This window comes from Burkholderia sp. BE17 (assembly GCF_009362305.1).
Lineage (GTDB): Bacteria > Pseudomonadota > Gammaproteobacteria > Burkholderiales > Burkholderiaceae > Burkholderia > Burkholderia pyrrocinia_C.
In genome coordinates, this window is sequence record NZ_WHNU01000041.1 from 1 (window position 1) to 56,503 (window position 56,503).

Genomic DNA, 56,503 nt, shown 5'->3' on the forward strand with positions numbered 1-56,503 from the left:
GCCGCCAGCATCACGGCCTTCAGGCCCGAGCCGCACACCTTGTTGATCGTCATCCCCGGCACCGCCGACGGCAGCCCGGCCTTGATCAGCGACTGCCGCGCCGGGTTCTGCCCCGAGCCGGCCGTCAACACCTGGCCCATGATCACTTCGCTGATCTGCTCGGGCTTCACGCCCGCACGCTCCAGCACCGCGCGGATCACCGTCGCGCCCAGCTCCGGCGCCGCAATCTTCGCAAGCGAGCCGCCGAATTTGCCGACCGCGGTCCGCGCGGCCGATACGATCACTACGTCCGTCATGTTCAGTTCCTGCATCGAAATCAAGTTCGCGTTCTGACGCCGGCACGTGCCGGCTGCAACCGGCGACGGCGCACGTCGGGCCATCCGGCGCGATAAAGGTCGCACGCCGCCGCGCCACGAGCAGCGCCCGGTCGCACCGGCACGGCCCGCACATGCACCGGCGCCTTGCGGCAGACCGGAGGTTCCACGCACTGCGCGGCACACGCGGTGCGCGGCGCCACCCGGCGCCGATCAATCGTGTCGCGCCTGCGCGCGACACGCACTCACGTCCGCGGTTATGTCCGCGGTTACGTCGTTACGCAGCCGATTCGCGCGCAGCCGCTGCGTCCTTGCGTGCGGCGGCAGCCGTCTGCTTGCCGCCGCGCGCGGCCGTTTCGCTGACCGCCTCGAAGCTGCTCTGTGCGGCTTCGATCGCCTGACCCGTCGCTGCGCGCACGGAGTCGGCCGCGGCCGTCGCCGCGGACAGCGCCGAATTCAGTGCGGCCACCACCGGTGCCGAGCCGGCCGGCGCATGCTTCGACAGCTCGCCGATCACGTCCTTCAGGCGCTTGTCGTTCTGTTCGTATTGCGCCTGCGCGACCTTCGCCCATTCGGATTGCGTCGACACCGCGATGTCGAACAGATGGCGGCCGTACGACACGACCTTGCCGGCCGCTTCCTGCGGTACGGCTGCCTGCTGCGCGAAACCCGCGGCCGGATTGCTGCTGTTGAAGGCGTTCTTCAGCTTGTCCTCGTATTCCTCGAGCGCAGTCCGGGCCGCCTGCAGGTTGAGTTCGACGACAGCCTCGAAACCCTTGATCGCCGGACGGGCGATCGCGAACCACGCGGCGATACCGGATTGATAATCGGCGGCGAATTTTTCGGGGGCAAATACGGACATCGGGCACGCTCCTGTTAGCAATGCGAGAGACGACGTAAAGAAAAATGGAAGCCAGATCGATAGCCGACTTCCTTATTGACAACCCGCCACTCATTTGAGCACGAGAAGTTGAAGGGAGCCATTCTAGATCGATTAATTGTCAATAAAATGGCATTAATGCTAGGTATAAACCCTTACACCCCTTCGGGCGGCAGCCGGAGCCTGCGACGCGTCGATATCACGGAGAAAACGCCGCGGCACTCTGTCCCGCAATATCTTCTTTTACCTTTTTACAGCATAGCGCATCGTGACATCGCGCAACATTTACCAATTCATTATTCCGTTTATTAGAAAACCGGCGCCCATTGAAAATGGAGCAGCCGCTTATGTAATCGTTTTTTCCGGATTTATTATGAAATCGTTTCCGGGATTATTAATGACGGAATCAATGATCGGACGAATTTCGGGTCGTAATGAAAAAGCGCGGCCGTATGAAACGGCCGCGGCCGGCGCCGGCGCGCGCGATCAGCCGGCCAGTTCGCGATGGAGTGCGAGGAATTCCCGCGCGAGCTTGTGCCCGGGTTCGAGGTGAATCACGGGCTTGGACTGCTGATGCGACTCGCGGATCTTCACCGACGCCGACAGTCTCGACGCGAGCACCGGCAGCCCTTCGTCGACGAGCTCGTCGACCAGCCGTTGCGGCAGGCTCGCGCGCGGCTGGAACTGGTTGATGACGATCCCCTCCACTTCGAGCGCCGCGTTGTGGTCCTGCTGGATTTCCTTCACGTTCTCGAGCAGCGTGTACAGCGCGCGGCGCGAGAAATCGTCGCAATCGAACGGGATCAGGCAGCGCTCGACCGCGATCAGCGCCGAGCGCGTGTAGAAATTCAGCGCGGGCGGCGTGTCGATGTACACGGCGTCGTAGGTGTCGAGCTCGTTCAGCGCGTCGCGCAGCTTGTAGATCTTGTAGCGCGATTCGAGCTTGCCGTGCAGCGTGTCGAGGTCCGGATGCGCGGGCATCACGTCGAGCCCTTCGAACGGAGTCGGATGGATGAACGACGCGACGTCGACCGGACGGAAGTTGAAGGTCAGCGCGGTTTCGAAGAAGCCGGCGACGCCCGGTTGCGCGTCGGCCGCGGCGTCGCCGAGCAGATAGCGCGTGGAGTTCGCCTGCGCATCGAGGTCGATGACGAGCGTGCGCAGCCCTTCGCTCGCGCCGATCGCCGCCAGGTTGCAGACGATTGTCGATTTGCCCACGCCGCCCTTCTGGTTGAATACGACCCGCCGCATGGTGTCTCCTCGATCGAAACGTCGAAAGGAGCAGCTTAGCCGGTCAATAATGGCGGCTGCGTGACGCAGATCGAATTACGCGCGATTGTGGGCGGCACGCATCAGATGCGCGGCAGCGCCCCCGACACATATCGGTTGCCGGGCACGCTCCATCGCCACGGCAAATCCTTGCCGACGCGAATGCCGATGCGCGGCCCGCCCGCCAGATCCGTGGGCGGCGCCATGCCGTCGTCCACGATCGCGAACCCTTCGCGTGCGCCAACCAGATCGACGCCATCCTGCGCGCCGCCGATCCCCATCGCCTGCGTCAACCGCGCCGGCCCGCGGCACAGATCGCGATCGCGCGTCAGCGGCGGCCGTGCCGCACGCATCCGTTCGAGCCCGTGCAGCGGTTCCAGCGCACGAATCAGCACGCCCGTTCCCATGCCGTCCGGGCCGCACACGCAATTGCAGCACCAGTGCATGCCGTACGTGAAATAGACGTACAGGTGCCCGGGCGGCCCGAACATCGTCGCATTGCGCGGCGTCTTGCCGCGATAGGTGTGCGCCGCCGGATCGATCGCGCCGGCATAGGCTTCCACCTCGACGATGCGGCCGGCCCGGCCGTCGGCTGCCGCGAGGATCTTGTTGAGCAGTTGCGGTGCGACGTCGGTGGCCGGGCGATCGTAAAACGCACGCGACAACACGGTGCCCGGCCACGGGGATGCCGTCTTATTGCGTCGCATTCGGCTGCCCGTCCGGCTGACGACCGGACGCGGACCTCGCCTGCCGATAAAGCTGACGGTACGCATCGACCAGATCGTCGAGGCCGAACGCAAGATTTCTCCCGCTGGGATTGGGCAGCACCCAGACGCTCGCGCACTGCATGCGGGCCGGCTGCAATCCCCATGCGATTTCGCGTTGCCCTGAAAGCGCCGAGTACGCCGCCTTGCCGAGAAAGGCGACAAAGCGCGGCCCATAACGCGCTACCTTCTGCTCGAACTCCGCGGCCGCGGCGATGAATTCCGCGCGCGAAAGCTGATCGGCACTCGCGGTCGGCCGCTTCACCACTGCCGTCACGCCGCAGCCGTACCGGAGTATCGTGCGATCGTCCTGCGGGGGAATTTCCGTTGGCGTGAAACCCGCGAGATGAATCACGCGCCAGAAGCGGTTGCTTCTCCCCGCGAAGTGGTGCCCGGTCGCGGCGGCGGTCATGCCGGGGTTGATCCCGCAGAACAGCACGTCGAGATGCGCAGCGATGAGGTCGGGGAGTTCGTCAGCCACGGTTCGCCTGCAGTGCGGGGGACAAGGACGTAAACGAAGCAAGGCCCGAAGACCCGGGCCAAGCGACTGGCTTGACTCGGACATTCGGGCCCATCGTGATGCGGGATGCCGACTTGCCGATCAGAACGGAATATCGTCGTCCATCTCGTCGAAGCCGCCGCCTGCCGGTGCGCTCGGACGGCTCTGCGCGCCGCCGCCGGCACGACCGCCGCCGCCACCGGCGCGTTCCGTCTGCTCGCCGCGGCCGCCGCCACCACCACCGTAGCCGCCGCCGTAACCGCCTTCGTCACCGCCGCCACCGCCGCCACCCGCACCGCCGCGGCCGCCGAGCATCTGCATCTGGTCCGCGACGATTTCGGTCGAGTAACGATCCTGGCCGTCCTGGCCTTGCCACTTGCGCGTGCGGATGCGGCCTTCGATATAGACCGACGAACCCTTCTTCAGGTATTCGCTGACGATTTCCGCCAGACGGCCGAAGAACGCGACGCGATGCCACTCGGTCATTTCCTTGAAATCGCCGCTTGCCTTGTCCTTGTAGCGGTCGGTCGTCGCGAGACGGATGTTCGCAACCGCGTCGCCGCTCGGCAGGTAACGGACTTCAGGATCGGCGCCGAGATTGCCGACGAGGATGACCTTGTTGACGGATGCCATGTGTTTCTCCAGTAAATTCGATGCCGGGCCGCCCGCGCATGCGTCGGAGCGGCCCGCCGGGCAAGCCCGCGAACGCTGCCGGTGCCTGCCCGAAAATTAGGTTCAGGCCTTGCGCGGCGGCGCTTTCATGCTGGCCGCGATTATAAGCCACGCGGCAACCAGCCCCGAACACGCATAGAACACGGTATTCGCGCCGCCGTGCTTCAGCAGCCAGCCGCCTGCGATGCCGCCGAGCGCGAGCCCGATCGACTGCGTGGTGTTGTAGACGCCCGTGGCCGCGCCCTTGCGCGAACCCGGCGCGAGCTTCGACACGAGCGACGGCTGCGACGCTTCCAGGATGTTGAACCCGAGGAAGTACACGAACAGGATCGCCGCCACAATCAGAATGGTATGCGGCGCGCTGCCCAGCAGCAATTGGCCGATCAGGATAGCCAGAATGCCGCCGAGCAGCACCGGCTTCATCTTGCCCCGCTTTTCCGCGACGATGATCGCCGGGACCATCATCACGAACGCGAGCCCCATCACCGGCAGGTAGACCTTCCAGTGCGCGGCGACCGGCAGCCCGCCGTCGACCAGCAGGCGCGGCACGACGAGGAACAGCGCCGTCTGCGTCGCATGCAGCACCAGCACGCCGAAGTTCAGGCGCAGCAGCTCGACGTTGTGCAGCACCTCGGCGAACGGCGCGGGCACGTGCACGGGCTTCGCCGCGTCGGGCACGATCCACAGCACGACGCCGATCGCGAGGATCGACAGCAAGCCGACGATCGTGAACAGTCCGCTCATCCCGACCCAGTGGAACACGATCGGCGCACCGACGATCGCGACCGCGAACGACACGCCGATCGAGCCGCCGACCATCGCCATCGCCTTCGTGCGGTTCTGCTCGGACGTCAGGTCGGCGATGAACGCGAGCACCGCGGACGATACGGCGCCCATCCCCTGGATCACGCGGCCGACGATGATCCACGTGATGTCGTGCGCGAACGCGGCGACGAAGCTGCCGAGCGCGAAGATCACGAGGCCCGCGGCGATCACCGGCTTGCGGCCGAACTTGTCGGACGCCCAGCCGTAGAAAATGTAGAACAGCGACTGCGTGACGCCGTAGGCCCCGAGCGCGATGCCGACGAGCAGCACGTTGTCGCCGCCCGGGATGGTTTTCGCGTAGACCGAGAACACCGGCATGATCATGAACAGGCCGAGCATGCGCAGCGCGAAGATCGCCGCGAGCGACGTGGTCGCGCGCAGCTCGGGCGCGGTCATGCGGGAAGACGTGGCGGACGGATTGGACATCGGGAATGAATTTCGAATGATCGGTGTGCCCGCCCGGCAGCGGGCGGCGAAAGATCAGGACCGGCGGCCCGGGAGGCCCGGCGGGCGACGCGTCGGGGCAGGATGCCGGCGGCCTGCGGGCCGCCCGGAACCGCGCGGCGCGACCGCCTTCCCCGGCGCAGGCGCCGCCTTGCTGCCACCTGCTGTAAGGCTGGGGGCCCCAAACGACGGCCTCGAAAAGCCGTTATAGTAGCAGGTTTGGTTCCCTCCATTTTCGCCAGGTTCATGGAACAGATCCGTATCCGTGGGGCACGTACCCACAACCTGAAAAACGTCAATCTCGACCTGCCGCGCCACAAGCTGATCGTGATTACCGGGTTGTCAGGGTCGGGCAAGTCGTCGCTCGCGTTCGATACCCTTTATGCCGAGGGCCAGCGCCGCTACGTCGAAAGCCTTTCCGCGTATGCCCGCCAGTTCCTGCAGTTGATGGAGAAACCGGACGTCGACCTGATCGAGGGCCTGTCGCCCGCGATCTCGATCGAGCAGAAGGCGACGTCCCACAACCCGCGTTCGACCGTCGGCACGGTCACGGAAATCCACGACTACCTGCGACTTTTGTACGCACGTGTCGGCACGCCGTACTGCCCCGACCACGACATCCCGCTCGAGGCGCAGAGCGTGTCGCAGATGGTCGACGCGGCGCTCGCGCTGCCCGAGGAAACCAAGCTGATGATCCTCGCGCCCGTCGTCGCGAACCGCAAGGGCGAGCACGCCGAGCTGTTCGAGGAGATGCAGGCGCAGGGCTTCGTGCGCTTTCGCGTGCGCTCGGGCGGCGGCACCGCGAACGAAGGCGTCGCGAAGATCTACGAGGTCGAGTCGCTGCCGAAGCTCAAGAAGAACGACAAGCACACGATCGACGTCGTCGTCGATCGCCTGAAGGTGCGCCCGGACATGAAGCAGCGCCTCGCCGAATCGTTCGAGACGGCGCTGCGCCTCGCCGACGGCCGCGCGATCGCGCTCGAGATGGATACCGACCACGAGCACCTGTTCAGCTCGAAGTTCGCGTGCCCGATCTGCTCGTACTCGCTGCAGGAGCTCGAGCCGCGCCTGTTCTCGTTCAACAACCCGATGGGCGCGTGCCCGGAATGCGACGGCCTCGGCCAGATCACGTTCTTCGACCCGAAGCGGGTCGTCGCGCACCCGTCGCTGTCGCTCGCCGCCGGTGCGGTAAAGGGCTGGGACCGCCGCAACCAGTTCTACTTCCAGATGCTGCAAAGCCTCGCGGCGTTCTACGAGTTCGACATCGACGCCGCGTTCGAGGATCTTCCTGAAAAGATCAGGAAGGTGCTGCTGTTCGGCTCGGGCAAGCAGACGATCCCGTTCTCGTACATCAACGAGCGCGGCCGCACGACGATCCGCGAGCACGTGTTCGAAGGGATCATCCCGAACCTCGAACGCCGCTACCGCGAGACCGATTCGGTCGCGGTGCGCGAAGAACTGTCGAAATACCAGAACAACCAGCCGTGCCCGTCGTGCGAAGGCACGCGCCTGCGCCGCGAGGCGCGCCACGTGCGGATCGGCACCGGCGACTACGCGCGCGGCATCTATGAAATCAGCGGCTGGCCGCTGCGCGACGCGCTCGGCTATTTCGACGGGCTGACGCTCGAAGGCGCGAAGCGCGAGATCGCCGACAAGGTGATCAAGGAAATCGTCGCGCGCCTGACGTTCCTGAACAACGTCGGCCTCGACTACCTGTCGCTCGAGCGCAGCGCCGAAACGCTGTCGGGCGGCGAGGCGCAGCGGATCCGGCTCGCGTCGCAGATCGGCTCGGGCCTGACAGGCGTGATGTACGTGCTCGACGAGCCGTCGATCGGCCTGCACCAGCGCGACAACGACCGCCTGATCGGCACGCTCAAGCACCTGCGCGACCTCGGCAACTCGGTGATCGTCGTCGAGCACGACGAGGACATGATCCGCACGGCCGACTACGTCGTCGACATGGGCCCCGGCGCGGGCGAGCACGGCGGCGTGGTGGTGGCCGAAGGCACGCCGAAGCAGGTGCAGTCGAACCCGCAGTCGCTGACGGGCCAGTACCTGCTCGGCAAGCGCACGATCGAGTATCCGGACGAGCGGATCGCACCCGACGCCGAGCGGATGCTGCGCATCGTCGACGCGCACGGCAACAACCTGAAGCACGTCGATCTCGAACTGCCGGTCGGCCTGCTGACCTGCATCACCGGCGTGTCGGGCTCCGGCAAGTCGACGCTGATCAACGACACGCTGTATCACGCGGTCGCGCGCCACCTGTACGGCTCGTCGGCCGAGCCGGCGCCGCACGAGGCGATCGAGGGCCTCGAGCACTTCGACAAGGTGATCAACGTCGACCAATCGCCGATCGGCCGCACGCCGCGCTCGAACCCGGCCACGTACACGGGCCTGTTCACGCCGATCCGCGAGCTGTTCTCGGGCGTGCCGACCTCGAAGGAGCGCGGCTACGATCCGGGCCGCTTCTCGTTCAACGTGAAGGGCGGCCGCTGCGAATCGTGCCAGGGCGACGGCGTGCTGAAGGTCGAGATGCACTTCCTGCCGGACGTCTACGTGCCGTGCGACGTGTGCCACGGCAAGCGCTACAACCGCGAAACGCTCGAAGTGCAGTACAAGGGCAAGAACGTCAGCGAAGTGCTCGACATGACGGTCGAGCATGCGTACGAGTTCTTCAGCGCGGTGCCGGTCATCGCGCGCAAGCTGAAGACGCTGCTCGACGTCGGCCTCGGCTACATCCGCCTCGGCCAGTCGGCCACGACGCTGTCGGGCGGCGAGGCGCAGCGCGTGAAGCTGTCGCTGGAGCTGTCGAAGCGCGACACGGGCCGCACGCTGTACATCCTCGACGAGCCGACCACCGGCCTGCACTTCCACGACATCGCGCTGCTGCTCGAGGTGATCCACCGGCTGCGCGACCAGGGCAACACGGTCGTGATCATCGAGCACAACCTCGACGTGATCAAGACGGCCGACTGGGTGATCGACCTCGGCCCCGAAGGCGGCGCCGGCGGCGGCCAGATCATCGCGCAGGGCACGCCCGAGCAGGTCGCGAAGACGAAGGCGAGCTTCACCGGCAAGTACCTCGCGCCGCTGCTCAAGCGTTCGACCCGCAAGGTCGCGGCCGGCTGACGCGCATTCCGCCGTCCCGGCCCTTCCCGCGCGCGGCCACCCGGCCGCGCGCGACCGTTGGCGGCACGCCGTCCGCCCCCTCGTTTTCCCTTCTGCGTTTACACCATGCGCCAAACGGCCCGGTTGCGGACCATAATGGCAGCTATACTTTACGGTCGTAAGGTTCGCCGTCCGCACCAATCCGGTGCGGCGCCGGGCGAGCCCGGCTCTGCCGCGCGCTGCACGGCATGACACACGAACGACAGGAATCCACGATGGAGAAGCAACAAGAGTCGCGCGACGCGCAGAGCCGCGAGCCGCACCTGCGCAGCGTGCGGCTGACGAGCGACTTCAGCCTGCCGAGGCTGTCGGCACTCGAGATCGGCAGCTATCTCTTCGCGATCGTCACGATGTGGCTCGTCCTCGAGCTCAAGCTGCTCGGCGGGCTGCTGGCCGGCCTGCTCGTCTACCAACTGATCCACACGATCGCGCCCATGATCGAACGTCACACGACGAGCATGCGTGCACGCTGGGTCGCCGTCGTGCTGCTGGCGATCGTGATCGTCGGCGGGCTCACGGGCCTGACGATCGGCATCATCGAGCATTTCGAGCACACGGTGCCGAACCTGCAGAGCCTGCTCGACCAGTTGATGCAGATCGTCGAGCAAACCCGCGCGCGCACGCCGGCCTGGATCGCGAACCTGCTGCCGGTCGACGTCGAGCAGATGAAGACGAAGGCGGCCGTGCTAATGCACTCGCACATGGACCAGCTCCAGCAGAGCGGCAAGAGCGTCGCGCGCGGCTTCGGCCACGTGCTGTTCGGGATGATCATCGGCGCGATGATCGCGATCGGCGTCGAGCATGGCAAGGTACGCCGGCCGCTGTCGACCGCGCTCGTCACGCGCGTGTCGCGCTTCTCCGATGCATTCCGCCGGATCGTGTTCGCGCAGATCAAGATCTCGGCGATCAACGCGACGTTCACGGGCATCTACCTGCTCGTCGCACTGCCGATCTTCCACGAGCGGCTGCCGCTGTCGAAGACGCTCGTGCTCGTCACGTTCATCGTCGGCCTGCTGCCGGTGATCGGCAACCTGATCTCGAACACGCTGATCGTCGCCGTGTCGCTGTCGGTCAGCATGGGCACCGCAATCGCGTCGCTCGTGTTCCTCGTGGTCATCCACAAGCTCGAATACTTCCTGAACGCGAAGATCATCGGCGGCCAGATCGAGTCTCGCGCGTGGGAGCTGCTGCTCGCGATGCTGATCATGGAGGCCGCGTTCGGGCTGCCGGGCGTGATCGCCGCGCCGATCTTCTATGCGTACCTGAAACGCGAGCTGTACCTGCTGCGGCTGATCTGAAACCCGCGCGCCACGCGATAAAAAACGCCGCGCCCCGTGAAGGGCGCGGCGTTTTTGTTTGTGCAGGCAGGCCGACGAACGCGGCTGGCCGATCAGCGGAACACGACCGTCTTGGTCCCGTTCAGCACGATCCGATGCTCGACGTGCCACTTCACCGCGCGCGCGAGCGTCACGCACTCGACGTCGCGGCCGATCGCGGTCAACTGGTCGGGCGTCATGCTGTGGTCGACGCGCTCGACTTCCTGCTCGATGATCGGGCCTTCGTCGAGATCGGTCGTCACGTAGTGCGCGGTCGCGCCGATCAGCTTCACGCCGCGGTCGAACGCCTGGTAGTACGGCTTCGCGCCCTTGAAGCTCGGCAGGAACGAGTGGTGGATGTTGATCGCGCGCCCGGCGAGCTGCTGACACATGTTCGGCGACAGGATCTGCATGTAGCGTGCGAGCACGACGAGATCGGCCTGGTGCTCGTCGATCACTTCCAGCACGCGCGCTTCCTGCGCGGCCTTCGCCGCATCGGACGAACCGCCGATCAGCGGGAAGTGATGGAACGGGATGTTGTAGCTTGCGGCGAGCTGGTAGAACTCCTTGTGGTTCGACACGATCGCCGGGATCTCGATCGGCAGCTGGCCGGTGCGATAGCGGAACAGCAGGTCGTTCAGGCAGTGGCCGATCTTCGACACCATGATCACGACGCGCGGCTTCACGGCCGCGTCGTGCAGTTCCCAGCGCATCGAAAACTGCTCGGCGAGCGGCGCGAATTCCTTGCGAAGTGTGTCGAGCGCCGACGCGGCATCCGTGCCGTTGCCGTCCTGCTCGAAGTGCACGCGCATGAAGAATTCGCTGGTGCGGCTGTCGCCGAACTGCGCCGAATCGAGGATGTTGTTGCTGCGCTCGAACAGGAAGCCCGAGACCGCGTGGACGATGCCGTGCCGGTCGGGGCACGACAGTTTCAAGATAAAGCTGTGATCGGTCGGCATGACCGCTACTCCCTTTGTTTCCGTATTCGTCAAATTGCCCGTTCGCGCCGCCGGACTGCGCGTCGCGGCGCGCGTCACGCGGCCGGCGCGTACAGCGCGTCGATGCCCGCCGCGTCGGCCGCAGCGAGCCAGCGATGGCGCAGCAGCGTGTCGAGCGTCGCGAGGCTCGCGTCCATCGTCGCGCGGCCCTCGCGCAGCCAGCCGATCACCTCGGGCACGCCGGCCAGCAGATGCTCGGCCACTTCGCCGTCCTGGTTGCGCGGCGCGAAGTCGTGCGGCAGCGGCAGGTCGTACACGAAGATCAGTTCGGACTGCGTGCCTTCCGGCAGCGAGCACAGCACCTGCACCGCGCGGCCCGCGATCGCACGCGCCGCGAGTTCGGCCGGAATGCCGGCTTCCTCCCAGCACTCCTTCGCGAGCGTCTCGTGAACGCCCAGGCCCCAGCCGATGCCGCCCGCGACGACATTGTCGAGCATGCCGGGGTCGGTTGCCTTGGTCGCGCTGCGGCGGCCGAGCCACATCTGCGGCACGGCCGCGGCGGGCGCCTCGCCCGGCGCAGCCGCACATTCTACGATGCCGTTCAGATGCACCGCATAAGTCTGCGTCCCGAAGAACCGCGACGCGGCGCGCTCGATGTATGCGAGCGGTGCATCGTCGAAGCGGTTGCGGATCGCGTAGATCTCGTCGCGCCAGCCGGGAATCGCGCCTTCGGCCGCGAGCGCGCCGATCGCGCTCGCCAGCGCCATGCTGCGCGCGTCGACCGAATCGTAGCGCGCCGACAGCAGGACGCGCTCGCCGGTCAGCTCGAACACGTCGGGCCAGCGCGCAAGCTTCGCGACATCCTTGCTGCGCACCCAGCCGACCGCCTGGCCGGCGATCTCGAAGCGCAGGTGCGCGGCCGGATCGAAGCGGCGCGCGGCCGCGATGCACGGAAACGTCATCGCCGTCAGTCCTTCAGCGCGACGCGGATGCCGATCGCGATGAACGTCGCGCCGGCGATCCGGTCGAGCCACACGCCGGCCTTCGGGCGGCGCTTCAGCCATGCGCCGATCATGCCGGCGCCGATGCCGAACAGCGAGAAGATCGCGGCCGTCTGCAGCATGAACAGCGCGCCGAGCTCGAACATCTGCAGCGTCACGCTCTGCGCGCCGTGCGGATCGACGAACTGCGGCAGGAACACGACGAAGAACAGCGTGACCTTCGGGTTCATCAGGTTGCCGATCACGCTCTGCCGGAAGATCGTGCCGAGCGGCTGCGGCGGGCGCGCGTGCGCGTTCGCGAGGCCCTGGCTGCGCAGCGCCTTGATGCCGATCCACACGAGGTACGCGGCGCCCGCGAGCTTCAGGATCTCGAACGCGACCGGCGACGAACGCAGCACGGCCGCGACGCCGAGCGCCGCGAGCGTCGTGTGGAACAGGATCCCGGCCGTGAAGCCGAGCGCGGCGACGAAGCCGGCCGCGCGGCCCTGCGAGATGCCGCGCGCGAGCACTTGCAGATTGTCGGGACCCGGCGCGAACGTGATCGCGATCGACGTGGCGAGAAACAGCATGAAGTTGGGCATCGTGACCTCGTGGTGTAAGCCGGCGTTCAGTGGCCGGCGAATTCGGTGACGGTATAGACGGGCAGTCCCGCGTTGCGCAGCAGCGCCGAGCCGCCGAGATCGGGCAGGTCGATGATCGCGGCGCCCTCGACGACAACCGCGCCGAGCCGCTGCAGCAGGTTGCGCCCCGCCATCATCGTGCCGCCGGTCGCGATCAGGTCGTCCATGATGATCACGCGGTCGCCGGGGCGGCACGCATCCTCGTGGATCTCGACCGTCGCGCTGCCGTATTCGAGGTCGTACGATTCCGAGCACGTCTTGTACGGCAGCTTGCCGACCTTGCGGATCGGCACGAAGCCGACGCTCAGCTCGTACGCGACGATCGGCGCGATGATGAAGCCGCGCGCGTCGAGGCCCGCGACGTAGTCGAGCTTCGCATCGACATAACGTTCGACGAACAGGTCGACGAGGATGCGCAGCGCCTTCGGGCTCTGCAGCAGCGTCGTGATGTCGCGGAACATCACGCCCGGCTGCGGCCAGTCGGGCACCGTGCGGATCTGGCTGTGGATGAAGGCGACCGGATCGAGCGGCGCGCCCGACGACGAATGCGGCATGAAACTCTCCGAAAAAAACGGTGCGCGAAGATCGGGCACCGTTTCGAACAAATACGGGTCAGGTTATTGAAGCGCGACTCACGCGGCCGCGGCCGGCGGGTCGCGCCGATGGCGCGACAGCCGCTCCTCCGCGAGCGCGAGCGCCTCGGGCAGCCCGCGCAGCACGACGATGTCGCTCGCGCGCAGCTTGGTCTGCGGATCGGGTTCGACGCCGCGGATGCCGTGCCGGCGGATCGCCGTGACTTCCAGCCCGAGCGCATACAGCCCGAGCTCCTCCAGCGAGCGCCCGACCGCGTCCGCGCGCGCATCGACCGGCACCGATTGTAGCCGCACCTGCTCGTGGTCGTCGTCGTCCGCGTCGTCCGCGCCGCGGAAATAGCCGCGCAGCAGGCTGTAGCGCTCGTCGCGCATTTCCTCGACGCGCCGCACGACCTTGCGCATCGGCACGCCGACCAGCACCAGCGTATGCGACGCGAGCATCAGGCTGCCCTCGACGATCTCCGGAATCACCTCGGTCGCGCCGGCCGCGAGCAGCTTCTCGAGATCGGCATCGTCGACGGTGCGCACGATCGCGGGCAGCGTCGGCTCGAGCTCGTGCACGTGATGCAGCACGCGCAGCGCGGACGGCGTGTTCGCATAGGTGATCGCGACCGCGGCCGCGCGGTGGATACCGGCCGCGAGCAGCGACTCGCGGCGCGCCGCGTCGCCGAACACGACCGATTCGCCGGCCGCGCCAGCCGCGCTCACGCGATCGGGGTCGAGGTCGAGCGCGACATACGAAATGCCTTCCTGCTCGAGCATGCGCGCCAGGTTCTGGCCCGCGCGGCCGTAGCCGCAGATGATCACGTGGCCGCGCTGCTTCAGGCTTTGCGTCGCGATCCGCGTCATCTGCAGCGACTGCTGCATCCATTCGGTCGACGACAGCCGCATCACGATCCGGTCGGCGTTCTGGATCAGGAACGGCGCGGCGAGCATCGACAGCAGCATCGACGCGAGGATCGCCTGCAGCAGCGTCGAATCGACGAGATGCCGGTCGAGGATCAGGTTCAGCAGCACGAAGCCGAATTCGCCGGCCTGCGCGAGGCCGATGCCCGTGCGCATCGCGACGCCCGGCGTCGCGCCGAACAGCCGCGCGAGCCCGGCGATCATCGTCCCCTTGAACAGGATCTGCCCGACGAAGAAGCCGAGCACGAGCAGCGGATGCTCCCAGATCACGCGCGGATCGAGCAGCATTCCGGTCGTCACGAAGAACAGGCCGAGCAGCACGTCGCGGAACGGCTTGATGTCCTCCTCCACCTGATGGCGGAACGGCGTCTCGGAGATCAGCATCCCCGCGATGAACGCGCCGAGCGCGAGCGACAGGCCGAACTTGTCGGTGATGAACGCGGCGCCGAGCGTGACGAGCAGCAGGTTCAGCACGAACAGTTCCTGCGAGCGGCGCCGCGCGACGACGTTGAGCCAGCGCGTCATGAAGCGCTGGCCGATGACCAGCAGCAGCGTGAGCGCGATCACGATCTTGACCGCCGCGAAGCCGAGCGTCAGCGCGAGATCCTTCGACGATTCGGCGCCGAACGCGGCGATCACGATCAGCAGCGGCACGACCGCGAGATCCTGGAACAGCAGCACGCCGAAGATGTTGCGGCCGTGCTCGGTCTCGATCTCGAGACGTTCGGCAAGCATCTTCGACACGATCGCCGTCGACGACATCGCGAGCGCGCCGCCGAGCGCGACGGCGCCCTGCCACGTGATGTGCACCCAGCGCTCGAACAGCGCGCCGAGCAACAGCGCGAGCAAAAGCGTCGCGACGACCTGCAGCAGCCCGAGACCGAACACGAGCCGCTGCATCGACCTCAGTTTCGCGAGCGAGAATTCGAGGCCGATCGAGAACATCAGGAACACCACGCCGAATTCCGCGAGATGCTCGGCGCGCTCGAGATCCGCCGCGATCCCGAGCGCGTGCGGGCCGACCAGGATGCCGACGGTCAGGTAGCCGAGCATCGGCGGGAGGTTCAGCGAGCGGAATACGACGACGCCCACCACCGAAGCCAGCAGCAGCATGAGCGTCATTTCGAGCGGGGAAATCACGGGCAAAGCGTCCTCGTTCGTCGGGGCCACCGCGAAGCGGGCGCGATGGCGTAGCGTGGGATAGGCGACATCGGACGAGTCCGAGAGCCCGGCGCGGCGAACAAACGCCTTTGCTATACTCCGCGCATGATAGCGAAAATCAATGATGATCGGGCGCTCGCGCTCGCCCGCGACGTGCTCGACATCGAGGCGGACGCCGTGCGCGCGCTGCGCGACCAGCTCGACGGCGGCTTCGTCCAGGCCGTCGCGCTGCTGCTCGGCTGCCGCGGCCGCGTGGTGGTGTCCGGTATCGGCAAATCGGGGCATATTGCACGCAAGATCGCGGCAACGCTGGCCAGCACCGGCACGCCGGCCTTTTTCGTCCACCCTGCCGAGGCCAGCCACGGCGACCTCGGGATGGTCACCTCCGACGACGTCTTCATCGGCATCTCCTATTCCGGCGAATCGGAAGAGCTCGTCGCGATCCTGCCGCTCGTCAAGCGGATCGGCGCGAAGCTGATCGCGATCACGGGCCGCGCGGAGTCGAGCCTCGGCACGCTCGCCGACGTGAACCTGAACGCCGCGGTCTCGAAGGAAGCGTGCCCGCTGAACCTCGCGCCCACCGCGAGCACGACCGCCGCGCTCGCGCTCGGCGACGCGCTTGCCGTCGCGGTGCTCGACGCGCGCGGCTTCGGTTCGGAAGATTTCGCGCGCTCGCACCCGGGCGGGGCGCTCGGCCGGCGCCTGCTCACCTACGTGCGCGACGTGATGCGCACGGGCGACGACGTCCCGTCCGTCGGGCTCGACGCGACGCTGTCGGACGCGCTGTTTCAAATCACCGCGAAGCGCCTGGGCATGACCGCCGTGGTCGACGCCGACGGCAAGGTCGCCGGCATCTTCACGGACGGCGACCTGCGCCGCGTGCTCGCGCGCGACGGCGACTTCCGCACGCTGCCGATCGCCGACGTGATGACGCGCAACCCGCGCACGATCGGGCCGGATCACCTGGCGGTCGAGGCCGTGGAACTGATGGAGCGCCACCGGATCAACCAGATGCTGGTGGTCGATGCCGACGGCGCGCTGATCGGCGCGCTGAACATGCACGACCTGTTTTCGAAGAAGGTGATCTGATGAGCGCAGCGTTGACTGCGGCCGAGCGCGCGAGCCGCGTGAAGCTGATGATTTTCGACGTCGACGGCGTACTGACCGACGGCGGCCTGCTGTTTACCGCAGCCGGCGACGCGATGAAGTCGTTCAATTCGCTCGACGGCCACGGCGTGAAGCTGCTCGGCGAAGCCGGCATCGCGACCGCGATCATCACGGGCCGCCGCTCGGAGATCGTCGCGGCGCGCGCGAAGGAAATGAAGATCGCACACCTGTTCCAGGGCGTCGAGAACAAGCTCGCGGTGTTCGCCGACCTGATCGCATCGCTCGGCCTCACCGCCGACGCGTGCGGCTACATGGGCGACGACTGGCCCGACCTGCCGGTGATGCTGCGCTGCGGCTTCGCGACCGCGCCCGCGAACGCGCACCCCGAGGTGATCGCCCGCGCGCACTGGGTGGCCGAGGCCCGCGGCGGCCAAGGCGCCGTGCGCGAAGTCTGCGACGCGATCCTGCGCGCGCAGCGACGCTATGACGCGCTGCTCGCGGCCGCCTGCGGAGCCTGACGGATGAATACGCATTTCCGCTGGACCCAGCTGCTGCCGCTCGCCGCGGTCGCCGCGCTTGCGGGCATCACGTGGTGGCTGCTGCAGGCGACGCTGCCGCCGCCCGGCGAAGGCACCGTGCAGCCGAAGCGCCACACGCCCGACTATTTCGCGGACAACTTCTCGGTCACCGAGCTCGACCAGTCCGGCACGACCCAGTACCGGCTGACGGCCGCGAAGCTGGTCCATTACGAAGACACCGAAAACAGCGACCTGACCGATCCGGCCATGCGCGCATTCCAGCCCGGCAAGCCGGTCGTGACGACCACCTCGAAGCGCGGCACCGTCAATGGCGACGTGTCGATCGTCGATTTGTACGACGACGCGCGGATCCTGCGCGCGGCCGGCGGCGGCGATCCGCAAATGCAGGCCGATTCCCAGCATTTCCGGATCTTCGTCAATGACGATGTGATCCAGACCGAAAAGCCGGTTAAACTTCAGCGCGGCCTGTCGCTCGTCAACGCGACCGACGGCATGAAGTACAACAACGTCACCCGGGTCATCGAGCTTTACGGCAACGTGCGCGGCACGATCGCCGCGGCGGACACGTCCGGCGGCTCGAAAGGTCAACCCAAGTGACGCTTCCCTCACGTGACTGCATGAACGAACCGTTCCCTCGACAGATTTCCGGCGGCGCTGCGCGCGCCGTCCGCGCCGCGCTCGCCGCGACGCTCGTGGCGCTCCCGTTGATCGGGCTGGCGCCGCTCGCCCATGCCGAGAAGGCCGACCAGAACAAGCCGATCAACGTCGAGGCCGACAACCTGACCTATGACGACCTGAAGCAGGTCACGGTCGCGACCGGCAACGTCGTGATCACGAAGGGCACGATCATCATCAAGGGCGATCGCGTCGAAGTGCGCCAGGATCCGGAAGGCTATCAGTACGCTACGTCGTTCGGCAGCGGCAAGAAGCACGCGACGTTCCGCCAGAAGCGCGAAGGCCTCGACGAATACATCGACGGCGACGCCGAGCGCATCGACTACGACGGCAAGCAGGACCTGACCACGCTGACGACCGCCGCGACCGTGCGCCGCCTGCAGGGCGCGTCGACTGTCGCCGACACCGTGCACGGCAGCGTGATCACGTACGACGGCCAGCGCGATTTCTACACCGCGAAGGGCGGCAAGGACGTCGCGGCACCGGGCAACCCGAACGGCCGCGTGCGCGCGATGCTGTCGCCGAAGAACGGCGGCCCCGCGCCGCTGAACGGCGCGCCGGCGAAGCTGTCGCCGTCGACCACCATCCAGGGAGCGCCGGGCCAATGAACGCGCTACCGAACCGCCAACCGGCCGGCACCACGAGTTCGCTCGTCGTCCGCAACCTGAAGAAGCGCTACGGCTCGCGCACGGTCGTCAAGGACGTGTCGCTCGACGTGAAGAGCGGCGAAGTCGTCGGCCTGCTCGGCCCGAACGGCGCCGGCAAGACCACGTCGTTCTACATGATCGTCGGCCTCGTGCCGCTCGACGCGGGCGAGATCTCGCTGAACGGCAGCTCGATCAGCCTGCTGCCGATCCACAAGCGCGCGTCGCTCGGCCTGTCGTACCTGCCGCAGGAAGCGTCCGTGTTCCGCAAGCTGACCGTCGAGGAAAACATCCGCGCGGTGCTCGAGCTGCAATACGGCGAAGACGGCAAGCGGCTGTCGAAGGACGCGATCTCGTCGCGCACCGAAGCGCTGCTCGACGAGCTGCAGATCGGCCACCTGCGCGAGAACCCCGCGCTGTCGCTGTCGGGCGGCGAACGACGCCGTGTCGAGATCGCGCGCGCGCTCGCGACCAACCCGAACTTCATCCTGCTCGACGAACCGTTCGCCGGCGTCGACCCGATCGCGGTGCTCGAGATCCAGAAGATCGTCAAGTTCCTGAAGCAGCGCAACATCGGCGTGCTGATCACCGATCACAACGTCCGCGAAACGCTCGGCATCTGCGACCACGCCTACATCATCAGCGACGGCTCGGTGCTCGCCGCCGGCGCGCCGAGCGAAATCATCGAAAACGAAAGCGTGCGCCGCGTGTACCTCGGCGAACACTTCCGCATGTAACTTCCTCCTCGTGGCTGGCTGCACCCCGCCCGGCATCGCCGCGCGGGGCCGCGCCCCGCTTCGCGGCCATGCCCGCGGCCGGGCGGCGCGCCGCGCGTAATCGCGGATGGCTCAACGCGCCTGGGTCGTGGCAAACTGCCGGTATGACTCCCTCCTTGCCATGAAAGCCAGCCTTCAACTCCGCCTGTCGCAACATCTGGCGCTGACGCCCCAGCTACAGCAGTCGATCCGGCTCCTGCAGTTGTCGACGCTCGAATTGCAGCAGGAAGTCGCGATGGCCGTCGCGCAAAACCCGCTGCTCGAGAGCGATGACGAATGGATCGCGAGCCCGCTGCGCGTCGCGGCGGACGGATCGCTGATCGCGCAGACACCTCCCGGCCAGAACACCGAGCCGGCCCCGGCAAACATCGGCAGTTCGTCGGGCGATCGCGCGGAGCGCGACGAGCCGGCCGGCGCCGACGAATACGACGGTTATGCGTCCGGCGACGGAAACGACGGCCCGCAATGGAATCTCGACGAATTCGGCCGCTCGAGCGGCGCGTCCGACGACGACGATCTCCCGCCGCTGCAGGTGCAGGAAGCCGCGACGTCGCTGCGCGACCACCTGTCCGCGCAGTTGCGCGTCACGCAGGCCAGCCCGCGCGATCGTGCGCTCGTGATGTTCCTGATCGAATCGCTCGACGACGACGGCTACCTGACCGCCACGCTCGACGAAGTGCTCGCCGACCTGCCGCCCGAGCTGGAGATCGACTGCGACGAACTGAACGCGGCGCTCGCGCTGCTGCACAGCTTCGACCCGGCTGGGGTCGGCGCGCGCTCGGCCTCCGAATGCCTGAAGCTGCAGTTGCTGCGCCTCGATCCGTCCCCGACGCGCACGCTCGCGCTCGAGATCGTGTCGCAGCATCTGGAACTGCTCGCCGCACGCGACTTCACGCGGCTGCGCAAGCACCTGAAGGCGAGCGACGACGCGCTGCGCGACGCGCATGCGCTGATCCGCTCGCTCGAGCCGTTCCCCGGCGCCGCGTACGGCAAGGCCGAGGCCGACTACGTCGTGCCCGACATCATCGTGAAGAAGGCCGGCCAGGGATGGCTCGCGGAGCTCAATCCGGAGGTCGTGCCGCGCCTGCGGATCAACAACCTCTACGCGAACATCCTGCGCAACAGTCGCGGCGATCCTTCGACCGGTTCGCTGAAGCAGCAGCTCCAGGAAGCACGCTGGCTGATCAAGAACATCCAGCAGCGTTTCGACACGATCCTGCGTGTCGCGCAGGCTATTGTCGAGCGTCAAAAGAATTTCTTTGCGCACGGTGAAATTGCCATGCGCCCCTTGGTTTTGCGGGAAATTGCTGATACGCTGGGCCTACACGAGTCGACTGTCAGCCGTGTGACAACCGGGAAGTACATGCTGACCCCGTTCGGGACGCTTGAATTTAAGTACTTCTTCGGATCTCACGTTTCGACCGACACCGGTGGCGCCGCCTCGTCGACCGCCATCCGAGCCCTGATCAAGCAACTGATAGGAGCTGAAGACCCAAAATCGCCACTTTCGGACAGCCGCATTGCCGAGCTGCTGGCAGAACAGGGTTTCGTGGTCGCGCGCCGCACGGTTGCCAAATATCGCGAAGCCCTCAAGATCCCGGCAGTGAATCTGCGCAAGTCTCTTTAGCCTGCTGCCTGCCCGGCGGCAGGCGTGTTCCGGCCACCGCGCACACGGGGAACAAGCCGGGCGACCTGTCCGCGATACGCCGCCTAGTGCGGCACGGGCAAGTCGACCGGAGCGCCGCCTCGATGCGGCCGGGTGGTCACTCGCTTGGAGAAGCACTATGAACCTGAAGATCAGTGGACATCATCTCGAAGTCACGCCTGCAATTCGCGAATACGTGATCACCAAGCTGGACAGGGTGTTACGGCATAGCGATCAGGTGATCGATGGCACTGTGATCCTCTCGGTCGACAACCACAAGGAAAAGGACAAGCAGCAGCGCGCGGAAATCAATCTGCACCTGAAGGGCAAGGACATCTTCGTCGAAAGCGCAAACGGCAACCTGTACGCCGCGATCGATCTGCTGATCGACAAGCTGGATCGCCAGGTCGTCAAGCACATGGAGCGCCTGCAAACGCACGCGCACGACCCGATCAAGCTTCAGCCGTCGATCGACCAGATCGAACTGCCGCCGCAATAACGGTCACCGCAACACGCACGCCGCCCGGTTCGCCGGGCGTTTTTTTGCGACTCCGCGCACATGGTGCGGCCGGTCCGTCCATGCTGCGCCACGCACGCGGCTGTGCTCTATAATGTCCCGGTTATCGCCGGGGGGCGTTGGGTGCGGTAGCTGCGTTGCAGGATGCCGATGCCAAATGCCTTGATATCGCCGCACATGGAAAATCAGTCTGCCGCCGCAAGGAGACCCCAGGCCGCCCAATCGCCTGTCAACATGAATCGCCTAGCCAAAATCCTGCCCCTAGAGAACGTCGTCATCGACCTCTCGGTCACCAGCAAGAAACGCGTGTTCGAACAAGCCGGGCTGATGTTCGAGAATCAGAACGGCATCGCCCGCAGCACCGTCACGGACAATCTGTTCGCGCGCGAGCGCCTCGGCTCGACCGGGCTCGGCGAAGGCGTCGCGATTCCGCACGGGCGCATCAAGGGTCTCAAGCACCCGCTCGCCGCGTTCGTCCGGCTCGCCGCCCCGATCCCGTTCGAAGCGCCCGACGGCCAGCCGGTCGGCCTCCTGATTTTCCTGCTCGTCCCCGAGCAAGCCACCCAGCAGCACCTCGAAATCCTGTCGGAAATCGCGCAACTGCTGTCCGATCGCGACGCGCGCGAGCGTCTGCACAACGAAACGGATATCGCCGAGTTGCATCGCCTGCTCACTCAGTGGCAACCTTGAGTTGATCCGGGCGGAATATTTTCCCTCACGAGGCGGCATGCGCCACCGTCCAGGGCCGCCCGGCGCCGGCCCGGCATGGCGACGTCCGTCGCCGCGCGCATGCACCGGCTCATTGGAGTGACGAGAGTCATGGATACGTCCAGCATCAACGCCCAGAGCATCTTCGACGACAACGCGGCCACGCTGAAACTGAGCTGGCTGACGGGGCATGAAGGCTGGGAGCGCGGCTTTTCGGCCGACACGGTCGGCAATGCGACGTCGAGCGCCGACCTCGTCGGCCACCTGAACCTGATCCACCCGAACCGGATCCAGGTGCTGGGCGAAGCCGAAATCGATTACTACCAGCGCCAGACCGACGAAGACCGCTCGCGCCACATGGCCGAGCTGATCGCGCTCGAACCGCCGTTCCTCGTCGTCGCCGGCGGCGCCGCAGCGCCGCCCGAACTCGTGCTGCGCTGCACGCGCTCGTCTACTCCGCTGTTCACGACGCCGATGTCGGCCGCCGCGGTGATCGACAGCCTGCGGCTGTACATGTCCCGCATCCTCGCGCCGCGCGCGACGCTGCACGGCGTATTCCTCGACATCCTCGGGATGGGCGTGCTGCTGACCGGCGATTCTGGCCTCGGCAAGAGCGAGCTCGGCCTCGAGCTGATCAGCCGCGGCCACGGCCTCGTCGCCGACGACGCGGTCGACTTCGTCCGTCTTGGCCCCGATTTCGTCGAAGGACGCTGCCCGCCGCTGCTGCAGAACCTGCTCGAAGTGCGCGGCCTCGGCCTGCTCGACATCAAGACGATCTTCGGCGAGACCGCCGTGCGGCGGAAAATGAAGCTGAAGCTGATCGTCCAGCTCGTGCGGCGCCCGGACGGCGAATTCCAGCGCCTGCCGCTCGAAAGCCAGACCGTCGACGTGCTCGGTTTGCCGATCAGCAAGGTCACGATCCAGGTCGCGGCCGGCCGCAACCTCGCGGTGCTCGTCGAGGCCGCCGTCCGGAACACGATCCTGCAGTTGCGCGGAATCGACACGTTGCGCGATTTCATGGATCGGCAACGACTCGCGATGCAAGATCCCGACAGTCAGTTCCCCGGCAAACTGGTGTAACCCGCACGCGCCGGCCGCGCAACGCCGACGCGTCGAGCCGGTGCTATGATGAAACGTCAGGATTCTCTGCTTCCCATGCGCATCGTCCTTATCACCGGCATCTCCGGCTCAGGCAAGTCCGTCGCGCTGAACGCGCTCGAAGACGCAGGCTATTACTGCGTCGACAACCTGCCGCCGCATGTGCTCCCCGAACTCGCCCGCTACCTCGCCGAGGATGGCAAGCGCCGGCTCGCGGTCGCGATCGACGCGCGCTCGAGCGCATCGCTCGACGAAATGCCCGGCCTGATCCGCGAGCTGTCGCGCGAGCACGATGTCCGCGTACTGTTCCTCAACGCAAGCACCCAGGCGCTGATCCAGCGCTTCTCCGAAACGCGCCGCCGCCATCCGCTGTCCGGCTCGCTGTCGCACGATGCGGACGTCGGCCTGCTGTCGTCGCTCGAGGAAGCGATCGAGCGCGAACGCGACCTCGTCGCGCCGCTCGCCGAATTCGGCCACCAGATCGATACGAGCACGCTGCGCGCGAACGTGCTGCGCACATGGGTCAAGCGCTTCATCGAGCAGAAGAACAACGACCTGATGGTGATGTTCGAGTCGTTCGGCTTCAAGCGCGGCGTCCCGCTCGACGCCGATCTGATGTTCGACGTGCGCGCGCTGCCGAATCCGTATTACGACCACGAGTTGCGCCCGCTCACCGGGCTCGACCAGCCGGTCATCGCCTTTCTCGACGCACTGCCGATCGTCCACCAGATGATCGACGACATCCATGCGTTCCTGTTGAAATGGCTGCCGCACTTCCGCGATGACAACCGCAGCTACCTGACCGTCGCCATCGGCTGCACGGGCGGCCAGCATCGCTCGGTGTTCATCGCGGAAACGCTCGCCGCGCGCCTCGCGCACGAGGCGAACGTGATCGTGCGGCATCGTGACGCGCCAGTGGATGTCGACGCGTCGTCGCGGCTCGTCTCCGAGGTCGACCGACCCTAGCGACACCCGCCCCAACGCCCGCGCGCCATGTCCTCCCTATCGACCACCCTGATCGACCTGCCGCTGTTTCCGCTGCACACGGTGCTGTTTCCGGGGGGCCTGCTCCCGCTCAAGGTGTTCGAGGCACGCTATCTCGACATGTCCCGCGCGTGCCTGCGCGACAACGCGCCGTTCGGCGTGTGCCTGTTGAAGAGCGGGCCCGAAGTCGCGCAGGACGGCGCCGTGTCGGTACCCGAAACCATCGGCTGCATGGCGCGCATCACCGAGTGCGACACCGGCGAATTCGGGATGCTGTATCTGCAGGCGGTCGGCACGCAGCGTTTCGAACTGCTGTCGTATCGCGTCGAAGGCAACGGGCTGCTGGTCGGCATCGCGGAGCCGCTGCCCGACGACATCCCGCTCGAAGGCGAGCTGGCGCTCGCGCAGTTCGGCTCGTGCGCCGAAGTACTCGAGCGCATCATCGGCGCACTGAAGAAATCCGAGCCGGGCAAGCTGCCGTTCGGCGAACCGTTCCGCCTCGACGATCCGAGCTGGGTGTCGAACCGACTCGCGGAACTGCTGCCGCTCGACCTGCGCGCGCGACAAAAGCTGATGGAGTTTCCGGACGTCGGCGCACGCATCGACGCCGTGCACCACGTGCTCGACCGGCACGGCTGGCTGTAAGCGCCTCCGACAGGACTTCCTTCGGCGCGGAAAAGCTGCGGCAACCCGGCGTTTTCTCGAGCGCGCGGCCCGCGCCGCACCCTTTCCTCTTCGTTACAGCAGCGGCCCGCTCAGTGCATCGAGCAGCTTGCGCACGGGCGCCGGCACGCCGTACGCATCGAGCCGGCTCAGCGGCACCCACGCGGTTTCCGCGTCCCGTGCCTGCGACGGCAGGCCGCCGCCGTCCGCCATGTCGCTCAACCGCGGCTCGATATCGAGCCGGAAATGCGTGAACGTGTGCGTGAACGGTGCAAGCGGAACCGGGCCGCCGCCGCCGAAGCCGTGCGCAAGCTCCGCGAGCGCGGCGTCGCCGTCCGCCTGCGGCAGGCACCACAGGCCGCCCCAGATGCCGGCCGGCGGCCGCCGCTCGAGCAGCACGGCGTCGCCATCGCGCAGCACGAGCATCCAGGTCTTGCGCGTCGGCACGGCCTTCTTCGGCCGCGCGGCCGGCAGTTCGCGCTGCCGGCCCGTCGATTGCGCGACGCAGTCGCCCGCGAACGGGCAACGTGCGCAATCGGGCTTGCCACGCACGCACAGCGTCGCGCCGAGATCCATCAGCCCCTGCGTATATGCGCTTACGTCCGCCGCGTTCGCGGCGTCGGGCAACAGCGATTCGGCGAGCGCCCACATGTCGTTCTCGACGCGCTTCTCGCCCGGAAAGCCCTCGACGCCGAACACGCGCGCGAGCACGCGCTTCACGTTGCCGTCGAGGATCGTCGCGCGTGCGCCGTACGCGAACGACGCGATCGCCGCGGCCGTCGAGCGGCCGATGCCCGGCAGTTCGGCCAGCGCGTCGGGTGTCGCCGGAAATGCGCCGCCGTGCTCGGCGGCGACGACCTGCGCGCAGCGGTGCAGGTTGCGCGCGCGCGAATAGTAGCCGAGCCCCGCCCACAGCGCCATCACGTCGTCGACCGGCGCGGCCGCGAGCGCGGCGACATCGGGGCAGCGTTCGAGAAAGCGTGCGTAATACGGGATGACGGTCGACACCTGCGTCTGTTGCAGCATGATTTCCGACAGCCAGATCCGGTACGGATCGCGGGTGTTCTGCCACGGCAGGTCGTGGCGGCCATGCTCGCGCTGCCACGCGATCAGGCGCGTGGCGAACGTGCGGTGCAGCGGCGTGACGGGGAACGGAGCGGGGGCGATGCGGGGCGGCTTCAAGTTATCTAATTGCGGAAAAAGGTTTCAACGCTGGCAGGTCGCACAGAAATAGGTCGACCGCTGGCCCTGCACGATCTGGCGGATCGGCGTGCCGCATACGCGGCAAGGCTGGCCGGCACGGTCGTAGACGAAGCAGTCGAGCTGGAAATAACCGCTTTCGCCGTTGCTGCCGACAAAATCGCGCAGCGTGCTGCCGCCGCGCTCGATCGCATCGGCGAGCGTCGCGCGCACCGCGTCGGCCAGCCGCTCGTAGCGCGGCAGCGACACCTTGCCGGCGGCCGTCGTCGGCCGGATGCCGGCGCGAAACAGGCTCTCCGACGCATAGATGTTGCCGACGCCGACGACCATGTCGCCCGCGAGTAGCGCCTGCTTCACCGACACCGTGCGGCCGCGCGTGCGCGCATGCAGCAGCGCGCCGGTGAACGCCGGCGAGAACGGCTCGACGCCGAGGCTCGCGAGGAGCGGATGCGCATGCACGTCGCCCGCTTCGCGCGGGTGCCACAGCACGGCGCCGAAGCGGCGCGGATCGCGGAACCGCAGCACGAACTCGTCGAAGATCCAGTCGATGTGGTCGTGCTTCGCGGCAACCGGCACGCCGGCCGCTGGCAGCACGCGCAGCGTGCCCGTCATGCCGAGATGGACGATGAACCAGCCCGCGTCGACCTCGAACAGCAGGTACTTGCCGCGACGCTCGACGGCGAGCACCTCGCGTGCGCGCAACTGCTCGGCGAGCCCCGCCGGCACGGGCCAGCGCAGCATCGCGGTACGGACGTCGACACGCTCGACGCGGCGGCCCGCGACAAAGGGCTCGATGCCCCGGCGCGTGACTTCGACTTCTGGCAACTCTGGCATGTTATTCGGGTCTGAGGCTAGGGTCTGTTTGCATATGGAACGCGCATGCGTTGCCACGAGAACGGCCGCTCGCGAGGCGCGCGACGCTGCGAATACTGGACGTATTCGCAAGGAGCGCAACGCGGCGAGCGGCCGTTCTCGTGGCAACCCCAAATTAAAAAATTCATGTCACGGGAATGCCCGAAATCGCCCGCATAGCGGCGTCGCTCGTCGCTTGTTTGGCTCGCCAAACGGCGCTCCTCGCTTCTTGCTATGCGGGCGATTTCGGGCATTCGCATGTGCGTTCCATATGCAAACAGACCCTATCACGATCGTGCGTGTATTGTAGCGAGCGCGTTACAATCGGTTGAAACATCGAACGGATTTCCATGACTCTGCCCTCGAAGCTGCTTCAGAAGCGCCCCGCCGCCGCGCGCGGCGCGCGCGCCTTCCCGGTCCGTCGTGCAATCGGCGCCGCGCTGTTTGCCGCCTGGACCCTCACCGCCTTCCCGGCTCACGCGCAGGATCCGGCATCGGACGACGCGGAGCCGCAGGGCGCGTTCGAGCATGTGATGCCGGACGAGCAGAAGAATCTCCCGGGCGTCCCGCTGACGAGCCAGATCGTCTACCAGGTGCTCGCGGCCGAGGTCGCGCTCCAGCGCAACCAGCCGGCGCCCGCGTACCAAACCTACCTCGCGCTCGCCCGCGACACGCGCGATCCGCGCATGGCGCAGCGTGCGACCGAGATCGCGCTCGGCGCGCAGAGCCCGGCCGACGCGCTGTCCGCCGCGAACCTGTGGCGCCAGTACGCACCGGATTCGAACCGGGCGTCGCAGGTCGACGCCGCGCTGCTGGTGCTCGCCGGCAAGCCGGCCGACGCGCAGCAGATGCTCGCGCGCGAGCTGGCCCGCGCAACCGGCGAGACGCGCGGCCCGGCAATCCTCGCGCTGCAGGCGCTGCTCGTGCGCGGCCCCGATCGCGTCGGCGGCCTCGCGGTGCTGAAGGACATGCTGAAGAACGACATGAACCGGCCCGAGGCGCAGCTCGCGATCGCGCGGCAACAACTCGCGGTCGACGACAAGGACGGTGCCGCCCAATCGCTGAAGCAGGCGCTGCAGCTTCGCCCCGACTACCTGCCGGCGGCCCTGATGCTGTCGCAGATGGGGCCGGCGGAACGCGCGGCGGGCATCGCATCGTTCGAGAAATATGTTCAGCAGAATCCGAAGTCGCGCGACGCGCGGCTCGCGCTGTCGCAGCTCTATCTCGCCGACGATCGCCTCGACGACGCGCAGAAGCAGTTCGAGACGATGCGCAAGCTCGACTCGAAGGATCCGACACCGCTGATGGCGCTCGCGCTGATCAAGATTCAGCAGAAGAAACTCGACGAAGCGACCGCCTACCTGAAGCAGTACGTGCAGCTCGGCAACAAGCAGCCGAACCTCGACGTCGGCCAGGGCTACATCTACCTCGCGCAGATCGCGATCGACCAGAACAACGACGCGCAGGCGTCGCAATGGCTCGACAAGGTCGACCAGACGAGCCAGCACTATCTCCCCGCGCAGATCACGCGCGCGCAGTTGCTGCAGAAACAGGGCAAGACCGACGAGGCGCGCAAGGTGCTCGACGACCTGCCGATCACGGATCCGCGCGACGCGGCCGTGGTCGCGCGCACCGACGCGTCGATCCTGTTCACCGCGAAGCGCTATCCGGAAGCCGAGGCACGGCTCGGGCAGGCGGTCCAGGACTTCCCCGACGATCCCGACCTGCGCTACGACTACGCGATGGCGGCCGAAAAGACCGGTCACTACACGACGATGGAACAGCAGCTGCGCGAGCTGATCCGCACCCAGCCCGACAACCCGCAGGCGTACAACGCGCTCGGCTATTCGCTTGCCGACCGCAACCAGCGCCTGCCCGAAGCCAGCAAGCTGATCGACAAGGCGATGACGCTCGCACCGAACGATGCCTACATCATGGACAGCCTCGGCTGGGTGAAGTACCGGATGGGCGACACGGCCGGCGCTACGAAGGTCCTGCGGCACGCGTACGAACTGCAGCCGAACGCCGAAATCGGTGCTCACCTCGGCGAAGTGCTGTGGAAGAGCGGCGCACAGGACGACGCGCGTTCCGCGTGGCGTGCCGCGCAGAAGCTCGAGCCCGACAACGAAACGCTCGTGCAGACGCTGAAGCGCCTGCAGATCAACGGCCTCTGATGCAGATGTTCCCGATGCTTTCCCTGTCCTCCCGCGCGCAGCGCACGCTGGCCGCGGCCGGCGCCGCGCTCGCGCTCGCCGGCTGCGCGAGCACGCCGCCATCGGCAAGCGCGCCGACAGGCGCGGTGCTGCAGACCGCCGCGACGCACGCTTACCATGGCCGCTTCGCGGTACAGTACGACGACCGTCTCGGCAAGCAGCAGAACGTGTACGGCAACTTCGACTGGCAGGAGCACGGCGACGACGTGTCGCTCGAGCTGCGCAGCCCGCTCGGCCAGACGCTCGCGGTCGTGAAGTCGACGCCACAGGCGGCGTCGCTCGAGCTGCCGAACCGTCCGACGCAATTTGCGACGGACGTCGGCGACCTGATGCAGCGAACGCTCGGCTTCGCACTGCCGCTCGCGGGCCTGCGCTACTGGCTGCTGCCGACGCCCGCGCCCGCGACGCCGGCGGAGACGGTACGCGATCCGGCCGACGACACGCACGTCAAGCAGATCCGCCAGGACGGCTGGACGATCGACTACCTTGCCTACGCGGACGCTCCGGCCACGGGCGTCAAACGCGTCAACCTCGTGCGCGCGACACCGCCGCTCGACATCAAGCTCGTGCTCGATCAGTGAAGCACGAGCGCCTAGCCCCGACATACGCATGACCGATTCGACCCGCTCGCTGCGCAACTGCCTTGCGCCCGCGAAACTCAACCTGTTCCTGCACATCACCGGCCGCCGCCCGAACGGCTATCACGACCTGCAGAGCGTGTTCCAGTTGCTGAACTGGGGCGACACGCTGCACTTCACGCTGCGCGACGACGGCCGCGTCGCACGCGTCACCGACGTGCCCGGCGTGCCCGAGGAAAGCGACCTCGTCGTACGCGCGGCCAACCTGCTGAAGGCGCACACGGGCACCGCGGCAGGTGTCGACATCGAGATCGACAAGTGCCTGCCGATGGGCGCCGGCCTCGGCGGCGGCAGCTCCGACGCGGCGACGACGCTGCTCGCGCTGAACCGGCTGTGGCAACTCGACCTGCCGCGCGCGGAGCTCCAGTCGCTCGCGGTGAAACTCGGCGCGGACGTCCCGTTTTTTATTTTTGGAAAAAATGCGTTCGCAGAGGGTATCGGAGAAGAATTAGCTGAGGTAGAATTGCCGACTCGCTGGTTCTTGGTTGTGACGCCACGCGTTCATGTCCCGACCGCTGAAATTTTTTCAGATGAGTTGTTGACAAGAGATTCGAAGCCAGTCACAATTGCTGACTTTCTTGCACAGCAAAACAGCGATGCGGGATGGCCAGACAGCTTCGGCCGGAACGATATGCAGCAAGTTGTGACAAGTAAGTACGCGGAAGTTGCGCAGGTGGTCAAATGGTTGTATGATGTGACCCCCGCGAGGATGACCGGCTCCGGAGCAAGCGTGTTTGCAGCGTTTCGCAGCAAACACGAGGCAGAAGCGGCGAAAGCCAAGCTGCCCGCCAGTTGGAACGGCGCAGTTGCCGAGAGCCTGAACGAGCATCCGCTCTTCGCTTTCGCGTCATGAAGTTTTACTTTGCCGGATGGCCTACACGAATCCGGTAAAGTTATCAGTTAAGTGTAGGGGAGTCGCCAAGTTGGTCAAGGCACCGGATTTTGATTCCGGCATGCGAGGGTTCGAGTCCTTCCTCCCCTGCCAAAAATTTTCCCGCATTTCCCGCCTAAGCCTGAAGCAGGTGCACGATGAGCAGCCATGACGGCCTGATGGTTTTTACTGGCAACGCGAATCCCGCGCTCGCCCAGGAAGTCGTCAACATTCTTGGAATTCCCCTCGGCAAAGCGATGGTCAGCCGTTTCTCCGACGGCGAGATCCAGGTCGAGATCCAGGAAAACGTACGTGGCAAGGACGTCTTCGTCCTGCAATCCACGTGCGCACCGGCGAACGACAACCTGATGGAACTGATGATCATGGTCGATGCGCTCAAGCGCGCATCCGCCGGCCGGATCACTGCAGCCATCCCCTACTTCGGCTACGCCCGTCAGGATCGCCGCCCGCGTTCGGCGCGCGTCGCGATCTCGGCGAAGGTCGTCGCGAACATGCTGGAAATCGCCGGCGTCGAGCGGATCATCACGATGGATCTGCACGCCGACCAGATTCAGGGCTTCTTCGACATCCCGGTCGACAACATCTACGCAACGCCGATCCTGCTGGGTGACCTGCGCAAGCAGAACTACTCGGATCTGCTCGTCGTGTCGCCGGACGTCGGCGGCGTGGTGCGTGCCCGGGCACTCGCGAAGCAGCTCAACTGCGATCTCGCGATCATCGACAAGCGTCGTCCGAAGGCGAACGTCGCCGAAGTGATGAACATCATCGGTGAAGTCGAAGGCCGCACCTGCGTGATCATGGACGACATGGTCGATACGGCCGGCACGCTCTGCAAGGCCGCGCAAGTGCTGAAGGACCGCGGTGCGAAGCAGGTGTTCGCGTACGCGACGCACCCCGTGCTGTCGGGCGGCGCCGCCGACCGCATCGCCGCATCGGCACTCGACGAGCTGGTCGTCACCGATACGATCCCGCTGTCGGCCGAATCGCTGGCGTGCTCGAAGATCCGCTCGCTGACGAGCGCGAGCCTGCTGGCCGAGACGTTCTCGCGGATCCGCCGCGGCGATTCGGTGATGTCGCTGTTCGCGGAATCCTGATCGCGAGTCGACACAACAAAGCATGCGCAGAAAGCGAAGCGGCAACGCTTCGCTTTTTGCACAATCGGACGGGATAGACGAAACCCCGCCGTTTCATCGGGGGCCGCCGTTTGACGGCCCCGTTTTACTGCCTGGTCGCGGGCAGCTATTGGAGAATTACATGAAAGTCGTCGCTTTCGAGCGCCAAGAGCAAGGTACGGGTGCGAGCCGCCGCCTGCGCAACGCCGGTAAGACCACGGGTATCGTTTACGGTGGCGAAGCAGCCCCGCAAAAGATCGAACTCGATCACAACGCCCTGTGGCACGCGCTGAAGAAGGAAGCCTTCCACTCGTCGATCCTCGACCTCGAAGTGGCCGGCCAGTCGCAGCAGGTTCTGCTGCGCGACGTGCAATACCACCCGTTCAAGCAACTGGTGCTGCACGTGGACTTCCAGCGCGTTGACGCGAAGAAGAAGCTGCACACGAAAGCACCGCTGCACTTCCTGAACGCTGAAATCAGCCCGGCCGTGAAGCTGTCGAGCGCGATCGTTTCGCACGTCGCGACGGAAATCGAAATCGAGTGCCTGCCGGCCGACCTGCCGGAGTTCCTCGAAGTCGACCTGTCGAAGATCGAAGCCGGTCAATCGCTGCACGCGAAGGACATCACGCTGCCGAAGGGCGTCGCGCTGGTCGCGCACGTCGACGCGGAAAACCCGGTTGTCGCATCGGCGACGATCCCGGCTGGTGCCGTGTCGGACGCAGGCGAAGGCGAAACGCCGGCTGCCTAAGCGGCTGCCTACGCGCCCCATCGATCCGTTTCACGAAACGGTCGACGCAACCCGCCGCGGCTTGCCCGGCGGGTTTTTCTTTTTCTGCGCCCAGGCGGCCGTTGCCGCCTTCGAAACGTCATGATCAAACTGATCGTCGGCCTCGGCAATCCCGGGGCGGAATACACCGCGACGCGCCACAATGCCGGCTTCTGGTTGATCGACCAGCTCGCCCGCGAAGCAGGCACGACGTTACGCGACGAGCGCCGCTTCCACGGCTTCTACGCGAAAGCACGCCTGCACGGCGAGGAAGTGCACCTGCTCGAGCCCCAGACCTACATGAACCGCTCCGGTCAGTCGGTCGTCGCGCTCGCGCAATTCTTCAAGATCCTGCCCGACCAGATCCTCGTCGCGCACGACGAGCTCGACCTGCCGCCCGGCACCGTGAAGCTGAAGCTCGGCGGCGGCAGCGGCGGCCACAACGGTCTCAAGGACATCTCCGCGCACCTGTCGACGCAGCATTACTGGCGGCTGCGGATCGGCATCGGCCATCCGCGCGACCTGATTCCGGAAAGCGCGCGCGCCGGCGCGAAGCCCGACGTCGCGAACTTCGTGCTGAAGCCGCCGCGCCGCGAGGAGCAGGACGTGATCGACGCGTCGATCGAACGCGCACTCGCCGTGATGCCGATGGTCGTCAAGGGCGAACTCGACCGCGCGACGATGCAGCTGCATCGCAACTGATCGCGCATCGCACCGGCCCGGTGCATCGTGCCGTCCGGCGTCGCCGGGCGTCACGCCTTTCCCACCGTGACGCGCACATGCGGTAATCTGGTCGTTTTGCCCGACAGGAGCCAAGCGGTGAGCCGTTACTGGAGCGACGTCGTTCAGCAACTCGTGCCTTACGTGCCGGGCGAACAGCCCGTGCTCGCGCACCCCGTCAAGCTGAACACCAACGAGAATCCCTATCCGCCATCGCCGCGCGTCGTCGCGGCGATCGCACGCGAACTCGGCGAGACCGGCGACACGCTGCGCCGCTATCCGGATCCGGTCGCGCGCGCGCTGCGCGAAACGGTTGCGGCCCATCACCGCATCAAGCCCGAACAGGTGTTCGTCGGCAACGGCTCCGACGAGGTGCTCGCGCACACGTTCCAGGCGCTGCTGAAGCACGACCGGCCGCTGCGGTTTCCCGACATCACGTACAGCTTCTATCCGACGTATGCGCGCCTGTACGGTGTGCAGACCACGGTCGTGCCGCTCGCTGACGATTTCTCGATCCGCGTCGACGACTATCTCGACGACGCCGGCGGCGTGTTGTTTCCGAACCCGAATGCACCGACCGGGCGCGCGCTGCCGCTCGCGGACGTCGAGCGGATCGCGACCGCGAATCCGTCGTCGGTCGTCGTGATCGACGAGGCGTACGTCGATTTCGGTGCGCAGTCGGCGATTACGCTGATCGACCGCCATCCGAACCTGCTCGTCGTGCACACGACGTCGAAGGCGCGCTCGCTCGCGGGCATGCGCGTCGGCTTCGCGTTCGGTGATGCGGCGCTGATCGACGCGCTGAACCGCGTGAAGGACAGCTTCAACTCCTATCCGCTCGACCGGCTCGCGCAGGTCGCCGCGCAGGCCGCGTACGAGGACACCGACCATTTCGACGCAACCTGCCGGCGCGTGATCGACAGCCGGACGCGGCTCACGCATGCACTCGACGCGCTCGGCTTCGACATCGTGCCGTCGGCCGCGAATTTCGTGTTCGCGCGCCATCCCGCGCACGATGCGGGCACGATCGCGGCAAGGCTGAAGGAACGGGAAATTTTCGTGCGGCACTTCCGGCTGCCGCGGATCGACCAGCATCTGCGCATCACCGTCGGCACCGACGCCGAATGCGATGCGCTCGTCGCCGCGCTGCGCGAGCTGCTTGCCTAAGGAAGAACCGGCGCCGGACGGCGCCGCTCGGGAAGCGTGACGCGTGCGCCGATAGCCCAAAGCGCGCGCGTCACCGCGGGGTCACGACGCGTCGTCGCCCTTCCCGGCGATCAACGCGTGGTACTTCTCCATCAATTGCGCGTGCGATTCGTCATGCTGCGGATCGCGCGGAATGCATTCGACCGGACACACCTGCTGGCACTGCGGTTCGTCGAAATGGCCGACGCACTCGGTGCACTTGTTCGGGTCGATCACGTAGATGTCCGGGCCCATCGAAATCGCGCCGTTCGGGCACTCGGGCTCGCACACGTCGCAATTGATGCACTCGTCGGTAATCATCAAAGCCATACTGATCTCACTTCTTCAGGCCGGCGGCCGGCTTCGCAACGAAACCGGCCGGCGCCGCGTCACGCGGCAGGGCCTCCCATCGCAGCAACTTTCTCGGTCAGCCACTTCTCGACGGACGGGAACACGAACTTGCTGACATCGCCGCCCAACTGCGCGATTTCGCGCACGATCGTTCCCGAGATGAACTGGTACTGATCGGACGGCGTCATGAACATCGTCTCGACGTCGGGCAGCAGATAGCGGTTCATCCCGGCCATCTGGAACTCATACTCGAAATCGGACACGGCGCGCAGGCCGCGCACGATCACGCGTGCGTTGTTGGTGCGGACAAAGTCCTTCAGGAGACCGGTGAAACTCATCACCTTCACGTTCGGATAATGGCCGAGCACCTCGTTCGCAATCGTCAGACGTTCTTCGAGCGAGAAGAACGGCTTTTTCGCGCGGCTGTCGGCGACGCCGACCACCAGCGTATCAAAAATGCTCGACGCACGCCGCACGAGGTCTTCGTGCCCGCGCGTCAGCGGATCGAACGTACCGGGATACACGGCGACTACCATGTCGCTCCTCCTGTCATCACGCAAACGGGATGGCAGCCGTGCGATGCGCACGCCACTGCCGAGATGGGCATGCGTCGCCTTTGCGGTGCGCCGCCTCGTATGGAACGCGCATTATTCATCATTTTCGCGCCGCAGCAAATGATAGTGAACCGCACCCGCCTTGCCGTGCTTCACGACCTGCCAGCCCGCGAGCGCGTCGTGCGCGGCCGGATCGAGTTCCGCCCCCGTCTCGACGTACAGCGCGCCGTCCGCCGCGACGAGCGGCGCCGACAGCGCGATCGCGCGCTCGAGCGCGGCCGGTTCGCCGAACGGCGGATCGAGAAACACGACATCGAACGCGCCCGGCGTGAGCCCGGCCGCGAGCCGCAGCGCATCGGCCTCGGCGACCTCGACCGCGCGGGCGCCGAGCTTGTCCTTGATCGCACGCAGTTGCTGCGCGGCGCGCGGATGGCGCTCGACCATCACGACGCTCGCCGCGCCGCGCGACGCGGCCTCGAAGCCGAGCGCGCCGGTGCCCGCGAACAGGTCGAGGCAGCGCCGGCCTTCGAGATCCTGGCCGAGCCAGTTGAACAGCGTCTCGCGCACGCGATCGGGCGTCGGCCGCAGGCCGTCGAGATCGAGCACCGCGAGCGGGGTGCGTTTCCAGTCGCCGCCGATGATGCGGATCGTGTGCGGCTTGCCGCGGCCAGGAGGGGCCGCCGGGCGGCCGGGAGAGGAACGGGACATACGGAATATAGGCAACGGAGGGACCGGGCGCGCGCCAGGGCGCACCGCCAAACAGGCGCACGTTACCACAGCGGCGGCGCGCACTGACGCGAGCGCCGCGCCGCACTGATAAAATGCACGGTTTCGGCCGCCGAGCGCCGCGCCCGCGCGAACGCAGAACGGCCCCTCCGGCGCCCCGCCTCTGGCGGCGGCCCGCCCTCTTCCCGACGCCAGACCATGTTCAGCTTCTTCAAACGATTCAAGAAAACGCAGGAGCCCGATCCCGCGGAATCGCAATCGGCCGACGCGCAGCAAACGGACGAGCCGTCCGATGCGCCCGCGCCCGAGGCTCCGCCCGCGGTCGACGTGCCGCAGGCGCCCGCGCAACCGGCCGCGCCGGCCGTCGTGATGACGGTCACGCCGACCAACGACGGTCGCGACGAAGTCGTCGAGACGGTCGAGATCGTCCCGCCGCCGCTGCAGGACGCATCCGCGAAGAAATCGTGGCTTGCGCGCCTGAAAACGGGGCTCGCGAAAACGGGCAACAGCATCACCGGTGTATTCGTCAACACGAAGATCGACGAGGATCTGTACGAGGAGCTCGAAACCGCGCTGCTGATGTCCGACGCGGGCGTCGACGCGACCGAGTACCTGCTCGACGCGCTGCGCGAAAAGGTGCGCACCGGCCGGCTGACCGACCCGCAGCAGGTGAAGGGTGCGCTGCACGACCTGCTCGTCGAGCTGCTGAAGCCGCTCGAGAAATCGCTGATGCTCGGCCGCGCGCAGCCGCTCGTGATGATGATCGCCGGCGTGAACGGCGCGGGCAAGACGACCAGCATCGGCAAGCTCGCGAAGCATCTGCAAAGCTTCGACCAGTCGGTGCTGCTGGCCGCGGGCGACACGTTCCGCGCGGCCGCGCGCGAACAGCTGGCGGTCTGGGGCGAGCGCAACAACGTGACGGTCGTGCAGCAGGAAAGCGGCGATCCGGCCGCGGTGATCTTCGACGCGGTCAGCGCCGCGCGCGCGCGCAAGATCGACGTGATGATGGCCGACACGGCCGGCCGCCTGCCGACGCAGTTGCACCTGATGGAAGAGCTGAAGAAGGTGAAGCGCGTGATCTCGAAGGCGCACGACGGCTCACCGCACGAAGTGCTGCTGGTGATCGACGCGAACACTGGCCAGAACGCGCTCACGCAGGTGAAGGCATTCGACGACGCGCTCGGCCTCACGGGCCTCATCGTCACGAAGCTCGACGGCACCGCGAAGGGCGGGATTCTCGCCGCGATCGCGCGGCAACGCCCAGTGCCCGTCTACTTCATCGGCGTCGGCGAGAAGGTCGAGGACCTGCAGCCGTTCAGCGCCGTGGAATTCGCGGACGCGCTGCTCGGCTGAACACCGCCGGCACGTATCGCACGGGGCGCCTTCGGGCGCCCTTTTTCATGCGCGCCCGATCATGCGCACCTCGGGGGCGCCGCGCTCATTCGGCGTCGGGCTGCACGCCGGGTTCGGCGGCCTTGAACGCGTCGAGCGTCGATGCATGGTCGACGATCCGCTGGATCGTCGGATAGCGCGTCGTGTCGATCGAGAAGCGGTTCGCGTTGAACACCTGCGGCACCAGGCACACGTCGGCGAGCGTCGGCGTGTCGCCGAAGCACAGCTTGCCGGCGCGCGGATCGTGCGCGAGACGCGTCTCGAGCGATTCGAAGCCCGCCTCGATCCAGTGCCGGTACCACGCGTTCTTCGCCTCTTCCGGCACCTGCAGCATGTGCTTCAGGTACTTCAGCACGCGCAGGTTGTCGAGCGGATGGATTTCGCACGCGATCTGCAGCGCGATCGCGCGCACATACGCGCGGTCGACCGGCTGCTTCGGCAGCAGCGCGGGCGCGGGATGGGTTTCTTCGAGATATTCGATGATCGCGAGCGACTGCTGCAGCGTCGCGTCGCCATCGGTCAGCGTCGGCACGACCGCATCCGGATTCAGCGCGCGGTACTCGTCCTTCAGTTGCTCGCCGCCGTTGCGCAGCATGTGCACGGGGACATAGTCGAACGGCAACTGCTTCAGGTTCAGGGCGATCCGCACGCGGTACGACGCGGAACTGCGGAAATAGCTGTAGAGCTTCATGACATGTCTCTCGTAGTCGTATTCGGCCGGCAACGGCACAGGCGCGGCGCAGCCGGCGCGCCCACCGCCCGTAACCAGAGTGTAGCGCGACGCGATGCGCGGCCGCGCTTGCGCCGGCCGCGCCCATGCGATACTCGGGGCATTCCTCACCGCTCACCGCGCGGCCCGATGCCGGCCGCCCGCCCCACGCACCGATGACCGCTTCCCACGATCCCGCCGCCACTCCGTTCCCTTGCGCCCGCTTCATCAAGGAGATCGGCCGCGGTCCGCACGGCGCGCGCGCGCTGTCCGCCGAGGACACGTTCGAACTCTATCGCGCGATGCTCGACGCACGCGTGTCGGACGTCGAACTCGGCGCGATCCTGATCGCCTATCGGCTGAAGGGCGAAACGTCCGACGAGCTGGCCGCGATGCTCGCCGCCGCGCAGGCGTCGTTCGAGCCCGTGCACGTGCAGGACGCCGCGTTCCGCCCCGTGTCGATCCCGAGCTACAACGGCGCGCGCAAGCAGCCGAACCTCGTGCCGCTGCTCGCGCTGCTGCTGGCGCGCGAAGGCGTGCCGGTGCTCGTGCACGGTGTCGAGCGCGACCCGGGCCGCGTGACGAGCGCGGAGATTTTCTCGGCGCTGTCGCTCGCACCGTCGACGTCGCACGATGCGATCGAGGACATGCTCGCCGAACGCCGCGTCGCGTTCGCGCCGATCGAGGCGCTGGCGCCGCGCATCGCGCACCTGCTGTCGATGCGCCGCGTGCTCGGCGTGCGCAACTCGACGCATACGCTCGTGAAGATCCTGCAGCCGTTCGCGCCGGCCGGCCTGCGGCTCGTCAACTACACGCACCCGCCTTACCGCGACAGCCTCGCGCAATTGTTCCGCGACCATCCCGACGCAGCGCTCGGCGGCGCGCTGCTCGCGCGCGGCACCGAAGGCGAAGCCGTCGCCGATACGCGCCGCCAGGTGCAGGTCGACTGGCTGCACGACGGCGTGTGCGACACGCTGATCGAGGCCGAACGTTCGTCGACCGATACGCCGCCCGTCGCACTGCCCGAATCGCGCGATGCGGCAACGACGGCCGCGTGGACGGACGCCGTGTTGCGCGGCGAGGTGCCGGTGCCCGACACGGTCGCGCGGCAGGTCGGAACGATCGTGCAGATCGCCCGCACCACGCGCTGACGGCACGGCAACGACCGGCCCCCGCGCACCGACGATTTGACACGCGCCCGCATCCTGGCATAGAGTGACCGTCATGCGTTCCTTTCCGAACACCCTCCGAATTACCTCCGGCCGCCTAGCGCGGCCGCTATCTCTACGACTAGCCTAAGGCTGTCGTAGCGCCGTGTGCTGTCCGCACGGTCCCTCCCAGCAGTTCCTCGCAGTATCCCTCTCGCAGTTTTTACAACCCGAAGTCGTCAGCATTCGTCCGTCTATCCGTCGGTCGATTCGCGAAGATCATTCGCATCCGCAGCGCATTTCGCGCGCCGCGGTGCGAGGCAGCGCCAACCGTCGCCCCTGCCGCCCGTCTTCGCTCGCGACTTGAGACCCGAGGTCCAGAAGATGAAGCGCAATCCGCAAGACAAGTACCGACCGTTCGAGCCCGTCCGCATCAATGGCCGCCGCTGGCCGACCCGCACCATCGAGCGCGCGCCCGTCTGGATGAGCACCGACCTGCGCGACGGCAACCAGTCGCTGATCGAGCCGATGAGCATCGAGCAGAAGCTCGAGTTCTTCGAGATGCTGGTCGCGATCGGTTTCAAGGAGATCGAAGTCGGTTTTCCGTCGGCGTCGCAAACCGACTTCGATTTCGTCCGCAAGCTGATCGACGACAAGCGGATTCCCGACGACGTGACGATCGAGGTGCTCGTGCAGTCGCGCGAAGACCTGATCGCACGCACGTTCGACGCGCTCGAAGGCGTGCCGCGCGCGATCGTGCACCTGTACAACGCGGTCTGCCCGTCGTTCCGCCGCATCGTGTTCGGGATGTCGAAGAGCGACGTGAAGGCGCTCGCAGTCGACGGCACGCGCATCATCAAGGAGCACGCCGCCGCGCGCCCCGACACGCACTGGACCTTCCAGTACTCGCCGGAAACCTTCAGCATGACCGAGCTGACGTTCGCGCGCGAGATCTGCGACGCGGTCGCGCAAACCTGGCGGCCGACCCGCGACCACAAGATGATCGTCAACCTGCCGGCCACCGTCGAAGCCGCGAGCCCGAACGTGTTCGCCGACCAGATCGAATGGATGGACCGCAACCTCGCGTATCGCGACAGCATCGTGCTGTCCGTGCATCCGCACAACGATCGCGGCACCGCGGTCGCGGCAGCCGAACTCGCGCTGCTCGCGGGCGCCGACCGCATCGAGGGCTGCCTGTTCGGCAACGGCGAGCGCACCGGCAACGTCGATCTCGTCACGCTCGCGCTGAACCTCTACACGCAGGGCATCGATCCGGGCCTCGACTTCTCCGACATCGACGCGGTGCGCCGCGTCGTCGAACGCTGCAACCAGATTCCCGTGCATCCGCGCCATCCGTACGCGGGCGACCTCGTGTTCACCGCGTTCTCGGGCTCGCACCAGGACGCGATCCGCAAGGGCTTCGCGCAGCAGCGCCCCGACGCTGTCTGGGAAGTGCCGTACCTGCCGATCGACCCGGCCGACCTCGGCCGCAGCTACGACGCGGTGATCCGCGTGAACAGCCAGTCCGGCAAGGGCGGCGCGACGTTCCTGCTCGAACGCGGCATGGGCTTCACGCCGCCGCGCCGCGTGCAGATCGAATTCAGCCATGCGGTGCAGACACTCGCCGATGCATCCGGCGAGGAAGTGACGGGCGACGCGATCTGCGCGCTGTTCGCCCGCGAATTCTTCGAGACCGACGGCCCGGCCGCGCGGCATGGTAGCGGTGCGCGCTGGCAGAGCCGCGAGATCGCGGCAGCGCCGGCGGCGGCCGATGCGACGCCCGAGGATGCCGTGCGACGTTTGGCCGCGGCATTCGCGGCGGCCGCCGGCGCCGCGATCGACATCGCAGCGTGCGAACACGCGCGCACGACGGACGGCCGGAACGCGGTATCGGTCGGCTGCCGGGTCGGCGATGCGCCGCTGCGGCACGGCGTCGGCCTGCACGCCGATGCGGCGAGCGCCGCGCTCGATGCAATCGTCAGCGCAATCAACCGCTCGGCATGGCATTGCACGGACCGCCGCGCGGCGGCCTGACGCTCAGGGTTCGACAGTCAGCGAGCAGGGCGTGACCGCCCGTGCGCCGCGCGATCCGCGCCGCACGGGCCTGCAAAAAGCGGCCTAGAAAGCCGCTTCGGTGGGGACATGAAAAGGAGCGCCACACGCGCTCATGTCTCGGTCGCGCACCGCGTCGCCTGCCATGCGAGCAGGCACCAGCGGCCCTGCTCCGCGGTGTGGACGGACGTATAGGCTATCGGGAAGACCAGGCCGCCGTTGTTCGTTTCCATCTCGATCAACGCGCGCCCGGTGACGACGCAGGTTTCGCCGCCGACTGGCAGCACGTCCTGCGACTGGATTTCGATCTGACGATAGCGGCGGCGGCCGGCGACGATGGCGTCGATGAACTGCTGCTTGGTTTCACGTTTGCCGTTGGTGTGCACGAAGAACACCTTGTCCGACAACAGCGCGTCGAGCGCCTCGCCGTCCCCGTCCACCATCGCCCGGAACCGATCGCGCTCGAGCGCGCGGATCGCATCGACCACCTTCGCCATCGCCTGACTCCTCGGCAACGCGCACGCCGTGCGCCGTGCGCAGGCATGCGGATCAGAAGTTGTACTGCACGTAGAACTGGTGGAAATTTATACCAGGATTCGGCTCTTTGATACCCGCGTTAGACACATGTTGAAAACGGTAACCGACCTGATACTGTTGCCGTTCTCCGAATTGTGCGCCGACGCCGACCACATCCACGAACTGGAACGACGTCGCGAGCGAAAGATTGTTGGAGATCGTCGGGGAAGTGAGGAACCGGATGCCGGCGCCGGCCTCGACGAACGGGCGCACCTGGCCCGCGCTCTTGATGAAGCGGAACATCGGCGTCGCGCCGAACTCGCCGAGGTTGCCGTGGACATTGCCGCCCGTGTGCCAGTAGCCGACGTGGCCTTCCATCACGAACGCGAAGTGCCAGCCGCCGATTTCCCACCAGTTCCAGCCCGGATCCCACACCACGCCGAGATCGGCCTTGTCGATCGCGTGACGATCCGAAAACCCGCCGCCCGCCTGGATCCCCCATCGATCCGCGAACGCCGCACCCGATCCACCCAGCAGTGACGCCGCCAGCATCGCATGCAGCGCAAGCCGGCTGCGGGGCCGGCGATTCTTCTTATTGTTCATCTGACACTCCAACTTTGTGGGTTGAATGGGGCCTGCCGCGACGGCCTGGCCCGAGCGAACTGAATGGTATGGTAAAGGACTTTTCGGATCGGCATCACGAAGCGAAATGGCTTGCTTCCAAAACGACAAAAATCGAAACCGTCTACCGATTCTCATCAGAAACAACGACTTACGGAACTTCGCCTCGCCGCCTCTGTCGCAGAATCGACTATCGACTCGACGAACTCGATAGAAAACCGGGAACTCCGATGCCCACGCCCGCTCTAAGGAATTAGCACTCAGTTTGCGGGAGTGCTAAGATGGCCCACGGAATCTCATCCGAGACCGGGGGTTTGTCCCTGATTCCAAAGGAGTTTTTTAGTGAGCAACGCCCTGACCCTTCCGAACACCCTGAGCCTGACGCCGGCCAAGGCCGAATCGGCAGGCTCGCTGGCGCTCGCAGCTCAATCGATGTTGCCGGGCCAGCTTGGCAACATCGATTCGTATATCCAGGCCGTCAATCGCATTCCCCTGCTGACGGCTGAAGAAGAACGCCAGTACGCAACCGAATTCCGCGAAGACAACAACCTCGATTCGGCGCGCCGCCTCGTGCTGTCGCACCTGCGTCTCGTCGTGTCGATCGCGCGCAACTATCTCGGCTACGGCCTGCCGCACGGCGACCTGATCCAGGAAGGCAACATCGGCCTGATGAAGGCCGTGAAGCGCTTCGATCCGGCGCAGAACGTGCGTCTCGTGTCGTACGCGATCCACTGGATCAAGGCCGAGATCCACGAGTACATCCTGCGCAACTGGCGCATGGTGAAGGTCGCGACGACGAAGGCGCAGCGCAAGCTGTTCTTCAACCTGCGCAGCCACAAGAAGAGCATGCAGGCGATGACGCCCGAGGAAATCGACGGCCTCGCGCAGGAGCTCAACGTCAAGCGCGAAGAGGTGGCCGAGATGGAAACGCGCCTGTCGGGCGGCGACATCGCGCTCGAAGGGCAGGTGGAAGACGGCGAGGAGTCGTACGCGCCGATCGCCTATCTGGCCGACTCGCACAACGAGCCGACCGCCGTGCTCGCCGCGCGTCAGCGCGACACGCTGCAGACGGACGGCATCGCGCAGGCGCTCGACGCGCTCGACGCACGCAGCCGCCGCATCATCGAGGCGCGCTGGCTGCACGTCGACGACGACGGCTCGGGCGGCTCGACGCTGCACGATCTCGCCGCCGAGTTCGGCGTGTCCGCGGAACGCATCCGCCAGATCGAAGCGAGCGCAATGAAAAAGATGCGCACCGCCCTCGCCGAATACGCATAAATCCGGCGATTCAGAGCGCTTCATCGAAAACCGCTGCCCGACCGGCAGCGGTTTTTTTTCGTCCGATTTTCCGCTGCATTTCACCCGCATCCCCGCTCGTTTCTTCGCCGATTAATTGACCTGATTCATCAGGTAATAGGCCGTTTTCGGGCCCCTTCCGCATAACCTTGATCTGCCTCAAGTTTCAGCCCGTAGTTAGCGACGGTCTGCCGCAGCGCAGCACTCGGCATCGCAAAGCCGTCATCTTAAAATTGGCATGTCAGGCGCAAAAGGATTAAAACAGCTTCACGGCCGTCATAAATCCGACGTAAAGTCGCCCCCAATCCGACCTCAATCGATTCAGGATAATCGCCTTGATCTCGATCAATAAAGAGCCTGCGCCGCCACCTCCCCCGCGGCCGGCCGGCATGATCGGCTGGCGCGCGCGCATCGCCGCGTGGGCTCGCGGGCCGACCCTCGCCCGCGACATCACGCTGGTGCTGATCGTCAAGCTGATCCTCCTGATGTCGCTCAAATACGCATTCTTCAATCATCCGCAGGCCGAGCACATGTCGCTTCCGCCTGCCGCCGTCGCCGAGAGGCTGCTCTCGGTACCGGCGCCTGCACCTACCGAGGGAGACCACCATGATAAGTAGTGAAGTCGTCGATCTATCACGCCTGCAGTTCGGCATCACGGCGCTCTACCACTTCCTGTTCGTGCCGCTGACGCTCGGCCTGTCCTGGCTGCTCGTCATCATGGAAGCCGTCTACGTGATGACCGGCAAGCAGGTCTACAAGGACATGACCCAGTTCTGGGGCAAGCTGTTCGGGATCAACTTCGCGATGGGCGTGACGACCGGCATCACGCTCGAATTCCAGTTCGGCACGAACTGGTCGTACTACTCGCACTATGTCGGCGACATCTTCGGCGTGCCGCTCGCGGTCGAAGGACTGATGGCGTTCTTCCTCGAGTCGACGTTCGTCGGCCTGTTCTTCTTCGGCTGGAACCGCCTGTCGAAGGTCAAGCACCTGATCGTCACGTTCCTCGTCGCGCTCGGCTCGAACCTGTCCGCGCTGTGGATCCTCGTCGCGAACGGCTGGATGAACAACCCGGTCGGCGCCGAGTTCAACTACCAGACGATGCGTATGGAGATGACGAGCCTGTTCGACGTGCTGTTCAACCCGGTCGCGCAGGTGAAGTTCGTGCACACGGTGTCGGCCGGCTATGTGTCGGCCGCGATGTTCGTGCTTGGCGTGTCGTCGTGGTACCTGCTGAAGAAGCGCGACATCGACTTCGCGCTGCGCTCGTTCGCAGTCGCGGCCGGCTTCGGCCTCGCGGCGACGCTCTGCGTGATCGTGCTCGGCGACGAATCGGGCTATACGACCGGCGAAGTGCAGAAGATGAAGCTCGCGGCGATCGAATCCGAATGGGAAACGCAGCCGGCGCCTGCATCGTTCACGCTGATCGGCATTCCGAACCAGGAAGAACAGCGTACCGACTACGCGATCAAGATTCCGTATGCGCTCGGCCTGATCGCGACGCGCTCGATCGACGAACCGGTGATCGGCCTGCGCGATCTCGCGAAGCACAGCGAGGAGCACATCCAGAGCGGGATGATCGCGTACGGCGCGCTGCAGAAGATCAAGCAGGGCGACACGAGCGCCGCGACGCGCGAACTGTTCGACCAGCACAAGCAGTATCTCGGCTACGGGCTGATGCTCAAGCAGTTCACGCCCAACGTGACCGACGCGACGCCGGAGCAGATCAAGGCCGCCGCGAAGAAGACGATCCCGCCGGTCGCACCCGTGTTCTTCTCGTTCCGGATCATGGTGCTCCTCGGCTTCCTGTTCGTCGCGACGTTCGTTGCCGCGTTCTGGTTCTGCGCGCGCCGCGAACTGCTGCAGGACAACCGCCGCTGGTTCCTGCGCTATGCCGTGTGGGCGATCCCGCTGCCGTGGATCGCGATCGAATTCGGCTGGATCGTCGCCGAGCTCGGCCGCCAGCCGTGGACGATCGCCGGCGTGCTGCCGACACACCTGTCCGCGTCGAGCCTGACGCCGACCGACCTGTACCTGAGTCTCGCGGGCTTCATCCTGTTCTACACCGCGCTGTTCGTCATCGAGATCAAGCTGATGTTCAAGTACGCGCGCCTCGGCCCGTCGTCGCTGCATACCGGCCGCTATCACCACGAACTCGCGGCTGCCAGCGAGCGCGCCCCGGCCTGAGCACGCACCTGAAACGGAACAAGGAATCGCTATGGACTATGCAACTCTCAAGCTGATCTGGTGGCTGCTCGTCGGCGTGCTGCTGATCGGCTTCGCCGTCACCGACGGCTTCGACATGGGCGCGACCGCGCTGCTGCCGTTCCTCGGCAAGACCGACGAGGAGCGCCGCATCATCGTCAACACGGTCGGCGCGACGTGGGAAGGCAACCAGGTGTGGCTGATCACCGCCGGCGGCGCGATGTTCGCCGCCTGGCCGCTCGTCTATGCCGCGTCGTTCTCCGGCTTCTACTTCGCGATGCTGCTCGTGCTGTTCGCGCTGTTCTTCCGGCCGGTGGGCTTCGACTACCGCAGCAAGCGGCCGGACCCGCGCTGGCGTGCCGGCTGGGACTGGGGCCTGTTCGCCGGCGGCTTCGTGCCGGCGCTCGTGTTCGGCGTCGCGTTCGGCAACCTGCTGCAGGGCGTGCCGTTCAAGTTCGACAGCGACCTGCGCGTGACCTACTACGGCAGCTTCTGGGCGCTGCTGAACCCGTTCGCGCTGCTGTGCGGGCTCGTCAGCCTCACGATGCTCGTCGCGCACGGCGCCGCGTTCATCAAGATGAAGACCGACGGCGCAATCGCGCGCCGCGCATCGATCGCGCTGCGCGCGTCGGCGTTCCTCGCGGTCGTGCTGTTCGTGCTGGCCGGCGTGCTGGTCGCGTCGTATATCGGCGGCTTCCACATCACGAACGCCGCGCCGACCGACACGGTCGCGAACCCGCTGCTCAAGGACGTCGCCGCCGGCTCGGGCCTGTGGCTCGCGAACTACGGCGAGTTTCCGTGGATGATCGCGGCGCCCGTCGTCGGGATCGCGGGCGGCCTGCTCGCGCTGCTGCTCGCCGGCTCGAAGCAGGAGAAGACGGCGTTCTTCTGCACGGGCCTGATGATCGTCGGCGTGATCCTGACCGCGGGCTTCTCGATGTTCCCGTTCATCATGCCGTCGTCGCTCGACCCGCGCAGCAGCCTGACCGTATGGGATTCGACGTCGAGCCACAAGACGCTGCAGGTGATGCTGTTCGCGGTGATCGTGTTCCTGCCGATCGTCCTGCTCTACACGGGCTGGGTGTATCGCGTGATGCGCGGCAAGGTCACGCACGAGACGCTCGAAGAGAACAAGCACTCGATGTATTGAACCGGGCCGGGGCGCGCTGGCGCCCCCGTCCACCGTTTCGCAAGGAGTCGGATCATGTGGTATTTCAGCTGGATTCTCGGTATCGGCGTCGCGCTGTCGTTCGGCATCGTCAATGCGATGTGGCTCGAAGCGCGGCAGAAGACGCAGGAAGCGCCCGCGCGCGTGCGCCGCGACTGACGCGTGACGCGCGCGGTGGATCGCACCGCCGCCGTCCGGAAAGAACCTCGCTTCGCGCGAGGTTTTTTTTCGTCCCGGCCGTCCGGACCGGCCCCGCACACCGATGCCAATTTAGCGCCAGATTGATACCACTTGAATACCAATAAAAGGTTTCATAAGATCTTTGGACACGGCCGCCGACAGGCCGAATCCTTCTTGGGTGGGGGAGACATGCGAATCCCGTGTATGGCGCGCGCCTGCGCGCCGTGTTGCCGGGCGGCGGCCGATTGCCGTTCGGCGGCACCTGTTGTCGCCATCGTGCGCGGCCGGACGAACGTAGCCGACTGCGGCCGCTTCGCCAGTGCGGCCGTTGTCGCGCGCCGCCGATGAACGCGCGTATGCCGCCCCGCCGGTCCGAGCGGCACGCCTGCCCGCCTCCCGTTCCGTAATGCACGCCCCCGCGTGCCGAAAGCGCGCGGTGCGGCCGCATCGCCCCGCGTGCAGGTATCTCCCGCAGCTCCATTGAAAGTCCGATCGCAGCGACGTCACTCCACGACGCCGCTACGCCCCCTTTTTTTATCAGGAGTTCAAATGAAGCGTACCTTGCCATCCCTCTTTGTCGGCGTGTTGATCGCGGCGCTGTCGCCGGCCGCGATCTCCGCCGAGCCGGCATCGACCGCGTCCGGTGCGACCGCGGGCACCGCGCAGCCCACCGCGCAAGCGGCCAGTCTCGCGACGCTGCTGTCGAACGGCCTCGCCTTGCGCGTCGCCGTCGACAACAACCACGCGGCCGCGGCCGGCGTGCCGTGCGCCGATCTCGGCGCCGACGGCGCGGCCTGCGCGACAGGCCGCCTGATCCTGCAGAACCGCGGCCACCAGGCGATCGCCGACGGCGGCTGGAAGCTCTATCTGCACAGCATCCGCCGCCTGCTGCGGATCGATCGTCCTGGCTTCGCGCTGCGGCGGCTCACGGGCGACCTGTACGAACTGACGCCGCAGCCGGGCTCGGTGCGGCTTGCGCCCGGCGAGCGCATCGAGCTGCCGTTCGTCGCCGAATACTGGCTGCTGCGCTACAGCGACGTGATTCCGCGCCCGTACGTCGTGGTCGACGGCGCGCCGCCCGCCGTGCTCCGCTACAACGACACCGACGACGAGCTGCGCTACGTCGAATCGCTGCCGGCCGACGCGCAGAACAACTCGACCGGCAATGCGCCGCCCGTGGCCGCACGGCCCGACGCGACCCGAGCGCTGCCGAGCGTGAAGCGCGAGCAGCCGCTGCCCGGCACGCTCGACCTGCGCGGCGTCGAGTTCGCGTTGCCGAACCTGCCGGACGCGCAGGTCGCGGCGCTGCGCGAGCGCGCGACGACGCTCGGCCTCGACGGCGCACGCGTGCCCGTGTGGGGTGCCGTCGCGCCGCGCCGGCTGCCGGCCGACATCGCGACGCCGGGCGGCTATCGGCTCGCGATCGGACCGCGCGGCGTGTTCATCGAAGCCTACGATCGCGCGGGCCTCTACTACGGCGTGCAGACGCTCTTCTCGCTCGCGCCGGCCGGCGGCGGCCCGATCCCGGCGATGCTCGTCGAGGATGCGCCGCGCTTCACGCATCGCGGGATGCACGTCGACCTCGCGCGCAACTTCAAGCACCCGGCGACGCTGCGCCGCCTGATCGACCAGATGAGCGCGTACAAGCTCAACCGCCTGCACCTGCATCTGTCCGACGACGAAGGCTGGCGCATCGAGATTCCCGGCCTGCCCGAGCTGACCGAGATCGGCTCGCGTCGCTGCCACGACCCGAGCGAGACGCGCTGCCTGCTGCCGCAGCTCGGCTCCGGCCCCGACAACCGCTCGGGCGGCGGCTACCTGACGCGCGACGACTACGTGGCGCTCGTGCGCTACGCGGCCGCGCATTTCGTCGAGATCATCCCGGAGATCGACATGCCCGCGCATGCGCGCGCAGCCGTCGTGACGATGGAAGCGCGCTACCGCCGGCTGCATGCGGCCGGCCGCGAGCAGGAAGCGAACGCATACCGGCTGCTCGATCCGCAGGACACGTCGAACCTGCTGACCGTGCAGTTCTACGACCGGCGCAGCGACCTGAACCCGTGCGTGCCGGGCGCGCTCAATTTCGCGTCGAAGGTGATCCGCGAGATCGCGGCGATGCATGCCGACGCGCAGGCGCCGCTGCACACCTGGCACTACGGCGGCGACGAGGCGAAGAACATCCTGCTCGGCGCGGGCTTCCAGCCGCTGAACGGCACCGACCCGAACAAGGGCCGCATCGATCTCGCCGCGCAGGACAAGCCGTGGGCGCGTTCGCCCGCGTGCACGGCGCTGCTCCAGCGCGGCGAGATCAAGTCGATCGACGAGCTGCCGACGCGTTTCGCGCAACAGGTGAGCGCTGCCGTCAACGCGAACGGGATCGACACGATGGCCGCGTGGCAGGACGGCATCAAGCATGCGAACGGGCCGCAGGACTTCGGCACGCGCCACGTGATGGTGTCGCTGTGGGACACGATCTTCTGGGGTGCGTCGGACAGCGCGCGCGACCTGAGCGGCAAGGGCTACCTGACGGTGCTGGCGCTGCCCGACTACCTGTACTTCGACTTCCCGTACACGCTCAACCCGCGCGAGCGCGGCTACTACTGGGGTTCGCACGCGACGGACGAGTACAAGGTGTTCTCGCTCGCGCCCGAGAACCTGCCGCAGAACGCCGAGGTGATGGGCGACCGTGCCGGCAACGCGTTCGAGGTAACGGGCACGGGCCCCGCGCCGCGTCTCGAAGGCATGCAGGGGCAGGCGTGGGGCGAAGTGATGCGCAACGACACCGTCCTCGAATACATGGCCTATCCGCGGCTGCTCGCGCTCGCCGAGCGCGCGTGGCACCGGGCCGACTGGGAACTGCCGTACGCGGCCGGCGTGCGCTACAAGCGCGGCGATACGCATCACGTCGACACGGCCGCGCTTCAACGCGACTGGGCCGGTTTCGCGACGCTGCTCACGCAACGCGAATTGCCGAAGCTCGACCGCGCGGGCATCGGCTACCGGAAGCCGACCTTCACGCTGACGAACCCGTGAACGGTTGGACGATTGAGCTGTTGAGCTGTTGAGCTGTTGAGCTGTTGAGCTGTTGAGCTGTTGAGCTGTTGAGCTGTTGAGCTGTTGAGCGGTTCAGCGGTTCAGCGGTTCAGCGATGCATTCATCCGCATCGCGCATCGCCCCACCAAACAAAAACGGCTTGCGACGCATCGCAAGCCGTTTTCGTTTCTGCCGGCCGGCCCGAACCCGCAGCGCGGATCCGGCCGGCCTTATTGCGTCATGCAGGTTGCGCAGCCGCCCCGCCGCCCGACGGCGGCAGGCGCGCGCCGAGCTGTTCGGCATAGCGGGCCGCCGCGTTGCCGCAGACGATGTGGAACGTGTCGAGCGACACCCATGCGACGTCGAGCGCGCCGAGACGATCGCGATCGACCGCCGACGGATCGCGCACGACGACGCGCAGGCGCGTGGTCGCGACCGCGTCGAGCGACGCGACGTTGGTCGCCCCGCCGAACACCGCGAGCCAGCGCGCCGGCTCCGGATCGAGCGGGCCGGCGGCCGCGCCCGTGACGGGCTGCGCCGCGGCGGCCGTCGCCGTCGACGCCGCGCCGGTCGCGCCGCTGCCGATCGCGGCACGCATCTCGTCGGCAATGATGTCGGCCTCGGGCCCGATGATCACCTGCACGCTGTTACCGCCGCGCTTGAGCACGCCACGCGCGCCGATCGACTTCAGTTCCGGCTCCGATACCTTCTCCGGATCGACGACGCTCAGGCGCAGGCGCGTCGTGCATGCGTCGACGACCGTCAGGTTGCCCGCCCCGCCGAGCGCGGCGATGTAGCGCTGCGCTCGCGGCGCAGCCGCGGCGGCGCCCGCAGCCGGCGCGACGAAGCCGCCCGATGCGTACGACTCGGCCGCCGCATCGGCCGATGCCGGCTCGCGGCCCGGCGTCGCCATGTTGAACTTGCGGATGAAGAAGCGGAACAGCCCGTAGTACGCGGCGCCGTACGCGATGCCGAGCGGAATCGCGATCCAGCCCTTCGTCGACAGCCCGTAGTTCAGCACGTAGTCGATCGCACCTGCCGAGAATGTGAAGCCGAGCTTCACGCCGAGGATCTGGCAGATCGCGAGCGACAGCCCCGTCAGCACCGCGTGGATCACATACAGCACCGGCGCGAGGAACATGAAGCTGAACTCGATCGGCTCGGTCACGCCGGTCAGGAACGACGTGAGCGCCATCGAGAACAGCAGGCCGCCGACCATTGCGCGGCGCTCCTTCGGCGCTTCGTGCAGCATGGCCAGACACGCGGCCGGCAGGCCGAACATCATGATCGGGAAGAAGCCGGCCATGAAGGTGCCCGCGGTCAGGTCGCCCGCGAAGAAGCGATGCAGGTCGCCGTGCACGATCTCGCCGCCGGCGGGCGGCGTGAAGTTGCCGAACACGAACCACGCGAGCGAGTTGATGATGTGGTGCAGGCCCGTGACGAGCAGCAGGCGGTTCAGGAAGCCGAACACGAACGCACCGATCGCGCCCGCCGTCGTCAGCCACTGGCCGGCCGCGTCGATCGCATGCTGGACCGGCTGCCACACGTACCCGAACACGATGCCGAGTATCACGCAGGCCAGCCCCGTGATGATCGGCACGAACCGCTTGCCGCCGAAGAACGCGAGGTAGTCCGGCAGCTTGATGTCCTTGTAGCGGTTGTACAGCAAGCCCGCAACGACACCCGCGATGATCCCGGACAGCACGCCCATGTTCAGCTTGGGATCGATGTCCTTCATGATCGCGGTTTCGATCAGGTAGCCGATCGCACCCGCGAGCGCAGCAACACCGTTGTTGTCCTTCGCGAAGCCGACCGCCACGCCGATCGCGAACAGCAGCGGCAGGTTGTCGAAGATCGCACCGCCGGCGTCGGCGATCATCTTGATGTTGAACACGTCAGGCTGGCCGAGTCGCAGCAGGATGCCGGCAACCGGCAATACCGCGATCGGCAGCATCAGCGCCCGGCCCAGGCCCTGTATTTTCAGAAACGGATTCCCGTTCATTCAGTCCTCCAATCCTTGTCTCGTCGTTAAGCGTCGTTGACCTAATTGCTCTCGTAGTGAAACGGGTCGCGAGCCTGCCTTCGACGTTCAGTCGAGCGGCCAGACCTCGCGGCTTGCTGCCCTTACCGCCTGTGCCGAATCGAGCGCGAGCAGATCCTGCGCGCGCTGACGGCACAACTGGTAATCGAGACGGCGCACACGCGCCTTGATGCCCGGCACCGCTACCGGGTCGACCGACAGCTCGGTCACGCCGAGGCCGACCAGAATCGGCACCGCGAGCGGATCGCCGCCGAGCGCGCCGCACACGCCGACCCACTTGCCGTGCTTCGCGGCGCCGCGCACCGCGATGTCGATCAGACGCAGCACGGCCGGATGCAGGCCGTCGGACTGCGCTGCCAGGTCGGCCTGGCAGCGGTCCATCGCGAGCGTGTACTGCGTCAGGTCGTTGGTGCCGATCGACAGGAAATCCGCGTGTTGCGCGAGCTGGTCGGCCAGCAGCGCGGCCGACGGCACCTCGATCATCACGCCGACCTCGATCGGCTCGGTGCGGCCCTGCGCGCGCGCGAACTCGTCGATGCGCTTTCTGAGCCGCACGATCTCGCCCGCGTCGGTAACCATCGGCAGCAGGATGCGCACCGCGCCGAACGGCTTCACCGCGAGCAGGCCCTGCAACTGGTCGTCGAGCAGATCGGGGCGCACCTGCGCGAGGCGGATGCCGCGCAGGCCGAGCGCCGGGTTCGGTTCGGGCGGCAGCGTCAGGTAGTCGACTTCCTTGTCGGCGCCGACGTCGAGCGTGCGGATGATCGCCGTGCGGCCCTGCAGCGCGTCGACGATCGACTGGTAGCTCTGCTGGTGTTCGACGACCGTCGGCGCGGCCTGGCGATGGATGAACATCAGCTCGGTGCGCAGCAGGCCGACCGCGTCCGCGCCGTTGTCGACCGCGGTGTTCGCGTCGTCGAGCGTCGCGATGTTCGCGGCGACCTCGATCGCGCGGCCGTCGGCCGTCGCGGCGGCAACGCCGGCCAGCTGCCGGTTCGCCTCGCGCACGCCTTCGAGGCGCTGGCGCTCGTGCCGCGCGCGTTCGACGTCGAGCGCGGTCGGCGTGTGTTCGAGACGGCCCGCGCTCGCATCGACGACGACCTGCGTGCCGTCCGGAATCGCATACAGCGCTTCGCCGACCGCCACCAGCGCCGGGATGCCGAGCTGCCGCGCGATGATCGCCGCGTGCGACGTCGCGCCGCCGCGCGCCATCACGAGCGCGGTCACGCGCTGGCGATCGAGCGACGACAGGTCCGACGGCGTGAATTCCTCGGCCGCGAGCACGGCCTCGTCGGGCAGCGCCCGCGCCGCGCCGTTCGTGTGGCCGAGCGCGCGCAGCACGCGCTTCTCGATGTCGCGCAGGTCGGCCGCGCGTTCGGCGAGCAGCGCGTCGTCGAGCTTCGACAGTGTGTCGATCTGCGTGCGGATCGTCGCGCGCCATGCGAAACCCGCGCTCTTGCCGAGGCTGATCAGGTCGCGTGCCGCGTCGATCAGCGTCGGGTCCTCGAGCAGCACGCGATGCACCGCGAAGATGCCCGCTTCGCCGACCGCGCCGCGCGCCGATGCACTGCGCACCGTTTCGTCGAGTTCGCCGTCGACAGCCTTCAGCGCCTGGTCGAGCTGGCGGCTTTCCGTGGCCGGCGTGCCGGCTGCCTGCTCGGGCGGCACGATTTCCGCATCGTCGAGACGCACCAGCGTGCCGACGGCGATGCCGGGGGCCGCGCATACGCCCACGAGCGTGTTCGGGTCGATCGGCGCGCCGACGTTGCGCGCGACCGTCTGCGGCGCGGGCGACCTCAGCCGTGCCGGCTTTTCCTCGACCTCGCCGTGCGCTTCGCGCAGCAGTTCGTGCTCGACCGCATCGACGGCCTGCTGCGCATGCGCGCCGCGGCCGACCAGTTCGACCGTCGCGCCTTCGCCGGCGCCGAGACCGAGCAGGCCGACGACGCTCGCGATCGACGCCTTGCGGCCGTCGAACAGCACGTCGACGGTCGCGTCGAGCCCGCGCACGGCCTCACGCGCACGCGCGGCCGGCCGCGCATGCAGGCCGCCCGGCTGCGCCAGCACGATTTCGCGGCGCACTTCGTTGTGCGCGGCCGCGCCGACCTGCGCCGCTTGCGCGGCCGCTTCGCCCTTGCCGCGCAGCGCAAGCAGCGGCGTCTCGCCGGCCGTCGCGAAACCGCTCGCGCGATCGACGACCTCGAACGCCTCGGAGTTCGCGATCGCGATCACCGACACGAGCGAATGCGCGCTGCGCGCGACCGCGTCCTGGTCGAACTCGATCAGCAGATCGCCCGCTTCGACGCGTGCGCCGGCCTCGACGTGCGCGGTAAAGCCCTGCCCGTTCAGCTCGACGGTGTCGATGCCGATGTGCAACAGCACTTCCGCGCCTTGCGGCGTCGTGATCGTCACCGCGTGGCCAGTGCGCGCGAGATGCGACACGATGCCCGCGCACGGCGCGACGAGCTTGCCCGCGAGCGGGTCGATGCCGATGCCGTCGCCGAACATCCCGCCGGAGAACACCGGATCGGGCACGTCGGCCAGCGGAACGATCGGCCCCGTCAGCGGGGCAAGCAGGACGATCTGATCGTGGGTGGGGCTGTTCAACTGGGACTCCTCGGCGCGTCTCATCGGCTGTCTCGGCTATCAGTGCGTTTCGGTGACTTTGTTCAGGTGGCGCGGCGTGTCGGGATTGCGGCCTCGCGCGACGGCGAGATCCGCCGCCATCACGTAGAACGAAAGAATGGCGGCGATCGGGTCGAGCGCCGGATGGGCGGACTGCGCGAGCGGCAGCACCGTGCCCGACAGGCCGGGCGTGCCGGCGGGCGCCGCGAGCAGCACGGCGGCGCCGCGCGCGCGCATGTCTTGCGCGAGTTGCAGCAGGCCGGCCTGTTCGGGCCCCGGCGGCGCGAACACGAGCAGCGGATAGTCGCGATCGATCAGTTCCATCGGGCCGTGACGGACTTCGGCGCTCGAGAACGCCTCGGCCTGGATGCCGGACGTTTCCTTCAGCTTCAGCGCGGCTTCCTGCGCGATCGCGAGACCGAGGCCACGGCCGATCACGATCATCCGCTCGACGCCCGCGAGTGCGGCAACGGCCTGCGACCAGTCGAGCCGGCCGGCCTGCGCGAGCACGTCGGGCAAGCCGCGCAGCGCGGTCATCAACGCGGCGTCGCGCTGCCAGTAAGCGACGATCTGCGCGGACAGCGACAGCATCGCGATATAGCTCTTGGTCGCGGCAACCGACAGTTCGGGGCCGGCGAGCAGCGGCAACTGGTGCTCGCACGCATCGGCGAGCGGCGACGGCAGCACGTTGACGGCGGCGACGGTGCGCGCGCCGGCTTCGCGCAGCGCGGCCATCGTGTTGACGAGGTCGGGGCTCTGGCCCGACTGGGAGAATGCGATCGCGAGTTGATCCTGCACCTTCAGCGGCGCCTGCTGCAGCGTCGCGACCGACATCGGCAGCGACGCGACCGGCACGCCGAGGCGGCTCATCGTCAGGCTCGCGAAATAGCTCGCGGCGTGATCCGAGCTGCCGCGCGCGACCGTCAGCGCGACGGCCGGCGGGTGATCGAGCAATTGGCCGGCGAGCGCTTCGACGCGCGTGGTGTCGGCGATTTGCGCGGCGACGACCTGGGCGGACTCGCGCGCTTCCTTAAGCATATTCGACAATCGATTCTCCTTCGACATAGGTCGCGGTGAGGTTCAGGTCGCGATCGAACACCGCGAGGTCGGCCCATGCGCCGCGCTCGAGACGGCCGCGATCGGCGATGCCGAGGTAGTCGGCCGCATAGCGCGACATCCGGTTCGACACGTCGGCGATCGGCAGGCCGAGCGACACGAGGTTGCGCAGCGCCTGGTCCATCGTCAGCGTGCTGCCGGCGAGCGTGCCGTCCGCGAGCCGCACGCCGCCGAGGCACTTCGTCACGTGCTGGCTGCCGAGCCGGTATTCGCCGTCGGGCATGCCGGTTGCGGACGTGCTGTCGGTCACGACGTACAGGCGAGGGATCGCGCGCAGCGCAGCACGAATCGCGCCCGGATGCACGTGCAGCAGGTCGGGAATGATTTCCGCGTATTCGGCATGCGCAAGCGCCGCGCCCACCAGGCCCGGGTTGCGGTGATGCAGCGGCGACATCGCGTTGAACAGGTGCGTGAAACCGCATGCGCCGTGCTTGAGCGCGGCGACGGCATCGTCGTAGGTCGC

53 protein-coding genes, 1 tRNA gene and 1 pseudogene (1 of these 55 cut by a window edge) are annotated in these 56,503 nt (G+C 66.9%); 30 read left to right on the plus strand and 25 right to left on the minus strand.

Features of this window, described 5'->3' with window-relative positions; all coding sequences use genetic code 11:
• From GD429_RS29975 to GD429_RS30005, 7 genes and pseudogenes are all read right to left on the minus strand, one after another.
• Window positions 1-296: pseudogene (locus GD429_RS29975) on the minus strand (acetyl-CoA C-acetyltransferase); the annotation flags it as partial.
• A gap of 295 nt (window positions 297-591) precedes the next feature.
• Window positions 592-1,176 carry a TIGR01841 family phasin gene (phaP, locus tag GD429_RS29980; protein ID WP_152862491.1) on the minus strand — a complete coding sequence of 195 codons (585 nt, stop codon included), beginning with the start codon at window positions 1,174-1,176 and terminating at the stop codon, window positions 592-594.
• Window positions 1,177-1,680: 504 nt separating this feature from the next.
• Window positions 1,681-2,445, minus strand: a complete 765-nt coding sequence (locus tag GD429_RS29985; protein WP_152862493.1) for a ParA family protein — start codon at window positions 2,443-2,445, stop codon at window positions 1,681-1,683.
• A 101-nt stretch (window positions 2,446-2,546) separates the two neighbouring features.
• Window positions 2,547-3,170 carry a DNA-3-methyladenine glycosylase gene (locus tag GD429_RS29990; RefSeq protein WP_152862495.1) on the minus strand — a complete coding sequence of 208 codons (624 nt, stop codon included), beginning with the start codon at window positions 3,168-3,170 and terminating at the stop codon, window positions 2,547-2,549.
• On the minus strand, window positions 3,157-3,708 hold the full coding sequence (mug, locus tag GD429_RS29995; RefSeq protein ID WP_321574992.1) for a G/U mismatch-specific DNA glycosylase: 552 nt from the start codon (window positions 3,706-3,708) through the stop codon (window positions 3,157-3,159). Before mug ends, GD429_RS29990 begins: the two co-directional genes overlap by 14 nt.
• Before the next feature lie 120 nt (window positions 3,709-3,828).
• A complete protein-coding gene (locus GD429_RS30000; RefSeq protein WP_152862499.1) occupies window positions 3,829-4,359 on the minus strand; it encodes a single-stranded DNA-binding protein in 531 nt (176 codons plus the stop codon).
• 102 nt (window positions 4,360-4,461) lie between these two features.
• Window positions 4,462-5,649: an MFS transporter gene (locus GD429_RS30005; RefSeq protein ID WP_152862501.1), complete on the minus strand. Its 1,188-nt coding sequence runs from the start codon at window positions 5,647-5,649 to the stop codon at window positions 4,462-4,464.
• 264 nt (window positions 5,650-5,913) lie between these two features.
• Between GD429_RS30005 and uvrA the strand changes: the two genes are divergently transcribed.
• Together uvrA and GD429_RS30020 are read left to right on the plus strand one after the other, a co-directional pair.
• Entirely contained in the window at window positions 5,914-8,799 is a 2,886-nt protein-coding gene (gene uvrA / locus GD429_RS30015; RefSeq protein WP_152862503.1) for an excinuclease ABC subunit UvrA, read from the plus strand.
• A gap of 254 nt (window positions 8,800-9,053) precedes the next feature.
• Window positions 9,054-10,136 (plus strand): AI-2E family transporter, encoded by a 1,083-nt coding sequence (locus GD429_RS30020; protein ID WP_193727233.1) that lies wholly within the window; start codon window positions 9,054-9,056, stop codon window positions 10,134-10,136.
• Window positions 10,137-10,228: 92 nt separating this feature from the next.
• Here GD429_RS30020 and purU read toward each other — a convergent pair whose 3' ends face one another.
• The 5 genes from purU to GD429_RS30045 all read right to left on the minus strand — a co-directional run bounded on the left by purU (window position 10,229) and on the right by GD429_RS30045 (window position 15,352).
• Window positions 10,229-11,113: a formyltetrahydrofolate deformylase gene (purU, locus tag GD429_RS30025; RefSeq protein WP_034179051.1), complete on the minus strand. Its 885-nt coding sequence runs from the start codon at window positions 11,111-11,113 to the stop codon at window positions 10,229-10,231.
• Window positions 11,114-11,187: 74 nt separating this feature from the next.
• Window positions 11,188-12,054 (minus strand): NUDIX hydrolase, encoded by an 867-nt coding sequence (locus tag GD429_RS30030; RefSeq protein ID WP_152862505.1) that lies wholly within the window; start codon window positions 12,052-12,054, stop codon window positions 11,188-11,190.
• Between the two features lie 5 nt (window positions 12,055-12,059).
• Window positions 12,060-12,674, minus strand: coding sequence for a LysE family translocator (locus GD429_RS30035; protein ID WP_152862507.1), 615 nt, complete (start codon window positions 12,672-12,674; stop codon window positions 12,060-12,062).
• Window positions 12,675-12,700: 26 nt separating this feature from the next.
• Entirely contained in the window at window positions 12,701-13,267 is a 567-nt protein-coding gene (locus GD429_RS30040) for an adenine phosphoribosyltransferase (protein WP_152862509.1), read from the minus strand.
• 78 nt (window positions 13,268-13,345) lie between these two features.
• The gene (locus GD429_RS30045; RefSeq protein WP_321574981.1) at window positions 13,346-15,352 is read right to left on the minus strand and encodes a cation:proton antiporter; all 2,007 of its coding nucleotides are present in this window, start codon (window positions 15,350-15,352) and stop codon (window positions 13,346-13,348) included.
• A gap of 126 nt (window positions 15,353-15,478) precedes the next feature.
• On the opposite strand from GD429_RS30045, the gene kdsD reads away from it, so the two are divergent.
• The 11 genes from kdsD to GD429_RS30100 all read left to right on the plus strand — a co-directional run bounded on the left by kdsD (window position 15,479) and on the right by GD429_RS30100 (window position 24,711).
• On the plus strand, window positions 15,479-16,462 hold the full coding sequence (kdsD, locus tag GD429_RS30050; protein ID WP_152862511.1) for an arabinose 5-phosphate isomerase KdsD: 984 nt from the start codon (window positions 15,479-15,481) through the stop codon (window positions 16,460-16,462).
• Window positions 16,462-16,998, plus strand: a complete 537-nt coding sequence (locus tag GD429_RS30055) for a KdsC family phosphatase (RefSeq protein ID WP_152862513.1) — start codon at window positions 16,462-16,464, stop codon at window positions 16,996-16,998. Before kdsD ends, GD429_RS30055 begins: the two co-directional genes overlap by 1 nt.
• A 3-nt stretch (window positions 16,999-17,001) precedes the next feature.
• Window positions 17,002-17,616: an LPS export ABC transporter periplasmic protein LptC gene (lptC, locus tag GD429_RS30060; RefSeq protein WP_152862515.1), complete on the plus strand. Its 615-nt coding sequence runs from the start codon at window positions 17,002-17,004 to the stop codon at window positions 17,614-17,616.
• Between the two features lie 20 nt (window positions 17,617-17,636).
• The gene (gene lptA, locus GD429_RS30065; protein ID WP_152862517.1) at window positions 17,637-18,302 is read left to right on the plus strand and encodes a lipopolysaccharide transport periplasmic protein LptA; all 666 of its coding nucleotides are present in this window, start codon (window positions 17,637-17,639) and stop codon (window positions 18,300-18,302) included.
• Window positions 18,299-19,075, plus strand: coding sequence for an LPS export ABC transporter ATP-binding protein (gene lptB, locus GD429_RS30070; RefSeq protein ID WP_059233172.1), 777 nt, complete (start codon window positions 18,299-18,301; stop codon window positions 19,073-19,075). Before lptA ends, lptB begins: the two co-directional genes overlap by 4 nt.
• 160 nt (window positions 19,076-19,235) lie before the next feature.
• Window positions 19,236-20,741 carry an RNA polymerase factor sigma-54 gene (locus GD429_RS30075; RefSeq protein ID WP_152862519.1) on the plus strand — a complete coding sequence of 502 codons (1,506 nt, stop codon included), beginning with the start codon at window positions 19,236-19,238 and terminating at the stop codon, window positions 20,739-20,741.
• A 157-nt stretch (window positions 20,742-20,898) separates the two neighbouring features.
• Window positions 20,899-21,258: a ribosome hibernation-promoting factor, HPF/YfiA family gene (gene hpf / locus GD429_RS30080; protein ID WP_006477786.1), complete on the plus strand. Its 360-nt coding sequence runs from the start codon at window positions 20,899-20,901 to the stop codon at window positions 21,256-21,258.
• Window positions 21,259-21,453: 195 nt separating this feature from the next.
• Entirely contained in the window at window positions 21,454-21,966 is a 513-nt protein-coding gene (locus tag GD429_RS30085) for a PTS sugar transporter subunit IIA (protein WP_193727236.1), read from the plus strand.
• A gap of 129 nt (window positions 21,967-22,095) precedes the next feature.
• Window positions 22,096-23,064 carry an HPr(Ser) kinase/phosphatase gene (gene hprK, locus GD429_RS30090; RefSeq protein WP_006483133.1) on the plus strand — a complete coding sequence of 323 codons (969 nt, stop codon included), beginning with the start codon at window positions 22,096-22,098 and terminating at the stop codon, window positions 23,062-23,064.
• A gap of 75 nt (window positions 23,065-23,139) precedes the next feature.
• Window positions 23,140-24,048 (plus strand): RNase adapter RapZ, encoded by a 909-nt coding sequence (gene rapZ / locus GD429_RS30095; protein WP_152862523.1) that lies wholly within the window; start codon window positions 23,140-23,142, stop codon window positions 24,046-24,048.
• A gap of 27 nt (window positions 24,049-24,075) precedes the next feature.
• A complete protein-coding gene (locus GD429_RS30100; RefSeq protein ID WP_152862525.1) occupies window positions 24,076-24,711 on the plus strand; it encodes an LON peptidase substrate-binding domain-containing protein in 636 nt (211 codons plus the stop codon).
• A 93-nt stretch (window positions 24,712-24,804) separates the two neighbouring features.
• Here the strand turns inward: GD429_RS30100 and mutY are convergent, their stop codons facing one another.
• Window positions 24,805-25,911: an A/G-specific adenine glycosylase gene (gene mutY / locus GD429_RS30105; RefSeq protein WP_152862527.1), complete on the minus strand. Its 1,107-nt coding sequence runs from the start codon at window positions 25,909-25,911 to the stop codon at window positions 24,805-24,807.
• A 24-nt stretch (window positions 25,912-25,935) separates the two neighbouring features.
• Window positions 25,936-26,763, minus strand: a complete 828-nt coding sequence (gene mutM, locus GD429_RS30110; RefSeq protein WP_034179065.1) for a bifunctional DNA-formamidopyrimidine glycosylase/DNA-(apurinic or apyrimidinic site) lyase — start codon at window positions 26,761-26,763, stop codon at window positions 25,936-25,938.
• A 368-nt stretch (window positions 26,764-27,131) separates the two neighbouring features.
• On the opposite strand from mutM, the gene GD429_RS30115 reads away from it, so the two are divergent.
• From GD429_RS30115 to hisC, 8 genes are all read left to right on the plus strand, one after another.
• Complete coding sequence (locus GD429_RS30115; protein ID WP_152862529.1) at window positions 27,132-28,955, plus strand: tetratricopeptide repeat protein; 1,824 nt, start codon at window positions 27,132-27,134, stop codon at window positions 28,953-28,955.
• Window positions 28,955-29,575, plus strand: a complete 621-nt coding sequence (lolB, locus tag GD429_RS30120; protein ID WP_111016074.1) for a lipoprotein insertase outer membrane protein LolB — start codon at window positions 28,955-28,957, stop codon at window positions 29,573-29,575. The genes GD429_RS30115 and lolB overlap by 1 nt, the downstream gene beginning before the upstream one ends.
• 28 nt (window positions 29,576-29,603) lie before the next feature.
• Window positions 29,604-30,485 carry a 4-(cytidine 5'-diphospho)-2-C-methyl-D-erythritol kinase gene (gene ispE, locus GD429_RS30125; protein ID WP_152862531.1) on the plus strand — a complete coding sequence of 294 codons (882 nt, stop codon included), beginning with the start codon at window positions 29,604-29,606 and terminating at the stop codon, window positions 30,483-30,485.
• 55 nt (window positions 30,486-30,540) lie between these two features.
• Window positions 30,541-30,617: transfer RNA gene (locus GD429_RS30130), tRNA-Gln, on the plus strand.
• A 44-nt stretch (window positions 30,618-30,661) separates the two neighbouring features.
• Entirely contained in the window at window positions 30,662-31,618 is a 957-nt protein-coding gene (locus tag GD429_RS30135; protein ID WP_034179069.1) for a ribose-phosphate pyrophosphokinase, read from the plus strand.
• Between the two features lie 160 nt (window positions 31,619-31,778).
• A complete protein-coding gene (locus GD429_RS30140) occupies window positions 31,779-32,384 on the plus strand; it encodes a 50S ribosomal protein L25/general stress protein Ctc (protein WP_152862533.1) in 606 nt (201 codons plus the stop codon).
• A gap of 120 nt (window positions 32,385-32,504) precedes the next feature.
• Entirely contained in the window at window positions 32,505-33,104 is a 600-nt protein-coding gene (pth, locus tag GD429_RS30150; protein ID WP_034179071.1) for an aminoacyl-tRNA hydrolase, read from the plus strand.
• Window positions 33,105-33,221: 117 nt separating this feature from the next.
• Window positions 33,222-34,289 (plus strand): histidinol-phosphate transaminase, encoded by a 1,068-nt coding sequence (hisC, locus tag GD429_RS30155; RefSeq protein ID WP_321574984.1) that lies wholly within the window; start codon window positions 33,222-33,224, stop codon window positions 34,287-34,289.
• An 81-nt stretch (window positions 34,290-34,370) separates the two neighbouring features.
• Here hisC and GD429_RS30160 read toward each other — a convergent pair whose 3' ends face one another.
• From GD429_RS30160 to rsmD, 3 genes are all read right to left on the minus strand, one after another.
• Window positions 34,371-34,637, minus strand: coding sequence for a YfhL family 4Fe-4S dicluster ferredoxin (locus tag GD429_RS30160; RefSeq protein WP_034179073.1), 267 nt, complete (start codon window positions 34,635-34,637; stop codon window positions 34,371-34,373).
• A 59-nt stretch (window positions 34,638-34,696) separates the two neighbouring features.
• Entirely contained in the window at window positions 34,697-35,194 is a 498-nt protein-coding gene (coaD, locus tag GD429_RS30165) for a pantetheine-phosphate adenylyltransferase (protein WP_031403077.1), read from the minus strand.
• A gap of 111 nt (window positions 35,195-35,305) precedes the next feature.
• On the minus strand, window positions 35,306-35,920 hold the full coding sequence (gene rsmD / locus GD429_RS30170) for a 16S rRNA (guanine(966)-N(2))-methyltransferase RsmD (protein WP_152862540.1): 615 nt from the start codon (window positions 35,918-35,920) through the stop codon (window positions 35,306-35,308).
• Between the two features lie 216 nt (window positions 35,921-36,136).
• On the opposite strand from rsmD, the gene ftsY reads away from it, so the two are divergent.
• Window positions 36,137-37,291 carry a signal recognition particle-docking protein FtsY gene (ftsY, locus tag GD429_RS30175; RefSeq protein ID WP_152862542.1) on the plus strand — a complete coding sequence of 385 codons (1,155 nt, stop codon included), beginning with the start codon at window positions 36,137-36,139 and terminating at the stop codon, window positions 37,289-37,291.
• An 85-nt stretch (window positions 37,292-37,376) separates the two neighbouring features.
• On the opposite strand, the gene maiA is transcribed toward ftsY, so the two are convergent.
• The gene (maiA, locus tag GD429_RS30180; RefSeq protein WP_152862544.1) at window positions 37,377-38,021 is read right to left on the minus strand and encodes a maleylacetoacetate isomerase; all 645 of its coding nucleotides are present in this window, start codon (window positions 38,019-38,021) and stop codon (window positions 37,377-37,379) included.
• A gap of 194 nt (window positions 38,022-38,215) precedes the next feature.
• On the opposite strand from maiA, the gene ybiB reads away from it, so the two are divergent.
• Complete coding sequence (ybiB, locus tag GD429_RS30185; protein WP_152862546.1) at window positions 38,216-39,190, plus strand: DNA-binding protein YbiB; 975 nt, start codon at window positions 38,216-38,218, stop codon at window positions 39,188-39,190.
• 381 nt (window positions 39,191-39,571) lie between these two features.
• Complete coding sequence (leuA, locus tag GD429_RS30190) at window positions 39,572-41,221, plus strand: 2-isopropylmalate synthase (RefSeq protein WP_152862548.1); 1,650 nt, start codon at window positions 39,572-39,574, stop codon at window positions 41,219-41,221.
• 131 nt (window positions 41,222-41,352) lie between these two features.
• Here the strand turns inward: leuA and GD429_RS30195 are convergent, their stop codons facing one another.
• Window positions 41,353-41,736, minus strand: coding sequence for a nuclear transport factor 2 family protein (locus GD429_RS30195; RefSeq protein ID WP_152862550.1), 384 nt, complete (start codon window positions 41,734-41,736; stop codon window positions 41,353-41,355).
• Window positions 41,737-41,788: 52 nt separating this feature from the next.
• Window positions 41,789-42,358, minus strand: coding sequence for an acyloxyacyl hydrolase (locus GD429_RS30200; RefSeq protein ID WP_152862552.1), 570 nt, complete (start codon window positions 42,356-42,358; stop codon window positions 41,789-41,791).
• A gap of 360 nt (window positions 42,359-42,718) precedes the next feature.
• Between GD429_RS30200 and rpoH the strand changes: the two genes are divergently transcribed.
• Window positions 42,719-43,654 (plus strand): RNA polymerase sigma factor RpoH, encoded by a 936-nt coding sequence (rpoH, locus tag GD429_RS30210; RefSeq protein ID WP_258281028.1) that lies wholly within the window; start codon window positions 42,719-42,721, stop codon window positions 43,652-43,654.
• 10 nt (window positions 43,655-43,664) lie between these two features.
• On the opposite strand, the gene GD429_RS40725 is transcribed toward rpoH, so the two are convergent.
• Window positions 43,665-43,835, minus strand: coding sequence for a hypothetical protein (locus tag GD429_RS40725; protein WP_193727234.1), 171 nt, complete (start codon window positions 43,833-43,835; stop codon window positions 43,665-43,667).
• A 166-nt stretch (window positions 43,836-44,001) separates the two neighbouring features.
• Here GD429_RS40725 and cydP point away from each other — a divergent pair, with 166 nt between their 5' ends.
• The 5 genes from cydP (at window position 44,002) to GD429_RS30240 (ending at window position 50,258) form a co-directional block, all read left to right on the plus strand.
• The gene (gene cydP / locus GD429_RS30215; RefSeq protein WP_174421259.1) at window positions 44,002-44,289 is read left to right on the plus strand and encodes a cytochrome oxidase putative small subunit CydP; all 288 of its coding nucleotides are present in this window, start codon (window positions 44,002-44,004) and stop codon (window positions 44,287-44,289) included.
• Window positions 44,279-45,859, plus strand: a complete 1,581-nt coding sequence (locus GD429_RS30220) for a cytochrome ubiquinol oxidase subunit I (RefSeq protein ID WP_152862558.1) — start codon at window positions 44,279-44,281, stop codon at window positions 45,857-45,859. Before cydP ends, GD429_RS30220 begins: the two co-directional genes overlap by 11 nt.
• A gap of 31 nt (window positions 45,860-45,890) precedes the next feature.
• Window positions 45,891-47,027: a cytochrome d ubiquinol oxidase subunit II gene (cydB, locus tag GD429_RS30225; protein WP_152862560.1), complete on the plus strand. Its 1,137-nt coding sequence runs from the start codon at window positions 45,891-45,893 to the stop codon at window positions 47,025-47,027.
• Between the two features lie 54 nt (window positions 47,028-47,081).
• Entirely contained in the window at window positions 47,082-47,204 is a 123-nt protein-coding gene (gene cydX / locus GD429_RS30230) for a cytochrome bd-I oxidase subunit CydX (RefSeq protein ID WP_034179083.1), read from the plus strand.
• Between the two features lie 570 nt (window positions 47,205-47,774).
• Window positions 47,775-50,258 (plus strand): family 20 glycosylhydrolase, encoded by a 2,484-nt coding sequence (locus GD429_RS30240; protein WP_152862562.1) that lies wholly within the window; start codon window positions 47,775-47,777, stop codon window positions 50,256-50,258.
• Between the two features lie 238 nt (window positions 50,259-50,496).
• Here GD429_RS30240 and nagE read toward each other — a convergent pair whose 3' ends face one another.
• The 4 genes from nagE to nagA all read right to left on the minus strand — a co-directional run.
• Complete coding sequence (nagE, locus tag GD429_RS30245) at window positions 50,497-52,260, minus strand: N-acetylglucosamine-specific PTS transporter subunit IIBC (RefSeq protein ID WP_152862564.1); 1,764 nt, start codon at window positions 52,258-52,260, stop codon at window positions 50,497-50,499.
• Between the two features lie 87 nt (window positions 52,261-52,347).
• Window positions 52,348-54,930, minus strand: a complete 2,583-nt coding sequence (gene ptsP, locus GD429_RS30250) for a phosphoenolpyruvate--protein phosphotransferase (protein WP_152862566.1) — start codon at window positions 54,928-54,930, stop codon at window positions 52,348-52,350.
• A 15-nt stretch (window positions 54,931-54,945) separates the two neighbouring features.
• A complete protein-coding gene (locus tag GD429_RS30255; RefSeq protein WP_152862621.1) occupies window positions 54,946-55,962 on the minus strand; it encodes an SIS domain-containing protein in 1,017 nt (338 codons plus the stop codon).
• Window positions 55,955-56,503: the 3' end of an N-acetylglucosamine-6-phosphate deacetylase gene (gene nagA, locus GD429_RS30260; RefSeq protein ID WP_152862568.1), read on the minus strand. 555 nt of this gene lie beyond the right edge of the window; 549 of the gene's 1,104 nt are visible here — the last part of the coding sequence; the start codon falls outside the window, past its right edge; its stop codon occupies window positions 55,955-55,957. The genes GD429_RS30255 and nagA overlap by 8 nt, the downstream gene beginning before the upstream one ends.

What these genes read in the sequence shown, in the direction of transcription:
- rsmD (WP_152862540.1), bottom strand. Translation starts at nt 35,920, where the DNA reads ATGTCCCGTTCCTCTCCCGGCCGCCCGGCGGCCCCTCCTGGCCGCGGC.
- GD429_RS30035 (WP_152862507.1), bottom strand. Translation starts at nt 12,674, where the DNA reads ATGCCCAACTTCATGCTGTTTCTCGCCACGTCGATCGCGATCACGTTC.
- lptA (WP_152862517.1), top strand. Translation starts at nt 17,637, where the DNA reads ATGAACGAACCGTTCCCTCGACAGATTTCCGGCGGCGCTGCGCGCGCC.
- hprK (WP_006483133.1), top strand. Translation starts at nt 22,096, where the DNA reads ATGGATACGTCCAGCATCAACGCCCAGAGCATCTTCGACGACAACGCG.
- cydB (WP_152862560.1), top strand. Translation starts at nt 45,891, where the DNA reads ATGGACTATGCAACTCTCAAGCTGATCTGGTGGCTGCTCGTCGGCGTG.
- GD429_RS30195 (WP_152862550.1), bottom strand. Translation starts at nt 41,736, where the DNA reads ATGGCGAAGGTGGTCGATGCGATCCGCGCGCTCGAGCGCGATCGGTTC.
- uvrA (WP_152862503.1), top strand. Translation starts at nt 5,914, where the DNA reads ATGGAACAGATCCGTATCCGTGGGGCACGTACCCACAACCTGAAAAAC.
- cydX (WP_034179083.1), top strand. Translation starts at nt 47,082, where the DNA reads ATGTGGTATTTCAGCTGGATTCTCGGTATCGGCGTCGCGCTGTCGTTC.
- GD429_RS29990 (WP_152862495.1), bottom strand. Translation starts at nt 3,170, where the DNA reads ATGCGACGCAATAAGACGGCATCCCCGTGGCCGGGCACCGTGTTGTCG.
- GD429_RS30220 (WP_152862558.1), top strand. Translation starts at nt 44,279, where the DNA reads ATGATAAGTAGTGAAGTCGTCGATCTATCACGCCTGCAGTTCGGCATC.
- maiA (WP_152862544.1), bottom strand. Translation starts at nt 38,021, where the DNA reads ATGAAGCTCTACAGCTATTTCCGCAGTTCCGCGTCGTACCGCGTGCGG.
- nagE (WP_152862564.1), bottom strand. Translation starts at nt 52,260, where the DNA reads ATGAACGGGAATCCGTTTCTGAAAATACAGGGCCTGGGCCGGGCGCTG.
- purU (WP_034179051.1), bottom strand. Translation starts at nt 11,113, where the DNA reads ATGCCGACCGATCACAGCTTTATCTTGAAACTGTCGTGCCCCGACCGG.
- GD429_RS30160 (WP_034179073.1), bottom strand. Translation starts at nt 34,637, where the DNA reads ATGGCTTTGATGATTACCGACGAGTGCATCAATTGCGACGTGTGCGAG.
- GD429_RS30005 (WP_152862501.1), bottom strand. Translation starts at nt 5,649, where the DNA reads ATGTCCAATCCGTCCGCCACGTCTTCCCGCATGACCGCGCCCGAGCTG.
- leuA (WP_152862548.1), top strand. Translation starts at nt 39,572, where the DNA reads ATGAAGCGCAATCCGCAAGACAAGTACCGACCGTTCGAGCCCGTCCGC.
- GD429_RS30135 (WP_034179069.1), top strand. Translation starts at nt 30,662, where the DNA reads ATGAGCAGCCATGACGGCCTGATGGTTTTTACTGGCAACGCGAATCCC.
- pth (WP_034179071.1), top strand. Translation starts at nt 32,505, where the DNA reads ATGATCAAACTGATCGTCGGCCTCGGCAATCCCGGGGCGGAATACACC.
- GD429_RS30020 (WP_193727233.1), top strand. Translation starts at nt 9,054, where the DNA reads ATGGAGAAGCAACAAGAGTCGCGCGACGCGCAGAGCCGCGAGCCGCAC.
- GD429_RS30040 (WP_152862509.1), bottom strand. Translation starts at nt 13,267, where the DNA reads ATGCCGCATTCGTCGTCGGGCGCGCCGCTCGATCCGGTCGCCTTCATC.
- ptsP (WP_152862566.1), bottom strand. Translation starts at nt 54,930, where the DNA reads ATGAGACGCGCCGAGGAGTCCCAGTTGAACAGCCCCACCCACGATCAG.
- ftsY (WP_152862542.1), top strand. Translation starts at nt 36,137, where the DNA reads ATGTTCAGCTTCTTCAAACGATTCAAGAAAACGCAGGAGCCCGATCCC.
- lptC (WP_152862515.1), top strand. Translation starts at nt 17,002, where the DNA reads ATGAATACGCATTTCCGCTGGACCCAGCTGCTGCCGCTCGCCGCGGTC.
- GD429_RS30100 (WP_152862525.1), top strand. Translation starts at nt 24,076, where the DNA reads ATGTCCTCCCTATCGACCACCCTGATCGACCTGCCGCTGTTTCCGCTG.
- ispE (WP_152862531.1), top strand. Translation starts at nt 29,604, where the DNA reads ATGACCGATTCGACCCGCTCGCTGCGCAACTGCCTTGCGCCCGCGAAA.
- hpf (WP_006477786.1), top strand. Translation starts at nt 20,899, where the DNA reads ATGAACCTGAAGATCAGTGGACATCATCTCGAAGTCACGCCTGCAATT.
- GD429_RS30030 (WP_152862505.1), bottom strand. Translation starts at nt 12,054, where the DNA reads ATGACGTTTCCGTGCATCGCGGCCGCGCGCCGCTTCGATCCGGCCGCG.
- GD429_RS30075 (WP_152862519.1), top strand. Translation starts at nt 19,236, where the DNA reads ATGAAAGCCAGCCTTCAACTCCGCCTGTCGCAACATCTGGCGCTGACG.
- GD429_RS30200 (WP_152862552.1), bottom strand. Translation starts at nt 42,358, where the DNA reads ATGAACAATAAGAAGAATCGCCGGCCCCGCAGCCGGCTTGCGCTGCAT.
- GD429_RS30085 (WP_193727236.1), top strand. Translation starts at nt 21,454, where the DNA reads ATGGAAAATCAGTCTGCCGCCGCAAGGAGACCCCAGGCCGCCCAATCG.
- lolB (WP_111016074.1), top strand. Translation starts at nt 28,955, where the DNA reads ATGCAGATGTTCCCGATGCTTTCCCTGTCCTCCCGCGCGCAGCGCACG.
- GD429_RS30240 (WP_152862562.1), top strand. Translation starts at nt 47,775, where the DNA reads ATGAAGCGTACCTTGCCATCCCTCTTTGTCGGCGTGTTGATCGCGGCG.
- lptB (WP_059233172.1), top strand. Translation starts at nt 18,299, where the DNA reads ATGAACGCGCTACCGAACCGCCAACCGGCCGGCACCACGAGTTCGCTC.
- kdsD (WP_152862511.1), top strand. Translation starts at nt 15,479, where the DNA reads ATGATAGCGAAAATCAATGATGATCGGGCGCTCGCGCTCGCCCGCGAC.
- GD429_RS30000 (WP_152862499.1), bottom strand. Translation starts at nt 4,359, where the DNA reads ATGGCATCCGTCAACAAGGTCATCCTCGTCGGCAATCTCGGCGCCGAT.
- ybiB (WP_152862546.1), top strand. Translation starts at nt 38,216, where the DNA reads ATGACCGCTTCCCACGATCCCGCCGCCACTCCGTTCCCTTGCGCCCGC.
- GD429_RS30055 (WP_152862513.1), top strand. Translation starts at nt 16,462, where the DNA reads ATGAGCGCAGCGTTGACTGCGGCCGAGCGCGCGAGCCGCGTGAAGCTG.
- mutM (WP_034179065.1), bottom strand. Translation starts at nt 26,763, where the DNA reads ATGCCAGAGTTGCCAGAAGTCGAAGTCACGCGCCGGGGCATCGAGCCC.
- GD429_RS30115 (WP_152862529.1), top strand. Translation starts at nt 27,132, where the DNA reads ATGACTCTGCCCTCGAAGCTGCTTCAGAAGCGCCCCGCCGCCGCGCGC.
- coaD (WP_031403077.1), bottom strand. Translation starts at nt 35,194, where the DNA reads ATGGTAGTCGCCGTGTATCCCGGTACGTTCGATCCGCTGACGCGCGGG.
- rapZ (WP_152862523.1), top strand. Translation starts at nt 23,140, where the DNA reads ATGCGCATCGTCCTTATCACCGGCATCTCCGGCTCAGGCAAGTCCGTC.
- GD429_RS30140 (WP_152862533.1), top strand. Translation starts at nt 31,779, where the DNA reads ATGAAAGTCGTCGCTTTCGAGCGCCAAGAGCAAGGTACGGGTGCGAGC.
- GD429_RS30255 (WP_152862621.1), bottom strand. Translation starts at nt 55,962, where the DNA reads ATGCTTAAGGAAGCGCGCGAGTCCGCCCAGGTCGTCGCCGCGCAAATC.
- GD429_RS29985 (WP_152862493.1), bottom strand. Translation starts at nt 2,445, where the DNA reads ATGCGGCGGGTCGTATTCAACCAGAAGGGCGGCGTGGGCAAATCGACA.
- phaP (WP_152862491.1), bottom strand. Translation starts at nt 1,176, where the DNA reads ATGTCCGTATTTGCCCCCGAAAAATTCGCCGCCGATTATCAATCCGGT.